Source organism: Gordonia sp. HS-NH1, from assembly GCF_001418765.1.
Taxonomy (GTDB): Bacteria; Actinomycetota; Actinomycetes; order Mycobacteriales; family Mycobacteriaceae; genus Gordonia.
In genome coordinates, this window is record NZ_LIYC01000005.1 from 57,672 (window position 1) to 114,639 (window position 56,968).

Genomic DNA, 56,968 nt, shown 5'->3' on the forward strand with positions numbered 1-56,968 from the left:
GGTGCCGCGCCTGATGAAGGGCCAGGGCGCCATCATCGGCGCCGGCGCGATGGAGTACCCGGCGGAGTTCCAGGGCGCGAGCGACGAGCAGATCGCCGAACTCGGCGTCGGCAAGCTCATGACGCTGACGTCGACCTACGATCACCGGATCATCCAGGGCGCGGAGTCGGGCGATTTCCTCCGCACGATCCACGAGCTGCTGATCGACGACGCCTTCTACGACGAGATCTTCACCGCGTTCCACGTCCCCTACGAGCCGATCCGCTGGCGTCGCGACCTGCCCGCCGGCCTCGTCGACAAGAGCACCCGCGTCCTCGAGCTGATCGCGGCCTACCGCAGCCGCGGCCACCTGATGGCCGACATCGATCCCCTCATGATGGACAGCGATGCGCGCAGCAGCCATCCGGATCTGGACATCCAGAACTACGGGCTGACGCTGTGGGATCTCGACCGCAGCTTCAAGGTCGGCGGGTTCCACGGCCAGGAGAAGATGAAGCTGCGGGACGTTCTGTCGATCCTGCGCGACGCGTACTGCCGGCACGTCGGTGTCGAGTACACCCACATACTCGAGCCCGAGCAGCAGAAGTGGCTGCAGGAGCGCGTCGAGATCAAGCACGTCAAGCCGCCGGTCGGTGAGCAGAAGTACATCCTGAGCAAGCTCAACGCCGCCGAGGCGTTCGAGACGTTCCTGCAGACCAAGTACGTCGGGCAGAAGCGCTTCTCGCTCGAGGGCGCCGAGTCGGTCATCCCGATGATGGACGCGGTGATCGACCAGAGCGCCGAGCACAGCCTCTCCGAGGTGGTCATCGGCATGCCGCACCGCGGCCGTCTGAACGTGCTCGCCAACATCGTCGGCAAGCCGTACTCGAAGATCTTCACCGAGTTCGAGGGCAACCTGAACCCGTCGCAGGCGCACGGATCGGGCGACGTGAAGTACCACCTCGGCGCCGAGGGCAAGTACTACCAGATGTTCGGCGACAACGAGATCAACGTGTCGCTGACCGCCAACCCCAGCCACCTCGAGGCAGTCGACCCGGTGCTGGAGGGTCTGGTGCGCGCCAAGCAGGACCTCATGGACGAGGACGATCGGTTCCCGATCCTCCCGCTTATGCTGCACGGCGACGCGGCGTTCGCCGGTCAGGGTGTGGTCGCCGAGACGCTCAACATGGCGATGCTGCCCGGTTACCGCACCGGCGGCACCGTGCACATCGTGGTGAACAACCAGGTCGGCTTCACCACCGCACCGGAACACTCGCGCTCGACCGAGTACTGCACCGACGTGGCGAAGATGATCGGCGCACCGATCTTCCACGTCAACAGCGACGACCCCGAGGCCTGCGTCTGGGCCGCGAAGCTCGCCGTCGACTACCGCCAGGCGTTCCACAAGGACGTCGTCATCGACCTCGTGTGCTTCCGCCGTCGCGGACACAACGAGGGCGATGACCCGTCGATGACGCAGCCCGCGATGTACGAGGTGATCGACACCAAGCGCGGCGTCCGCAAGAGCTACACCGAAGCCCTCATCGGCCGCGGTGACATCTCGACCAAGGAGGCCGAGGACGCTCTGCGCGACTACCAGGGACAGCTCGAGCGCGTCTTCAACGAGGTCAAGGAACTCGAGAAGTTCAGTGTCGAGCCGTCGCCCTCGGTCGAGGCCGACCAGACGCTGCCGACGAAGTTGGTGACCGCGGTCGACAGCAAGACGCTCGAGCTCATCGGCGACGCGTTCGTCAACGTGCCCGACGGTTTCACCCCGCACCCGCGTGTGAAGCCGGTCCTGGAGCGTCGCGCCGAGGCCGCCCGCAAGGGCAACATCGACTGGGCGTTCGCCGAACTGCTGGCGTTCGGGTCGCTGGTCATGGAGGGGCGCACCGTGCGTCTGTCCGGCCAGGATTCGCGCCGTGGCACCTTCACCCAGCGCCACTCGGTGCTCATCGACCGCAGCACCGGCTCGGAGTACACCCCCCTCAACCACCTGCAGCCCGCAGACGAGGAGAGCAACGGCGGCCGGTTCATGGTCTACGACTCCCCGCTCTCGGAGTTCGCGGTCGTCGGGTTCGAGTACGGCTACTCGGTCGGCAACCCGGACGCTCTCGTGGTCTGGGAAGCGCAGTTCGGCGACTTCGTCAACGGCGCGCAGTCCATCATCGACGAGTTCATCTCGTCGGGTGAGGCCAAGTGGGGCCAGCTCTCCGACGTCGTGCTGCTGCTGCCGCACGGTCACGAAGGACAGGGACCCGACCACACCTCGGGACGCATCGAGCGGTTCCTACAGCTCTGTGCTGAGGGTTCGATGACGGTCGCACTGCCGTCGACGCCGGCGAGCTACTTCCACCTGCTGCGCCGCCACGTGCTCGACGGCATCAGCCGCCCGCTCATCGTCTTCACCCCGAAGTCGATGCTGCGCAACAAGGCCGCCGTCAGTCCGGTGGAGGACTTCACCGAGGACAAGTTCCGGTCGGTCATCGACGACCCGCGCTTCGAGAAAGACGGCGCCGATCGCAGCAAGGTGAAGCGGGTGCTGCTGGTGAGCGGCAAGCTCTACTACGAGCTCGCCGCCCGCCGCGACAAGGAGAAGCGCGAGGACATCGCCGTCGTACGCATCGAGCAGCTCTACCCGGTGCCGCACCGCCGGCTCCGCAAGACGCTCGAGCAGTACGGCAACGCGACCGAGTTCCGGTGGGTTCAGGAAGAGCCCGCCAACCAGGGCCCGTGGCCGTTCCTCGGTCTCTGGCTGCCCGAGGTGCTGCCGGACCTGCTCGGCGGTCTGCGCCGGGTGTCGCGCCGCGCGATGTCGGCACCGTCGTCGGGTTCGAGCAAGGTCCACGCGGTCGAGCAGCAGGAGATCCTCGACGAGGCCTTCGGCGAGTAGCCAGTACGACTGTCGTCACCGCGGCCACCGACCCAGAGGGTCGGTGGCCGCGGCCGTTGTGGCCCCGATCGTCTCGACGCCTATCGCAACCGGGACTCACAGATGTCGGCAGCGGCGGCGACGGCCTTGTCGGGGGATGTCATCCGCCGTGCGAAAGCGGCAGCCGCCGAACGGGTCTCGGCGGCGAGCACCGTGGCCAGACCCGCGTGCGCGTCGTCGTCGGTGAAGGTGGACAGCCGCACGGCCGCACCCACCCGCAGGGCCCGGACCCGTTCGCCCCAGAACGGTTGATCGGCGGTGACCGCACAGACGAGGGTCGGAAGTCCGGCTCGCAGGCTCGCCGCGGTGGTCCCGGCGCCGCCGTGATGGACCGCCGCGACGCAGCGAGGCAGGACCGACGCGTGGTCGACGCCCGCGGTGTGGAAGACATCGGGGTCGTCGGGATCGATCCCGGTCGCGTCTCCCATCGCGATCAGGCAGCGCACCCCGTGGGCGCGCGCGGCGGCGCGCCAGCGTGCGATCACCGTCTGCGGCTCGAGGATCGGCATACTGCCGAAGGTGAGGAACACCGGCGGTTCGCCCGCATCCAGCCAGCGGGCGAGTTCGTCGGCATCGGCTCCGATCTCCCCGATCCCCGCCCGGCTCGCCGCCGGCAGGTCGAAGAACCCGACGAGGGGTTTGCGATCATCCCACTCCGCCGCCAGGCCCGGGACCATCTCCGGGTCGTAGGCCTGGATCTGCGGGATCCGGTCGGCACCCAGTCGCCGCGGCAGCGGGCGGCGGCTCGGGGGAAGCCCGATCCGGCGCCGGAAGCGATTCTCGTTCCATCCGGTCGCGATCCAGGTCAGGCGATCGGCGATACGCCAGGATCGGCGCTTCCACGCCGGCGACCACCGCTCGGTGAGACCGGGCACGGCGCCGATGAGTCCGTTCTCCGACATCGGGCCGAATCTCAGCACGGCCAGTGGGATGTCGAGACGTTCGGCCACCGCCACCACGCGGTCCTGGCAGAGCGGCGCGGCGACGAGGAGATCGGCGTCGTGCAGCGGCGCGGTCTCCGGCACGAACAGCCGCTCGAGGTCGGTGTCGAGGGCGTCGAATCCGCCACGGACGGTCCGCAGCGCGAACGCCGCGCGCGCCACCGGGTTACGGTTGCCGCGCGCCGACCGCGCATCGTCCGACGACCACGCCGCGTCGGAGTCGAGACCGATCTCGTGGACGTCGCCCACACCGGTGGCCCGTGCGAGGCCGGCCAGGTTCGGCGGGACGAGGACGCTCACGCGATGCCCGCGCATCAGGAGTTCGAGGGCCAGGCAGATACCCGGCTGGATGTCGCCGCGGCTGCCGTACAGGACGATCGAGACGTGGTGCGCCGTCACCAGAATCGGTGTCCGATCCGCCAGGCGGTCAGCTCGTCGGCGATGAGGGTGCGCAACCGCCCGGGGTCGCCGAAGTCGTCGGGGTCGATACCGAAGAACGTGAGCGTGACCGTGTCGCCGTAGGTGACCGCCCATGCGGCGATCGCCGGACCCCGCACCCGCCGTTCCTGCGCGGGCATGCCCTGCATCACCGCGCGGATGGCGAACCGGGACGCCGTGCGGTCGCCGATGCGCAACGCCGAGTCCGGCGTCGTCCCCAGATTGGACACGGTCGTGTCGGGTCCGGGGATGGCACGCATCATCCGGCCGATGAGTCGCTTCGGAAGCATCCGGACGATCGGCTGCAGATTGTCGGCGGCCTGATCGGCCCCGGACTCGGCGTAGTCGACGAAGGCCTGCTTGCTCGACGCCCGGATGCCGGCGAGGTCGGTGCCCGGCTCGACGGGATCGGCGAGCCGAATCCACACGCCGCCCGACGCATTGGCGCGGTTGTCCTCGTCGCCGTCCCTCTTGCTGACCGCGATGCACACCCTCATCGGGCCGTCGAGCGGACGGCCCGAGCGGTGCACGATCCCGGCGAGGAGCGCGGTGAACAACGAGTTCTGAGTGCCACCGTGCTCGGCGGCGCGTGCTGCCCACTCGGTTGCCGAGACGTCGACGGTGGCCAGCGTCGTGTCCGGGTCGGGCGCGGACCGCACCCTCCTCGGCCGGTCGGCACGCGCGGATCGCGGAGCGGTTCCGGTGCCGGCGGCCCGTGCCGTGCGCGCCTCGCGGATCAGGATCCGCACCGATCGCGCGGCTGCGCGCACCGAGGCGGCGGCGTCGGCGGCGTCGGCGCGCACGGTGTCCCAGGAGCGTTCACTCCCCGCGGCGGGAAGCCCGGCGGCCCGGCCCGCGGCCGCGTCCGCCACCAGTCGATACAGACCGTGGCCGTCGGTGATCATGTGCGAGGCGAGCAACGACACCGCCCGGCCACCGCCTCGGATCCGTGCCGAGTCGAGCTGCCAGCCCGACCCTCGCACCGGATCGAGACGACTCGCGCGGAGCACCGAATCCGCCCATGCCCCGACGTCGTCGGCGTCGACGACCTCCACCGGCCCGGCCTGCACCGGAAGAGGCGACCGTACCCAGCGGTGGCGGGCGAAGGGGACCCGACGCCGGGCCACCGCACGGTGCAGCGGTCCGGCCGCGAGTCCGGCCCGTAGCGAGTCGATCGCCTCGTCCCCCGGATCGTCATCGAAGATCCAGGTGATCTGGATGGGGGCACCCATCCCGAACAGTTCCGCGACGAGGAGATAGGACTCGTCGGGACCCGTCACGCGAAGCACCTCGGTGGGCCGGGTCTCGGTCGCCGTTGCCGTCACGTGTTCTCCTCTGCATCACGGGGTCTCATGGGTCACCAGATCTCATGGGGCAGTCCCCACGCCGTCAGTTCACGGTCGAGCAGGTCCGCGACCCGGGCGTCGGAGGAGAAACTGGTCTCGTCACAGCCCAGCACGGTGAAGGTCACCTGGTCCCGGGTGCGGACCAGCCACGACTGGACACCGTCGCCGAACCGCTGCCCCGCCGAGGCGTCGACGCCCTGTGCCATCCCGCGGAAGGCGACCTTGCGCGCCGACCTGCCCCCCAGCACCGTCGCCGCCGGCGGCACGTCACCGAGGTTGGAGATGACCGCGTCGGGAATACCGTTGCCCGCGCTGACGATCTTGACGATCACCGCGGGCGGCAGGAACCAGGCCAGCGGTCGCAGGTGGATGTGCGGGGCACGCCGGCCCTCCGACAGGCGGACGAATGCCGCCTTGCACGTCGCCCGGATGCCGCCCAGATCGCCACCGGCGACCGGCTCCTCGGTGAGATACACCGAGACGCCGGCGATCGGGTTGGACCGGGTGTCCTCCTCGCTCTCGCGACGGTCGACCGGCACTCCGACCTTGATCGGGTTCGGCAGCGGCGCATGGCCACTCGACCGCAGCAGACCGCTGACCACGGCGATGAACAGGGTGTTGGCGGTGCCATCGTGTTCCGCGGCGACCCGGTCGAAGTCCGCCGCCGGGACGGTCGCCGTCGCCCAGGTGAACTCGGCGGCGGGCGAGCGTTCGGCGATCGGGGCGCGAACCGGGCGGGGGTCGGGTTCGGGGCCGCCGGCCTTGCGCTGTTCGAGCGCCGCCCGCGCGAGCCCGGTGACGACCGCGACGGCTTGTGATCCGGCGTCCACGAGGTCACCGACCCGCCGGCGACGCCACGAGACCGGCGGGAGGGGCGTCACGCCGGTCGCTGCGGTCGCGGGACCCGACACCGGGTTCAGCGGAACCTCCGACGCGGCGGCGGCCTCGGCCGCGGCCGCGAGCATGCCGCGGCCGTCGGTGACCACGTGCAGCGTGCACAGGGAGACCACGGTGCCGCCGCCCGCGATGGGAACCGACCGCAGCCGCCAGCACCGGCCACCCTCGGCGTCGAGGGGCACCGAGGACATCTCGGCGGTCGCCCACTCGTCGATCTCCGCGTCCGACACCGGCCGGCTGTCGGCGGCCAGTCCGGGTGCGTCGGGCGCATCGACCCACCGGGGACGCGCACCGACGACATCCGGTACGACGAGCATGCGGTTCAGCCGCCCCCGAGCCAGGGCCGCGTTCATCGCGGTCAGTGCCTCGATCGAGACCTCGTCGTCGAACACCCAGACCAGCTGGAGCACGACCGACCAGCCGAGGGCCGGCGTGACGAACCAGAACGGGGCGTCTTCGGAGGTGAGGCGGTCGCCTCGGAGAACCGAGCTCTGCGCGCGCAGCCGCGCCGTGATGCCGCGCAGGCCCCGATCTCCCGCCGCCGGCGGGCCGGCCTCGGGTCGTCCTGTCACGGGCGACGGCATCGTCGTCATACGTCCACCTTCGTTTCGCTGTGCATCTGCGGTCCCCGCGTACTCGGTTCCCTCATGCACGAGCTTGTCACCGAACTCTCGACCGCGTGTACGGCGTCCGCCAGAGCCACGTCCTCGGCCACCAAGACGTCCCGCAGCCGCGCGGCGCGCTCGGCCACCGCGGGGTCGAGCATCGCCGCGACGGCGTCGCACAGCCGATCCACGTCCAGGTCGCGTCCCGCGCGGGCCATCGGCATCGACACGCCGACACCCAGTCGTTCGAGTTCGGCTCCCCAGAACGGCTGGTCCGCGCCGTACCAGCAGATGACCGACGGCCGGCCCGCGCGCAGCACGGCCGCGGTGGTCCCGGCGCCGCCGTGGTGGACCACGACCGCGCACCGGCCGAAGACCGTGCGGTGGTCGACCTGGGACTCGATGCGCACCGCGTCGGACTCGGCGCCGGTGCGCACCTCCGCACTCAGTTCGGTCCAGCCCGCACACACCAGGACACGTCGGCCGAGCCGGCGGCCGAGTTCCGCGACGACGCGGAGGGTGCTCTCCTCTCCCCGCAACGGCATGCTGCCGAAACCCACGTAGATCGGGGCGTCACCGCCGTCGAGCCAAGACGCGAGCGCGTCGGACCCGGCGACCGGGTGCTCCCCCGGCAACCCGAGGAACCCCACCGAGGGTCGAGGACGCGCCGCCGTGTCGGCGATCCACCTCTGGTCGTCGTGCACCCCGAACATCGGGTCGTAGGCCTGCAACTCCAGACCCGCCGCCGCACGGAGTCGAGCGGTGTAGGGCCGCGATGTCCCGGTCGAACCCAGTTCGGCGCGCAGGCGACGCTCGCGTCGTCTGGTGAGGACGCCGAACGCGGCGTCGTAGGCCGCCCACTGCGCACGAACGGCGCGCGGGCCACCCGGGAGGTGACCGGGTACGGGGCCGACGCGGCTGTTGCGGCGCACCGGGGCGTGGTGCAGCGACACCAGCGGAACCCCGGCGGACTCGGCGAAGGCGAGTGCGGGCTGTTCGGTGATCAACCCGCTCACGATGACGTCCGCGCCGTCGACGACGCCGGTCATGTCGGAGACGAGGTCCTCCCACCCGGCGTTCCGCAGCGACAGGAACACACGCAGCCGACGCAGCGGGTGACGACCCGCCTGCTCGCGAGCCCGCGCCACCGATTCGAGGTGGGCGCGGGTGTCCTGGCCGAGGGGCACGACCTCGAGCCGCGCGATCCCGTCCGCCCAGCCCCGGGCCGGCCGCACCATGTTGGGCGGGACCCCGAGACGCACGTCGTGCCCGCGCCGCGCGAGTGCGGTCGCAAGCAGCGTCGCCGGCTGGACGTCCCCGCGGGTCCCGTTGATGACGAACGAGATTCTCATGACACGGCCCCGGTGATCCCGGTCTCCGGCCGCGCGGCGCGGTGGCCGGCCGTGTTTAGAATCGGTCGCCCATCTGACCACACCGACACGTGAGGGGTCCGACGTTGAGGTTCGTGATCGCGGTCAACGGTAGTCGCGGAGACGCCCAGCCGGCCGTCGCCCTCGCCGCCGAACTCCTGGGCCGGGGTCATGGGGTGACTCTCGCGGCGCCACCGGATCTGGTCGGATTCGGCAGCGGTGCAGGTGTTCCCACCGAGGTCTACGGCGAGAGCACACGCGCCCTGCTCGATTCCGGTCTGGTGCGGGAGGACATGCGGTCGAAGAACCCGCGCACCAGGCTGCGTGCAGTGTCGGCCATGTCGGTGCGGGGCGGCCGGACCATGCAGCAACGCTTGCTCGAGCTCGCCGACGGCGCGGATGCGATCATCGCGAGCAGCGCCGGTCAGGAACGCGCCCACAACGTCTCGGCGGTTCTCGGGATTCCACACATCCCGTTGCACTACTGCCCCATTCGGCGCAACAGCTTGGTGTCGCTGCTCGCCCACCTCGGTGTCGATGCCCCGGCGATGGTCAACGACCTGAGCTGGCGGGTCGCCGAACGCGCTCTCTGGCTGGCCACCCGGTCGGCCGAGAACACACTGCGGACCGACCTGGGACTGTCGCCACTGAACCGCCCCTACTCCGAACTGATCGCCCGCACCGGGGTTCCCGAGATCCAGGCCTACGACCCCGCGCTCTTCGAGGGGCTCGCAGCGCAGTGGGGACCGCGTCGGCCGCTGGTCGGATTCTTCACCCTCGCCGCGGCACAGCGAGCCGGGGTGGGCGACGCCGGACTCGACGGAGCTTCGGGCGCAGGCACACTCGGCGAGTGGCTCGACGCGGGCGACGCTCCGGTGTACGTCGGTTTCGGCAGTATGCTGCCGGCCGACCCGGACGGGCTGGCCGACGCGTTCCGTACCGCGGCGCAACGCCTCGGGATCCGACTGCTGGTGTCGGGCGGCTGGAGCGGATTCATGTCGAGCGAATCCACCTCGGGTGCAATGATATCGGGGGACGCCGTGCATGTCGTCGGGCACGTCGATCACGACACCGTATTGCCGAGATGTCGTGCCGCGGTCCACCACGGCGGCGCGGGTTCGGTGGCCGCCGGCCTGCGTGCCGGTCTGCCCACCCTGGTCACCTGGGTCGGAGCCGATCAGCCGATCTGGGGACGCGCGGTGAGCAAGGCGCGTGTGGGTGCCACCTTGCCGATGTCGCGGGTGACCGCGAAGTCGCTGATCCCGGCGCTCGAGCAGATCCTGGACGCGGACACCCGGCGGCGTTCCGCCGATCTCCGCCGCCGGCTCGTACCGCCTGGTGAGGCGGTCCGCTCGGCGGCCGACATCGCCGAGCGGGCGGCCGGCGCCGGGGCGACGGGTAGGCGTGCCGACTGACTCCGGCATGGTCGTGTCCGGACTCCGCCGATCACGGCAGGACACGATCGGAACCACCGCCCCGCACCAGGTTTCGCGGGTCGAGCCGTCCTGTCCGGGTGTCGTAGGACCGCAGCACGACGAGGCGCAACGCGTGCGCGATCGTGATCGCGGGCACGTAGACCGCCGCGGCACCGGCGGCCAGCCCGAATCGACGGTGCAGCAGGAATGTTCGCGGGAGGAAACTCATGTACTGGACGAACGGCACCATGCCGGTCTCCATCCGGCGGGGCGACACCCCGACGGTCAGCGAGCGGAGAAAGGCGTTGCGCCCGCCGGTGTCACCGACGCAGAGACCCATGTCGACATCCTCGAAGATGTTCCGGCGCATGCTGACACGATCCCGGATCACCGCCCAGGTCTCGCGCCGCAGCACCATGTTCGAGCCGTAGAGCACGGGCACCTCGGTCACGGCCTTCTCGCGCCGCAACCGGTTCAGCGGGTGCAGCCGGGTCTTCCATCTGTCGAATCTGCCGGCAAGCGGCACGTCGTAGGCCTCGCCGCGCCCGCAGAGTGCCGACCAGTCTCCCCCGACGTCCGCGGCGAAGAACTCCACGATCGTCCGCGCCCAGTCCGGCGGCACCCGGGTGTCGGCGTCGATCCGGGCCACGAGGTCTCCGGTCGCGGCGTCGAGTCCGGCGTTCCGTGCGTACACCAGCCCCTGTCGTGGCTCGTCGATCGTGCGGATCCGTGGGTGAGCCGAACACCAGGCGTCGATCACCGCACTGCTGCCGTCGGTCGAGTTGTTGTCCACGACCACGATCTCGGTGATCCGGTCGAACTGCGCGGACAGCCGGGCGAGACACTCGCCGATCGTGTCCACCTCGTTGTAGACCGGGACCACCACCGAGAAGGTGAGCGGCATGGTGTCTGCTCCTTGTGCTGATCGGTTCGTCATGGGCGCGGACATTCAGGTCCGCCGCATGTAGGTCCGCAGGGTCACCGGCACCACCACGGCGAGGATCGCCGCCGCGCCCACGAGCGTGTATGCGATGTCGGTCCCCACGTTCTCGCCGGCGGCCAGTCCGCGTGCCGCCGTGACGAGATGGGAGACGGGGTTGGCCGATGCGCAGGCCTGCATCCACCCGGGCATGGTGTCGATCGGGACGAGCGCGTTGGACACGAACGTGATCGGCATCAGCACGAGCATCGAGACACCCTGGACGGTCGACGCCTTGTCGAGCAGGACCCCGAGGAGCGCGAAGATCCAGCTCAACGAGAACGCCACGACCACGATCAGCACGCAGGCGACCACGATCCCCACCGGGCTCGCCGGCCGGTACCCCATGATCAGCCCGACGCACACCGTGATGGCCGAGGCCACCACGTAGCGGAACGTGTTGGCCACCAGCGCGCCGGCCAGCGGAGCGATACGCGCTATCGGCAGCGACTTGAACCGGTCGAAGACCCCGCGGTCGAGGTCCTCGCGCAACTGGACTCCGGTGACGACCGACGCCGCGATACACACCTGGACCAGTACGCCCGGGATCAGCAACGGGAGATAGCCGACGACGTTCCCGGCGATCGCACCGCCGAAGATCGAGGAGAACATGACGGTGAACACGATGGGCAGCACGATGACGTCGAACAACTGCTGTGGATTGTGTTTGATCTTCAGCAGGCCCCGGTGGGTCATCGTGAGCGACTGCATCACCGCGGCCGCCGGCCGAACCCGATCGTGCGCCTCGGGCGTCGCGCCGCCGGAAAGGGCGCTCGGTTGCAGTGATCCCGTGGTCATGCCCGCGCTCCCGTCGGATCGACTTCCGGCGCGGACCGCGTGGGGTCGCCGCCGTCGGTCAGCGCGAAGAACACCTCGTCGAGGGTCGGACGCACGACGTTGACCGACGTCAGCACGATCCCGCGGGCGCGGAGCGCACCGAGGATGTCGGCGAGCGGGTCGATGTCGGACATCGGCAGCACGAGGACCCCCTCGCGCCGGGCGATCGTCGCCTCGCCGCTCGAGGTGAACGGCGCGCACACCTGGGCGGCCGCCGTCACATCTTCCTCGTCGGCGAGTTCGAGTCGCACGCTCATGTCCCCGACGCCGGCCTTCAGTTCGTCCGCGGTGCCGTCGGCGACCACCCGGCCACGATCCATCACCGCGATGTGATCGGCGAGTTCGTCGGCCTCGTCGAGATACTGGGTGGTCAGCAGGACTGTCGATCCCCGCGCGACCATGTCGCGCACCGTCTGCCACATCTGGGCCCGCGTGCGGGGGTCGAGTCCGGTGGTGGGCTCGTCCAGGAACAGCAGGCGGGGCCGGGTGATCAGCGACGCCGCGAGATCCAGACGGCGGCGCATGCCGCCGGAGAAATGCCCCACGCGCCGGGTGGCGACCGCGCCGAGCCCGAACTCGTCGAGCAGTTCGTCGGCGCGGATGCGCGCCCGGCTGCGTGACGATCCGATGAGTCGACCGAAGATCATGAGGTTCTCGCGGGCGGTGAGATCTTCGTCGACGGAGGCGTATTGGCCGGTGACCCCGATGAGCGACCGGACCGCCGTCGCCTGCGTGACGACATCGTGCCCGAAGATCCGGGCGTCTCCGGCATCCGGCCGCAGCAGCGTCGCGAGCATGCGCACGGTGGTGGTCTTTCCGGCGCCGTTGGTCCCCAGCAGGGCGAAGACGCCACCTGCGGGCACGAGGAGATCGACCGCGTCGACGGCCCGTGTGCCGCCGAATTCCTTGGTCAGACCGCGGGCCTCGATGGCCGGGACGGTCGTGGACATGGCACCCCCGATGCGTGTGGTCGACTTCGGCCCCACGGTAGGTGAGCTCCCGAGGTGTCGCAACGTGACCTGTTGCGGTATTCGACACTGCCCGGCAACGGTTTTCGTCGACACGCCGTCTGACTTCGCATTCCGTCGGGACGGCGCCCGATCGCGTCGCAGCTCGTCACCAGTTCTTTACATGAACGCAACGAGAGCCCCGGTGCGTTCACCGCCGTCGATCCGCGATCAGCGAAACAGCCAGGTGCACAGCCGACTTCCACGCCCACACGGTCGATCCTCGACGCAGCGACAACGGCCTCGGTGATGAACGTCACGCGCTCGTGCCGCTGCACGTGTCCGTTGTGACCGCTTAGGCTCGCTACAGACACAGGCGGTTTCGACGTGATCCGCTCGATCCCGGGGAAACTCCCCCGGTGCGTCGTACCGAGTCGCGCACGTGCATCGGGGTACGAGCGATTCCTGTTGTCTCAGATCAGAACTCATGGGCCGGGGGGTCATGTCGTCGAAGGCACGGCATGGTGTCGCGGCCCGGGAACGGATGACCGACACATGGACGACCGCGCATGAAGTTCACCGAGCTGTCCGACTATCCCGTACCGGCTGGGACGGTGACGATCTGGACACCGACCACACGTACGGATCTCGCGGGGTGGCAGTCGGATCCGCGGCCGTTCACCTACGACCAGTCGGCGTCGATACGGCGGTCGGCGGCCGGTGACGACGATGAGAACTCCTGGCTCGGAGCGATTTTCGAGATCGACGACGAGCTCGATGCCGAGCGTTTCGAATCCTGCCTGAACCAGTTCCTCACCCGGCACGAGGCCCTTCTGTCGACCGCCGACCCGACGAGCGACGATCCGCACCACGGACGCCGGACGTACCGGGGCGGCCATCTCGGTGTCGACACCGAGGTGGCCGGCGGATTCGACTCCGGTGACGATGTCCGCGAGCTCCTGACCGGGATCTTCGACGCCAGACTCGCGCCGACGCGCTGGCCGCACTGCATCGTGGCCACCATCTCCTCGCCCCGCGGTGGTTTCTGCGTTGCGTTCGCCGCCGATCACGTGGTGATGGATGCGTATTCGATCCTGTTGAGCATGAGTGAGATCCGGCGCCTGTACATCTCGGCGCGGCACGGCGCGTCCACCGAGATGGCGGATGTCGGAAGTCATCTCGACTTCGGCGTCCATGACCGCGCGGTGGGGCTCGGACTCACCGGCCAGCACCCGGCCGTCTCGCGCTGGCGCACGTTTCTGGACCGTTCCGCGGACGCACCGGGATTCGGTCTGCCACTGGTCCGTCCGCACCTGGAGACCGGGGATCGTGCGCGCACACCGCGCCAGCGCGGCGTCTCCGAGTACGTGGCCACCGACCGCCTGGCGACGTTCGTGACGTCGGCGGCCCGGACGAGCGGACACGGAACGCAGACGGCGGTGTTCGCCGCTCTCGCGGTCACCCTGCGCGCACTCACCGGGCGCGACACACTGCGACTGACGATGCCGATGCACACGCGAACGGAGGCTCGGTACGCGGGATCGGTGGGCTGGTATGTCGGGCTGGCGCCGCTCGAGGTCGATCTGTCCGGCTCGGTCACCTTCGACGACGCACTCACCGCGACGGCGGCCGCGATCGACGAGGTGCGGCACCTGCCGTTGTTCCCCTATCAGCGCATCGTCGAATTGCTCGGCACCGGAGGAGAACCGGAGTTCGTCGTGTCGTACCTGGACATCCGTCACGTCCCGGGAGCCGCCGAATGGGATGCGGCCCGGGCGCAGATCCTGCGGGGCGGCTCGAGGTCGGACCGTGAGGTGTACCTCTGGATCGCGCGGGTGCCCGGCGGGATCACGGTGTCGGCCCGGCATCCGGGTCACGATCCCGCCGACGCGAGCATCCGCGACCTCATCACGACCTACGCGACGATCCTGCGGACGCTCGCGACCGAGGGAACAGCACTCCCGCTGTCCTCCTACACCTGCGCGACCTTCGCCGGCACCGCCGCGCTGGACGACGCCCGCCCCGCCTGATCGACGAGAGGACCCGATGAGAATCACGGCAATGGGCAACTGGCGCCCGCAACCGGGAACCGCAGTTCGCTTCGACCCGACCGAAGCGTGCCGCGAGGCCGCCGCGACCGCCGTCGCCCACGCTGCGCCGGTCACGTTCCTGGCGCAGAACCACGTCCGCGGTGCCCAGGTGGCCCGGGCCGCGGGTCGCACCCATCGCGGGTACCTGGGATCGGGCACCGAGATCGACGGCGACCTCGACACCGCCGCCCTCGGACGCGCGCTGACCCTTTTCGTCCGGCGTCACGAGGTACTGCGCACCTGGTTCGAGTGCCGCGACGGGGAGGTCACCGCTCATCTCGTCGACTCGTCGGACATGGAGTTCGAGGGTCACGTCGACCGCCGACTGGCGACCGTCGACGACGTGCACCCGTATCTCATCGATCGTTTCGACCGCGAGACCCCCAGCGACACCTTCCCCGGCTTCGCCTTCGGGGCCATCAGCCGGCCGGGCGGTTTCGCCATCTTCCTGGCGTGCGACCACGCCCTCTCCGACGGCGCGTCACAGGCCCTCGCCCTCGACGAGATCGCGCAGATCTACACCGAACTGGTGCGGGCCGACGAGCCCGACGACGCGGTGGCCGCAGAGGCAATACAGACCGAGGCAATACAGACCGGGGCAATGCAGACCGAGGCGGCGGCGCCCGCCGGGGGCTACTTCGCCTACGCCGCGGCCGAGGAGCAAGCGACCGCCGCGCATCTGGCCGGAACCCCACAGACCCGCGCCTGGCAGGACATCTTCCGTCGGCACGACCTGCAGATGCCCCGCTTCCCTCTCGACCTCGGCCTGGGTCCGGGTGAGACCGCGCAGGTGACCGGTGTCGAGGTCTCGCTGCTCGACCGTGCCGGGATCGTCGCCTTCGACGCCGCCTGCCGCGCGGCGGGAGGTCGCTTCATCGACGGCGTCTACGCGGCCATCGCCATCGCCGACCGGGAACTGGCCGGCGCCGAGGACTACTACGGCATGACGGTGTTCAACACCCGGGTCGCCCTCGACGGTTACGCCACGTCTCAGGGATGGTTCTGCAGCTTCGCACCGGTCGAGTTCTCCATGACCGGCGCATCCACCTTCGCCGAACTGATCCCGGCCGCCCACGCGGCCCGCCGGCGCGCGCGCGACCTCGCGGCGGTGCCGGTGGCGGCCGCGCTCGCCGCCATAGCCGCCGCGGGCGCCACCCCGGACGCGATCGTCACTGCCCCGAACCTGCTGTCGTACATCGATTTCCGATGGTTTCCCGGAACGTCGCGCGACGCTTTCCGGCGCGGCGCCCTGTTCACCGGGGAGGGCCGCACGGCCAACGCGTCGGCGTGGATCAACCGCGACCACGACGAGCTCTACCTGGGCAGCCAGATCCCGGGGACGCCGTTTGCGGAGTCGGTGGCGCGCCCCTACTACCACCACCTGCGCGACATCGTCACCGACATCGCCGCAGCCGGCGACCGGCAGATCCACGGGCCGGCGGTTGCGGCAGGGCCATCCGACCCCGGCGCCGCGGCTCTGCGCAGAGGAGCGTGAGGACGAGTGCACGTCACCACCATCGATCGCTATGGTCCGCCCGCGGGTGAGCTGTTGTGCTGGACCGTGGACACCTCTGCCGCACGGTCCGAGATCTCCGATGTGCCACCGTCGTTCAACCAGACCGTGCACCTGGCCACCGCCGGGGACTCGAGTACGTGGTTGGCCGCGGCGTTCACGGTCCGCGGCCGGGTCGACCGCGCCGCGCTCGGCTCCGCCTACCACGCCCTCATCGCACGGCACGGCACCCTGCGGTCGTCGTTCTCGACCGGGCCGGAGGGGGTCCGGCGCCACTCCTACGATCCGGACGACCTCGTACTCCGCATCGACACCGTGATCGACACGTCCTCCGACACCGTCCTGCGCGATCGGCTCCGCGACACCCTCGACCGCGCATGTCATCCCTTCGGCTACCCGGCGTACCTGTTCGCCGCGATCGACCGCGACGACGCGTCGACGATCATCTGCGGATTCGACCACTGCCACGTGGATGCCTACTCGATCTCCATCGTGATCGACGACCTGCACCGCTTGTATGACGGATACCGTTGCCACGGAGGTTCTTTCGATCCCTCGGCGACTGCCATGAGCGGTAGTTTCGTCGACTTCTGCGCAGCCGAGTCATCCGCACCCCCCGTCGCGCTGTCCGATCCCCGGATGCGCCAATGGCTCCGCTTCTTCGACGACCGGGACGGCGCGCTGCCCACCTTTCCCCTTGATCTCGGTGTCGAACCCGGGGCCATCGCGGCCCAGGCCACCGAGGTGCGCACGCTGTTGGATTCGGCTGCGACGGAGCGGTTCGCCCAGTTGTGCCGACGCAACGGTGCGAGCGTGTTCGGCGGAACGCTGGCCGCGATGGCCGACGCGGTGCGCCGCTGCGGCGGCGGGCCAGAACTACCTCTGCTGTTCCCGATGCACACGCGTCGGGAGGAGAAGTGGCGCGACGCCGTCGGCTGGTTCACCACCAATGCGCCGCTGCGGGTCGTCGGTACCGGGGATCTGGTGGAGACGATCCGGCGCACCGGACCGGAGCTGCGTCGGGCCGTCGCGCTCGGCGAGGTACCCGTTCCGCAGGTCATCGAGGCGATGGGCGGACTACGCCGCACGCGGGCGGACATCTTCATGGTGTCCTACGTCGACTACCGGCTGCTCCCAGGTGCGGATCGGCACCGGGCCATCGATGCCCACCACATCTCCAATGCGACGACCGCCGACGACGCGCAGTTCTGGATCTCACGGACCGGCGACGGACTGGCGCTTCGTGCCCGGCATCCCGACACGCTGACCGCCCACCGCACGATCCGCCGGTTCACCGACGAACTCGTCGGGACGCTGCGCAACGGCGCCGAACTCGCGGACACCGATGGTGTCGATGTTCTCGAGCAAGCCGTCGGGCCCGACACCGCGCGGGTCGTCGGTCTCTGACCGCCTCACGAGCAGGTTTCGGGACACCGGTGGGCGGATACTCCTCTGCGGTCCACCCGCCACGGTGAAGAGCCCGCCGCGGCGAACCGGCATCTCTCGGAGGCGATCCTCATGACATCGGAGAATTCGCGACTGACACGTTCACCGATCCGGACCGCGGCGCTGGCAGTCGGCATCGTGTTCCTGCTGGTCGGCATCCTCGGGTTCATCCCAGGCATCACCACGGACTACGACACCCTGACGTTCGCCGGTCATCATTCCGAGGCCGCACTGCTGGGCATCTTCCAGGTGTCGATCCTGCACAACATCGTCCACCTGCTGTTCGGCGTCGCGGGTGTGCTCATGTCCCGCACGGCGTCCTCGTCGTTCCTCTATCTCGTGGCCGGCGGTGCCGTGTACCTGGTGCTCTGGGTGTACGGACTGCTGATCGACCACCACAGTGCCGCCAATTTCGTACCGGTGAACACGGCCGACAACTGGTTGCACTTCGTGCTCGGCGTCGGGATGGTGGGCCTCGGCCTGCTCCTGCGACGACGGTCGGAGCCAGTAGCCACGCGGCATACGGGCCCGGCCGGCGGCCGGCGGATCTGATCCGCTGTGCCGGCAGCTAGCCGATGGTCGCCGCCGCGAGGGCGGGAAGCGCGGCGGTGATCAGGGCGAGCAGTTCGTCCCGGGTGAGCGTCGGCGCCTCGGTCGTCTCCGCGGTGAGCCACCGGATCGTCGTCTCCTCGACGAAGGCGATCCAGCCGTGCACGCTCATCACGACGACCGGGGTCACCTCGACCCCGAACACCGGAGCGTGGTCGAGGACCCGGGCGACCATCACCTCGCGGGTGCGGTCGAACACCTCCCGCATCGCGGCGTCCGAACTCGAGGCTCCGCGGATCAGCGTGGTGTAGGCGGTGCGGTTCTCACTCACATAGTCGACGAACGCGGCCATCGACGCCGACAGGATCGCTATCGGATCACCCAGGGACTCGTCCGGCTCGGTACGCGCGAGCATCCGGTCCGCCTGGGCCTGCGCGATCGCGACGTGGAACTCCTGCTTCGAGGCGAAGTAGTGGAAGAGCAGCGCCCGCGACACCCCGGCGGCGTCGGCGATCGCGTCGATGGTGATCTCCTCGAGCGGCCGGTCCCCGACCATGGCGAGGCCGTACTCGATGAGCTGGTCGCGACGCGCCTCGGGACTCATCCGCGTGCGCTTGTGCGGGGCGCGCCGGTCGCCGGCGTCGCCGCCGATCGGGTCGCCGCTGATCGTCTTGCCGTTGATCACCGACACTCTGCACTTCCTCGTCCTCTGGCCACCCGGCCAGACTACTCCTATTGAGTCTCGTTCAATAGCTATTGACACGTGTTCAGTACCACCCTATGGTGACACCATGACAACGAACGATGTAGAGATCGCCATCATCGGTGCCGGCTTCTCGGGTCTCGGTGCCGCGGTCCGTCTCAAGCAGAACGGCTTCGACGACTTCGTCCTCCTCGATCGCGGTCGCGACTTCGGCGGGACCTGGCGCGACAACACCTACCCCGGCGCGGCCTGCGACGTGCCCTCACAGCTCTACTCCTTCTCGTTCGCGAAGAACCCCACGTGGTCGCGGTCGTACTCGCACCAGCCCGAGATCCACGACTACATCAACGGGGTGGCCGACAAGTTCGACATCCCCGCCAAGGCCCGATTCGGCACCGAGGTGACCCGGACCGAGTGGAACGAGGACGAGGGCCGGTGGATCATCGACACCCTCCAGGACGGCACGACCGACCAGGTCCGGGCGCGAGTGCTCGTCGGCGGTGTCGGCCCGCTCTGTGAACCCAACCTCCCCGACATCGAGGGCATCGAGTCCTTCGAGGGCAAGATCGTGCACTCCGCACGCTGGGACAACGACCACGACTTCGGCGGTCAGCGGGTCGCCGTGATCGGCACCGGGGCGTCGGCCATCCAGTTGGTCCCCGAGGTCGCGAAGGTCGCCGGCCGTCTGGACGTCTACCAGCGCACCGCACCGTGGATCGTGCCCCGCACAGAGCGCGCCTACAGCTCGGTCGAACACTGGGCCTACAAGAACGTCCCGGGGTACCAGTCCGCGGTCCGCGGCGGGATCTACGCCGCCAACGAGGTCGTGGCGTTCGGCCTCACCTACTCACCGAAGTCGCTCAAGCCGGTCGAGTTGCTCTGCCGCGCCAACATCCTGCGCGGCATCGGCCGCGACGCCGAACTGCGCCGCAAGGCGACTCCGACGTTCCAGGTGGGCTGTAAGCGAATCCTGCGCTCCAACGACTGGTACCCGGCGCTCGCGCGGCCCAACGTCGATCTGGTGACCGACGGCATCGACCGGATCACCCCGACCGGGATCGTGGCCAAGGACGGCACCGTCCGGGACGTCGACGTGATCGTCGTCGCCACCGGATTCCACGTCACCGACTCCCCCGTGTTCGAGAAGATCATCGGCAAGGACGGCCGCAGCCTCGCGCAGGTGTGGAGCGAGATCGGCATGCAGGGATACAAGGGTTCGTTCGTCCACGGCTTCCCGAACATGATGCTCATGGTCGGCCCGTCGACCGGCCTGGGCCACACCTCGATGGTCTACATGATCGAGTCGCAGCTCAACTACCTCGTCGACTACCTGAAAACCTCTCGCGCGCTGGGCATCACCCGGACCGAGGTGAAGCTCGCCGCCCAGCAGGAGTTCAACGCGGGCATCCAGCACAAGCTCCGCAACAGCGTCTGGGTGAACGGCGGGTGCGCCTCCTGGTACAAGGACGCCAACGGCAACATCACGACTCTGTGGCCCGGCTTCACCTTCGCGTTCCGACAGGCGACCCGGTCCTTCGATGTCGCCGCCTACGATGTCACCCGCGGCGCCCGGCGACCCGTCGCACCCGCCGTGTCGGCCGGTTCCGCCACCGGCGAGGACATCGACTCGCCCGCCACCGCCAACGCCTGACCGACCGCACCCACTCACAGGAGACAACACATGAAGGACTTTCGCGGCAAGGTCGTCGTGATCACCGGCGCCGGTTCGGGAATGGGCCGTGACATCGCGGTCAAGCTCGCGCGCCGTGGTGCGCGGCTGGCCATCTCCGACGTCACCCCCGACGGCCTGGCCGTCACCGAGAAGCTGGTGAAAGAAGCCGGCGCCGAGGTTCATTCGCAGCTGCTCAACGTCGCCGAGCGCGAAGCTGTGCTCACCTATGCCGACACCGTCGCCGAGCACTTCGGCGTGGTCAACGTCGTCTTCAACAACGCGGGCATCGCCCACCACGGGGAGATCGAGCGCACCGAGTTCAAGGACATCGAACGGGTGATGGATGTCGACTACTGGGGAGTCGTCAACGGCACCAAGGCATTCCTGCCCCACGTGATCGCCTCCGGCGACGGGCACATCGTGAACACGTCGTCGTTGTTCGGATTGCTCGCCGAGCCGGGACAGGCCGCCTACAACTCCGCGAAGTTCGCGGTGCGCGGGTTCACCGAGGCGCTGCGCCAGGAGATGATCGTCGCCAAGCACCCGGTGCAGGTGTCCTGTGTGCACCCCGGCGGCATCAAGACCGCGATCGCCCGGAACGCCACCGTGTCCGGCGACCACGACCAGAAGGCCACGGCGGCGCTCTTCGATCGCTATCTCGCCCGTATGACGAGCGAAGACGCCGCGGAGGTGATCATCGAGGGCGTTCGCAAGAACAAGGCACGCATCCTCGTCGGCACCGACGCCAAGATCCTCGACCTCGCGGTGCGCCTGGTCGCGTCGAAGTACCAGTGGGTGTCGGCGAAGCTCACCGGCTGGGCGATGTCGAAGGCCGCCTGACACCTCAGGTGAGCCGGCGACGCCGTGGCACCAACACGCGGTCGGGGGCGTGTTGGTGCCACGGCGTTTGTCGTGTCCGGCAGGGCCGTGTCGTGTCCGGCAGGCCGTGTCGTGTCTACAGCCCGTGTTCGCCCAGCCAGGCCAGGGCCACATCGCGCGGGTCCGCCCCACCGTCGACCTCGGCGGACATGGTGGCGAGATCGGCGGTGGTGATCTCGCCCGCCACCTTGTTCATCGCCTTGACCTGGTCGCGATTCAGCGCCGCGGAACGGAAAACCGGCACGAGGACCTCCGCCCGCGGGCCCGAGGGGTCCGCCTGGTCGGCGTCCGCGTCGACCGCACCGTCCGCGGTGTCGCCGCCGCCCGGCGTGGTCCGGAGCGCCTGCACCTCCGAGGACGCGCCCTCGGCGTTCTCGCCGGCGAGCTCGAGAGGCGTCAGCAGACCGACAGCCGTGCCGCCGGCGGCGCGACGGAGCACGTCCTCGGACGTCGCGGCGAGCTCGACCGGGCCGAACACGCAGCCCGCGTCGGCGAAGGCACGCATGGTCGCCTCGTCGGGTTCGGCGACGGCCGCGACCGGCAGGCCCGAGGGCAGTCGCGCACAATCGTCGAGGCCGGTGGCGCCGACGTCGCCCGCGAGGGTCGTCGACACGAAAATCTGCGGAGCCGCTGCCACCGGCGTCTCGTCACCGACCGAAACACCCTGCGGCAGTGCGCGGTTGAGGTCGCGGTAGACGTCTTCGGCACCGATCGCGGTGGACGACGGGGAGAGCATCGTCAGCAGTTCCCCGGTGAAGGCCGGGAAGAGATCGAGTCCGGCGCGATCCATCTCGTCCAGCAGGGTCGGCACGTCACCGCGGAGCTGGTCGGCGGACACCACGGAGCCGGAGTTGCGCAGCGCCCCCGCATAGATCTCGGCCATCACCCGCATCGCCGGGTCGTCCGACGAGCCGATCACCAGCCCACGCGGCGGGGACGAGGCGTCGTCGGCGCATCCGGCGATCACCGCCGCGAGGACCACGAGCAGGCCGGCCAGCGTGACGAGACGTTTGCGGACAAGACGTTCAGGCACCCCGCCACCGTATCCCCAGCACAGCTCCGCGCCCGAACGAGGCCGCCGGGTACCATCGGCACTCATGCCGTCGCTCCCCCGGCCCGGTCCGCGCGGGTTGTCCCCACGCCGCGAACGCCGACCGCTCCCGCAGATCCGTGTCCCGGTGGCTAGGGCGATCGTGGACTGCGCGGTCTACATCGACGGTCGCCGACAGCCCGGCCGCGTCACCTACACCGAGGGCCTCGCCCGGGTGCGGGCAGCGGGCGAGGGCTTCGTGTGGGTCGGGTTGCACGCCCCCGACGACGCGCAGATGGCCGACGTCGGAGCCACGTTCGGCCTGCACGAACTCGTCGTCGAGGATGCGGTACACGCGCACCAGCGACCGAAACTCGAGGTGTACGACGAGACCCAGTTCCTGGTCCTGCGGACCGTGCAGTACGTCGAGCACGAGACGATGGCGTTGGCCAGCGAGGTCGTGGAGACCGGCGAGATCATGGTCTTCGCCGGACCCGACTTCGTCCTGACCGTGCGGCACGGCGAGCACACCGAGTTGTCGGAGCTGCGGCGCCGTCTGGAAACCCATCCCGAGCGACTCGCCCTCGGCCCCACCGCGGTCTTGCACGCCGTCGCCGACAAGGTCGTCGACACCTACCTGGCGGTCAGCGACCGGATGGACGTCGACGTCGCCGCGATCGAGGAGGTCGTCTTCGGCCGCCAGGGCCACTCGCTCGACATCGACCCGGTCTACCTCCTGCGTCGCGAGGTGCTCGAACTGCGTCGCGCGGTGACGCCGCTCGCGGCACCGTTGCAGAGCCTGACGGCGAGCGGTAACCCGTTGGTGCCCAAAGAGATCCGACGCCAGTTCCGCGACGTCTCCGACCACCTCACCACCGTCATCGACCGCGTCCTCGAGTACGACGACCTGCTCACCTCACTACTGCAGGCCGCGGCCGCCAAGGTCGGCATCCAGCAGTCGACCGACATGCGCAAGATCTCGGCCTGGGTCGCGATCGCCGCGGTGCCCACCATGGTCGCCGGCATCTACGGCATGAACTTCGACCACATGCCCGAGCTCCATCAGGAGTGGGGTTACCCCGTCGTGCTCGCCTGCCTGGCCACGCTCTGCAGTGTGCTGTTCGTGGTGTTCCGCCGCAGTCACTGGTTGTGACCCCCGGCGTGTGACCCGCGACCGCACGGAGGATTACCCGGGCACAGCGACGGGTAATCGGCCGCGATGACCCGCACCGACCACGCCGGCGACACGGCCCGGGCCCTGCTCGACCGCGCCGGCCACACCTACGCCGAGGACGCCGGCATCACGCTGAAGAACACGCCGTCGCCGCTGTTCGAACTGTTGGTGCTCGCCCTGCTGCTGAGCACCCGGATCTCCGCGGACATCGCGGTGGCAGCCGCCCGCGAATTGTTCGCGGCCGGTTACCGCACGCCGGAGAAGATGGCGCGGGCCGACTGGCAGAGCCTGGTCGACGCCCTCGGCCGAGGCCACTACGTCCGCTACGACGAGAGCACCGCCACCCGCCTCGGCCAGGCAGCACGGAAGGTTCTCGACGACTATCACGGCGATCTGCGCCGCCTCGCCGACGAGGCCGGGTCCGAGCCCGCCCGCGCGGCACAGCTGCTCCAGGGGTTCACCGGTATCGGGCCGGTCGGGGCCGACATCTTCTTGCGCGAGGTGCAGTCGGTGTGGGACTGGGCGGCACCGTATTTCGACAAGCGCGCACTCGCCGCGGCGCGCGACCTCGCCCTGCCCGACGATCCGGCCCGGCTCGCCGACCTCGCCGACGGGCGACCCGAGGCCCTGGCTGCCGCGCTGGTCCGCGTCTCCCTCGACGAGTCCCTGCGCAGGGAGATCGCCTGAGCCGACCGGCGACCCTATGCTGGGACAACGGTCACAGTCACATCCGGGTGGTTTGCGTGGCGCCCGGTTCGGTTATCCGGAAGAGTCCGCGTTCGCTGCACGCAGCGATACCGGACGCCCGGACACGACAGGAGGACTCGCAGGTGTCAGCTGATCCGATGGTCGACGTCTCGACGGTGCACGACACGGCCTTCCGACGGCCGGAGTTGCCGAGTGCGCGTGGACCGCTGTCGGGCATCGTCATCGATCTCCTGCGGGGTGATCCCGACTCCGCGTCGGTTCCCGAGTTGCCGATCGACGACGCCGACCCCTACGGCGACGACCTCCAGCTCGCCCTCTACCTCTGCTACGAGATGCACTACATGGGGTTTGCCGACGCCGAGGTCGAGTGGGAATGGAACCCCGCGCTCCTCGCGGTGCGGGCCGCGCTCGAGCGGCCCTTCCTCGCGGCCCTGCACCGGGACGTGCCCACCGCGACCGCTGCCGATTCCGCCGACCACGAGATGGACGAGCTCTGCATCGAGAACCCCGACGGCGACGGTGCTTCGTACCGCCTCCGCGACGCGGGGACGTGGGAGCAGTACCGACAGCTGTTCGCGCTGCGCTCGCTGTACCACCTCAAGGAGGCCGACCCGCACGCGTGGGCGATCCCGCGTCTGAGAGGCCACGCCAAGGCCGCCTATGTCGCCGTCGAGTTCGACGAGTTCGGCGGCGGGCGAGGCGACGCCGTGCATCAAGAGCTCTTCGCCGACCTGCTCCGGGCCGCGGATCTGAGCGCCGACTACCTCGGTTACCTCGACACGGTCCCCGGGGTCGCCCTGACACCGGTCAACCTGATGTCGCTGTTCGGCCTCCATCGCCGGTACCGGGGTGCCGCGGTCGGACATCTGGCGGCCACCGAGATCACCTCGCCCCCGGGCTCCCAGCGCCTGCTCGCGGGCCTGGAACAGCTCGACGCGCCGGAGGCCTGCCGACGCTTCTATCGCGAACACGTCGAGGCGGATGCGGTTCACGAGCAGATCCTGCGCACCGATGTCGTCGGCGATCTCATCCGCACCGAGCCGGACGCCGAGGTCGACGTGATCTTCGGGATCCGCGCCTTCCTGTTCGTCGAAGACGCCCTCGACCGGTATGTGCTGTCCGCCTGGGACAACGGCGAGAGCGCCTTTCCCGGCATCTGAGCTCCCCGGGGGTCAGTCGGTCCGTCGACGCTTCCTGCGATGGCTGGTGTCGCACAGCGGATAGTTCTTGCTGCGGCCACACGCGCACACCGCGACCATGAACCGATCCGACTCGACCTTGGCACCGTCGGGAAGTTCGATCTCGACGGGGCCGGATACGAGGACGGGTCCGCCGCGGACCACCCGCACCACGTTGCGCTTGCCGTCCCCACTCACGCCGGGCATCCCCTTGGACCGGAACCGCCCGGGGCGACCGCGACGATCGCGACCAGTCGCTCGATCCGGCGGTTGCGTTCGAGCATTCCGCACTCCTCCATCCAGCCCGCGCGCGCGGTGAGGACCGGACCGAATGGGATGACCCGTTCGGCCACCACCTCCGCGGTCAGCCCGCCGGCGCGCAGAGCGCGCACCGAGGCGTCCTCGTCCGCGAATTCGGAGTGCACGAGGATGAATGCGCCGCCGGGCACCAGCAGATCGGGAACGCGTGCGCACAGCGGGTCGAGGACGGCCCGGCCGTCGAGGCCGGCGTCCCAGGCGTGCGACGGCCCGGCCGGATGAAGCGCCGCCTCGGATTCGGGCGGGGTCGGCACATAGGGCGGATTACAGGTGACCACGTCATAGCGACCCCGGTGACGGCGGAGATCACCGAGTGTCACCTCGATCCGGACGCCGGCTTCGGCTGCCGCCCGGCGCGCGTAGGCGACCGCGTCCGGGGAGGCGTCCACCGCGGTCACCTCGGCCGCACCTGCCCGGGCCGCCGCGATGGCGATGGCCCCGCTGCCGGTGCAGAGATCGAGGACACGGGCGCCGGAGACCCCGCGGGATCGGAGGGTGTCGATCAGCAACTGCGTGTCCTGCTGCGGCAGATAGACATCGAGATCGGACCGTGCGGCTGTCGTCGTCGGCGACGATGATGTGAGCGTCACGCCGGGCACCGCCCATCCGCCGTGCCGATGGTCCCTGCACCCCGTGACTCCATGCACCCTCACCTTTCCGACCGACCGTGATGTCGTGCTCAGACGTTCCCTCTGTCATACGTTCCGAAACCTGGGAACGGATGTGTCCGCCGACGATCCGCCGGCCGTCTCAGGACGGTGTCGCCGACGAACGGTCGGGCCTGGTCACGTCGATACCCGCCTCGCGCCACGCCTCCCGCAGCGCGTCGGCACCCTTCAGTCGGACCCACGCGGCCTCGTTGGCGGTGATCGGTATGGCCCGGAGCATGGTGACCGGGTCCATCGGCTCGGGCAGTTCGACGATGCCCAGCTCGTCGGCCTCGAGCAGCACTGCGGTGAACGGGGAACCGTCCCAGAGGGGTTCGCCGAGGTCGACCAGGGCGTCGGCGGCGATGATCAGACCCTCGACCGCGGGCGCGGCCGCCAGCGTCGCCATGCGTTTGTGCAGACCCGGCAGCGGCGTACCCGACCGCATGCGCACGACCAATTCGGCCCGGGGGCCACGGACCGGATCGGCATGCAGGTCGGTGGGATCGGACATGGGGTGCCGCGCACAGCCCGACGTCACGTAGACCACCGTGCCGCGATCGTCGGTGTCGCCGGTCACGAACCGCAGGACGTCGATCGGCTCGACCCCCAGGAACGTCACCGACGCATGCTGCGGCGTCGCCCCCAGCCGGTCTTCCAGGAATCGTCCGACGACCTCTGTCACGGCTTCACTCACATCCGACAGGCTACCGACCGGCCGCGAGGGTCCGGGGCGCTCCTCTAGCCTGGAGCCATGGTCCGGGTTCTGGCTGTCGCCGACGAGGTGGTGGATTCCCTCACCTTCGGCGTGGGGATCGAGTCCCGCCCCGACCTCATCCTCGGGGCAGGCGATCTCCCGTTCGAGTACCTGGAGATCCTGTCGTCGCTGTGCGACGCGCCGTGCGTCTTCGTACCCGGCAATCACGACCGGGACCTGCGCGGCTACCGGCGCGGCCGGACCGGCTGGACGCGGGCGGGGCTCCCCGCCGAGGACCCAGGACCCTGCGGTGCCGTCAACGCCGACGGGCGTACCGTCTCGGTCGCCGGACTCCGCATCAGCGGACTCGGCGGCAGCCGTCGCTACAACGGCGGCACCAACCAGTACACCGACACCCAGCAACGGCTGCGCTCCCTCCGCCTGCGGTGCACGGCCGCCCTGTCGCCGCCGCGTGGCGCCGACATCCTCCTCACCCACAGCCCCGCACGCGGCGTCGGCGACCGCGACGATCTTCCCCACCGGGGTTTCGACTGTTTCCATCCACTGGTGCGGTCGCTGCAACCCGCACTGCTGGTCCACGGGCACGTGCATCCGTATGGCGAACGGCCGTCGGATCTGCCCATCGGGTCGTCGACGACGTCGATGAACGTCGTCGGCTTCTGTCAGTTCGACATCGATCCCGTGACCCGGGAGGTCGAGATCGTGAGGCGCAGACATGGCGCGTGACACCGGATTTCCCGACGCCGACGCGGAGAACGACTTCGCCCGGATGCGACGCCAGGCCGAACGCGCGCGGCTCGCGCAGTGGTTCATGCGTCAGCCCGCCGACGTGAACACCATCCTCCCGTTCGACGAGGTCGTCGCCGCGCTCGGACGGACCGGGGAGACCTCACTCGGACTGCAGGTCGTCGAGGTGTCCTCGATCGTCGGAAGTGTCGACCGCACCAAGGATTTCGACCGCTACTTCCGGCCCACCTCGTCGCGCGGCCGGGAGCGCTGGCAGCGGCTGGCGGCCGCGCAACGCCGCGGCGAATCCGTCCCTCCGGTACAGCTGTACCGGATCGGATCGATGCACTTCGTCATCGACGGCCATCACCGCGTGTCCATCGCGATCGCGCGGAACTGGGTCACGATCGACGCCTACGTCACCCTGATCCACACGCGCATCTCCCCCGAGGGCATCACCGCGACCTCCGACCTGGTCCTCAAGGACCATCGTCGGATCTTCCTGTCACGCGTGCCGCTCGAGGGGTCCCAGGCCGAGGCCATCCGACTCAGCTTCCCGTTCGACTACGCCGAACTCGCCGAGAACGTCGAGGCGTGGGGATTTCGCCTGAGCCAGGAGATCGGCGAGTTCCTCAACCGCACCGAGACCGCTCGGCGCTGGTTCGGTGAGGAGTTCCTGCCGGTCGTGCGGATGGCGCGCCGGGCGGGCATCCGGCCCGACCTCGACAGCGACGCCGAGCTGTACATGTGGGTGGCCTGCGAACGGTATCGGCTTGTGCGCAGGCACATCTGGGACGAACACGTCTTCGACGAACTGCTCGACCACTCCCGCAGGCGCCGGCGCTGAGCCGACGCCTGCAGGGACAGGCGGGACACTAGCGGACGCGCAGGGACTGCCCCGAGCTCTGGTCGAACACCGCGATCTTCGACGCGTCGTAGAACAGCTCCGCCGAACCGCCGCGGCTCACCTTCGAGTCCGGGGACAGTCGGGCGATGAACTGGTTGCCGCCGAGATCGGTTCCGGAATCGGCGGACAACTCCGCGAGGGCGTCGCTCGACGCCCGGCTCGACCCGACGCCGAAGTAGGCGTAGATGTCGGAACCCATCGACTCGAGCACGTCGATGTTCGCGGCGAAGGTCCCGCCGTGTCCACGGGTCGTCGAGTCGACGAGCGACGCGTCTTCGAGGTGCTCGGGCCGGATGCCGATGAGCACGTCGCCGCCACTGCCGACGTCTCCGGCACGGGAGACCACCGCACGATGGTCGTCGAGGACGATGGTGCCGATCGCGGTCTCGATACCCTCGCTGCCGAGGCGACCGGACAGGAAGTTCATCGCCGGGGAGCCGATGAAACCGGCCACGAACACGTTGGTCGGATTGTTGTACAGCTCCTGCGGCGTACCGATCTGCTGCACATACCCGTTGCGCAGCACGACGACCCGGTCACCGAGGGTCATCGCCTCGGTCTGGTCGTGGGTCACGTAGACCGTGGTGGTCCCCAGGCGCTGCTGCAGCTGTGAGATCTCCGTACGCATCTGCACGCGCAGCTTCGCATCGAGGTTCGACAGCGGCTCGTCCATCAGGAACGCCTTCGGGGAGCGCACGATCGCCCGGCCCATCGCCACGCGCTGCCGCTGACCGCCGGAGAGATTGGCCGGCTTGCGGTCGAGGTACTGCCCGAGGTCGAGGATGCGCGCGGCCTCGTCGACCTTCGCGGCCACCTGATCCTTCGGCATCTTCGCGAGAGTCAGTGGGAAGGCGATGTTCTCGCGCACCGACATGTGCGGGTAGAGCGCGTAACTCTGGAACACCATCGCGATGTCGCGGTCCTTGGGTGCGCGCTCGTTGACCCGCTCCCCGCCGATCCGCAGCTCGCCGCCGGAGATGTCCTCAAGTCCGGCGATCATGTTGAGCGTCGTCGACTTACCGCATCCCGACGGGCCCACCAGGATCACGAACTCGCCGTCGGCGATCTCGATGTCGACCCCGTGTACGGCGGTGGAGCCGTCGGGATACTGCTTGGAGACGTTGTCCAGAACGATGTCTGCCATGGGTTATCCCTTCACGGCGCCGGAGGTCAGGCCGGCCACGATTCGACGTTGGAAGAAGAGCACGAAGATGATGATGGGGATGGTTATGACCACCGCGGCGGCCGAGATCGACCCGGTCGGTTCCTCGAACTGCGAACTGCCGGTGAAGTTCGCGATCGCCACCGGCGCGGTGATCGCCCGTTCGGTCGACGTCAGCGACAGTGCCAGGAGCAGGTCGTTCCAGGCGAAGATGAACACCAGGATCGCCGCCGTCACGACGCCCGGGGCGGCGAGCGGGGCGATGACCTTGCGGAAGGCCTGCCACGGGGTGGCGCCGTCCATCTTGGCGGCCTTCTCCAGCTCCCACGGGATCTCGCGGAAGAACGCGGACAAGGTGTAGATCGCCAGCGGCAGCGCGAAGGTGATGTAGGGCAGGATCAAGCCGGGCCAGGTGTCGAACAACCCGATGGCCCGCTCGATGTTGAACAACGGTGTCACCAGCGAGATCTGGGGGAACATCGCGATCAGCAGCGCGGCACCGATCAGGAGCTTCTTGCCCGGGAAGTCCAGGCGGGCCACCGCATAGGCCGCCATCGTCCCCAGGAGCACCGCGATCACCGTGGTGATCAGACCCACGCCGATCGAGTTGATCAGCGCCGAGGTGAAGGCGCTGGTCTCGAAGATGCTCTTGTAGTTGTCGAGGGTGAACTCACTCGGCCAGAACTTCCCGTCGGTCACGCTGCTCGCCGGCTTGAAGGACAGGCTGATGATCCACAGCAGCGGGATGAGTGCATACAGGATCACCAGGATGTTGGCGATCGACCACCAGGCCTTGGACTTTCCGCTCGCATTCAACGGCTTACCTCCCCTCGTCGTCGGAACCCGGTGCGGCGGTGCCGAACCCCTTGATGAACACGAACGCGATGATCGCGACACAGATGAAGATCAGAATCGAGATCGCCGAGCCGACGCCGAGATTGAAGGCGCCGAACAGATTGTCGTAACCCAGCATCGACACCGAGTAGGTGTTGTTGGACCCGCTGGTGAGGACGTAGATGTTGTCGAACACGCGGAACGCGTCGAGTGTGCGGAACAGCAGCGCCACCAGGATCGCCGGCTTCATCAGCGGAAGGATGATGCGCCACAGTCTCGTCCACGCCCCGGCGCCGTCGACCTGGGCCGCCTTGAGCAGATCGTCCGGGACGAGCGCGAGGCCGGCCAGCAGGAGCAGGGCCATGAACGGCGTCGTCTTCCAGACCTCGGCGAGGACGATGATCGCCAGCGACGGCCACTGCTCGGTGAGCGGTGCGGTGCCGTCGGGTAGCAGGTTGGCGAGATATCCGGTGCCCGGCGTCCACGCGTAGTACCAGGAGAACGCCGCCGCCACGGTGACGATGCCGTACGGGATCAGGACGACGGTGCGGATGGTGCCCCGCCCGAAGATCGTCCGGTGCATGACGAGCGCGATCGCCATGCCCAGCACGAGTTCGATGAGTACCGACACGACCGTGATGCCGACCGTGACGGCAAAGGCCGTCCACCAGTAGTTGTCGGTGAGGACGGTGGCGTAGTTGGCGAACCAGACGAACTCGCGTTCCCCCGGCGCCGAGAGGCTCATCTTGTTCAGCGACAGCCAGACCGCGTACACGATCGGGTATCCGGTGACCAAGAGCATCATCAGTGCGGCCGGCGCCACGAGCCAGAAGGCCAGCCGGCGCTCGGCGGTTTTGCCCTCGCTGCGCCTGCGCGGGGCGGCCGGCGGCGTGTCGGCCCGGGGCCGATCGATCACCGCGGTACCCCCGCCCGTCCCGGTCGCCGGCTTCGACAGCGAGGCGGGCGCGGGATCCGGGGTGGGCCGGTCGGTGTGCGACGACGCCGCGGTCACCTCGTGCCGACCTCCCGGCGGAGCGGTCCACACCTGATCGGACTGCACCGGGGGTGTGTCACCGACGATCGGGATCGGACCGGTTTGCGGTGGCGCATCCTCCGGGAGGGCGTGTCGCCCGGCACGGAACCCCGCGTCGTCGGGGTTGCCGCCCGCGTTCTCGGCGTCGTTACGCGGAGTGTCGTTGTCGCTCACGGGATTAGCCCTTCCCCGTCGATGGCCTTCTGGACCGCTTCGGCGAGCTCGTCGACCAGGGCCTCCGGCTCCCAGGCGCCGACCGGGCTCAACTTGGCCTGCAGCAGCGTCGAGATTGCTTGATAGTCGGGCGATTTCGGCCGCAGAGCAGCGTGCTCGGGTTCGAGCTGCCGCTTGATCTCGTCGGCCATCGGGTACGCGAGGCGGAAATCGGCGTCGTCGTAGATGGACTCGATGACCGGCGGCGGACCCGCACTGAACGAGAACGCCTTCTGCGATGCCTCACTGGTGATGCACTCGGCGGCCTGGTAGGCGAGGTCCTGCTGTTGCGAGGTGCTCGCGACGGCGATGTTGATGCCGCCCAGGGTCGTCTTGGTGGGAAGTCCCTCGAAGCCCGGATAGGGCGCGAAATCGAAGACCCGCCGCATCTCGCGGTTGAGCGGGACCACCTGCGCCGGGGTCGGCGGATTCGCGGTGTCCGCGTACAGGTTCGCGTATTCGGTGAGGTCGAGGAAGGCGACGCTGCCCGCCACGGCGTTCTCGCGCATCCCGGCGAAGACGAACGGCCAGTTCACCTGGTACAGGGCCTCACCGCTCTCCATGCCGAGCCGTGCGGCGCCCTCGTCGGAGTTGGTCAGCGACGGATCGGCACCGGGCGCGGTGGCGACCCGCTTCAGCGTCTCCAGGGCGCGGACCGTCGCGGCGCGGTGTTCGGGGGTGTCGTTGAGGGTGACCTTGTCGGGGTCGTCCGGGTCGACGATCTGCCCACCGGCGCTGGCGAGTACCGAGTTGAACCACACCATCAGGCCTTCGTACTGCCTGCCCTGCACCATGATGTAGGTCGGTCCGCCGTTGCGACCGCTGACGAGCGCGTCCTCGAGCATGCCGTTCCACGTCGACGCCGGGCGCCGGCGGTCGACGTCTTCGACGAGCACATCCGGTCGGTACCAGAGCAATTGGGTGTTCGTGGAGAACGGGATGGCGTAGAGCCGTTCCCGCTCGTCGTCGTCGGTCTTCCAGACCGCGGTGTCGAGCGGACCGCCCAGGGTGCGCGCCGACACCTCGGCGGCCATGGCGTCGGGGACCGGCACCATCCAACCCGCGTCGGCGAATTCGGCCGTCCACACCACGTCCATGCCCATCAGGTCCAGCCCGCTGTCGTTGCCCGCGAGGCGCCGTGCGAGCTGCAAACGCTGATCGTCGGCGCCCTTGGGCAACGGGGTGGTCACGACCTTGTACGCACCACCGGAATCGGCCGAGCATTTGTCGCCGATCTCGGCGAAGGTGTCCGCACCGTCGGCCGGCGGATAGAAATTGAGTACGCCCGCTTCATATCCCGAGCCGCACGCGGACAGCACGGGCAGCATGGCCACCGCTGCCACCGCCGCGGCGAGGACCTTTCGTCTCACGCGCCTGGTAGATCCGTCGGTGCTGATGGATCCGTCCGTGCTGACCCTGCTCCGCACGCAGCCTCCTCGATGTCGTACGCGGCGCCGCAGCGGTGCTCCGCCGTGAGCGTCCGAAGAGCAACGCTATACGTGAGGATTCGTGACATGCAACACATTCGGCATGGGCGTGCCATTCCGCGGGCGATTGTGATCGCTCCGTGTCCGACCGCGGGAGGCGACGTCAGAAGGTGAGACGGGCGAGCATGTCGCGCGCCTTCTCTGCGCTTTTCGGGTCGCACAGCACGTCATAGCGGCCGGCGACCAGCTGCATGGTCGACGCGAAATCCCGCTGGCCCCGGGTCGCCGCGTACGGAATGGTCGCGGAGATCACACCGAAGACCATGCCGCCGACGATGCCCACCAGGATGGGCGCAATGGGCGAACCGGCGAAGACGAGCGCCACCAGACAGCCGAAGAAGAAGCCGAGCCAGGCACCCGAGACCAGCCCGCCGCCGATCACCTTGCCCCACGTCAGCCGGCCGATGACCCGCTCGACCTGCATCAGATCGACGCCCACGATGGTGACGTCCTGGACAGTGAAGTTCTCGTCGGAGAGGAAGTCCACCGCGCGCTGGGCCTCGGCGTAGGTTCCGTACGAACCGATCGGCCAGCCCTTGGGCGGGGTGGGGAGTCCCGGCGTCTCGCGGCTCGGGCGCATGGGATTGGTCATATCGGGGCCTTCCCTGTTGTCAGACTCCAGTGCTGAACGTCGCGGTGAGACCCGACAGTGGGACTGGTCTCCCACCGGTGGGCGTTCGTGTCTGCCGTCGGCCTCCGTTGCACCGATGGCACTACCCTTACTCCCATGTCGTCGGTGAGCAAGGTGTTCGTGGCCAGATTAGTCGGGTTGGCCGTCCTTGGTCCCGACGGCGAGTCCATCGGACGCGTCCGCGACGTGGTGATCTCGATCCGCATGTCCGGGCAGCAACCGCGCGTCCTCGGTCTCGCGGTCGAATTGACCACTCGGCGTAGGATTTTCGTGCCGATGCTGCGGGTGACCGCGATCGAGCCCCAGGCCGTGGCCCTCAACACCGGCACCGTGAGCCTCCGCCGACTCCATCTGCGCCCCGGCGAGGCGCTCGCCATCGGACAGGTCCTCGACACCCACGTCCGGGTCGTCGATCCGGATCTCCCCGAGCTCGCCGACGCCGACGTGACGGTGATCGACCTCGGGATCGAGAAGACCCGGACCCGCGATTGGGTCGTCTCCCGCGTCGCGATCCGGGCGGGACGTCGCGGCCTGCGCCGGCGCCACGAGACACAGGTCGTGGAGTGGTCCAGCGTGCAGGGCATCACCCAGAGCTCGCTGAACCTGCCCGGACAAGGAGTCGCGCAGGCCCTCCTGCAGTTCGAGGGCATGCGCCCGGCCGACGTCGCCAACGCCCTGCGCGAACTGCCCGCGAAACGACGCGACGAGATCGCCTCGGCCCTCGACGACGAACGGCTCGCCGACGTGCTGCAGGAGTTGCCGCCCGACGACCAGAAAGAGGTGCTGGCCGCGCTCGGACGCGACCGCGCCGTCGACATCCTCGAGGCGATGGACCCCGACGACGCCGCCGACCTCCTCGGCGAACTGCCCGACACCGAGGCCGAGGCCTTCCTCGAGGAGATGGACCCCGTGGAGTCCGAGCCCCTCCGCCGACTCCTGCTGCACTCCCCCGACACCGCGGGCGGCGTGATGACCTCGGAGCCGATCGTGGTCACCGCATCGACCACCATCGCCGAGGCCCTCGCCCGGGTCCGCAACCCCGACCTGACGCCGGCCGCGGCGAGTCTGGTGTTCGTCGTCCGCCCGCCCACTTCGACACCGACCGGCAAGTATCTCGGATGCGTGCATCTGCAGGCCCTGCTCCGGGAACCGCCCGCGCACCTGGTCGGCGGCATCCTGGACACCGACCTCGCCCAACTCCATCCCGAGGACTCCCTGGAGACGATGACGAGATATTTCGCGACCTACAACCTGGTGTGCGGCCCCGTCGTGGACGAGGCCGGCCACCTGCTCGGCGCGGTGAGCGTCGACGACCTGCTCGACGAGATCCTGCCGCGCGACTGGCGTGAGACCGAACCCGAGGACGTCGTCGAGGCCGACGGGTACGGCGTCGGGAGTGGCCCGGAACCGGCATCGGGCGGCCCCCAGGTGCGGATCCGATGAGCGAACCGGGACGCAAGCTCGACACCCCCAGCACCCGCCGCACGATCTCGTTCAATCTCGACTCCGACGTCGTCGGGATGTACAGCGAGCGGATCGCCCGGTTCCTGGGCACCGGACGATATCTGGCGATCCAGACGGTCATCGTCATCGTGTGGATCGTGCTGAACCTGGTCGCGGTGTCGATCCAGTGGGACCCGTACCCGTTCATCCTGCTGAACCTCGCGTTCTCGACGCAGGCGGCGTACGCGGCGCCGCTGATCCTGCTGGCCCAGAACCGGCAGGAGAACCGCGACCGGGTGTCGCTGGAAGAGGACCGGATGCGGTCCGCCCAGACGAAGGCCGACACCGAGTTCCTGGCCCGGGAGCTCGCCGCGGTCCGTCTCGCGGTGGGCGACACCGTCACGCGCGACTACCTGCGCAAAGAACTGGACGACCTGCTCGACGAACTCACCGAACGGCTCGGCGCCCCCGCCGGCGACGAATCCGGCCGCCGCGGTTCCAAGGATCACTGACACCAAAAGCCGGGTTCGTGTCTGGGACGTCAGACCCATATGTATGGTGGGTCACAGTTCGGACCGGATCCCGGCGTCTGTCACGGCGCGACGAGATTCTCCGACACATCCATGTGAGCGGCTCTGGACCTGGGCCGCGGGTGGGCATCGCCGCGTTCTCGGGGGCAGAAGTGTGTGTTGACAACGGAGTGAACAGGACCGGGCAGCGGCCCGGGGCCGCACGATGTGCAGGAGGCCTCCGGTGAGGCCCCTCGAACTCGTCCGCCGTCGCCGTGGTCCGCGCCGTCCGTCCTCGTTCCCACGACGCGCCGCGACGCTGGTCGTCGGCGGCGGTCTGGTCGGTGCACTGGTCCTGGGGACCGCGACGTCGAGCGCCTCCGGCGGCAACGTCGCGTCGGCCGTCGTCGAGCCCGATGCCCCCGTGACGGTGGCCGAACTCGTCGCGGGTTCGCCGGGTGCACTCCTCGGCTTCGCGCCGCCGCCGGAGAAGCCCGCGACCGCGCTGCCGGCGCCGCAGTTCCGGCTCGCCAGCGACCTCCCCTCGGGCCCACTGGGGATCCCGGGCGTCGTACTCCAGGCCTACAAGCTGGCCGCCAACCGCGTCGCCGCCGAGAGCGCGGCCTGCAAACTGCCGTGGTTCCTGCTGGCCGGCATCGGACGCATCGAGTCCAATCATGCGAGCAACGGCTCGGTCGATCAGTACGGCACGACGATCAACCCGATCGCCGGGCCGGTCCTCGACGGCTCGCTGGCCGGCAACGCGGTCATCAAGGACACCGACGGCGGACGCATCGACGGCGACGCCGGACACGACCGGGCGATGGGCCCGATGCAGTTCATCCCGAGCACGTGGGCAGCGTGGGGCTCCGACGCCAACGGCGACGGGAAACCCGACCCCAACAACATCTTCGACGCCACGTACTCGGCCGGCCGGTATCTCTGCGCCGGGGTCACCGACATCATGAACGAGCGCACTCGCGTGTCGGCGGTGCTGCGGTACAACCGCTCGATGGAGTATGTCGCCAACGTCCTCGGCTGGGCCGGGGCCTACGCGACGGGCGTGATGCCGACCGACCCCATCCCGGAGATGAAGCGCAAGCCGTCGAGCAGCTCGAGCTCGTCCAGCAAGCCCAGGCGGCCGGAGTCCGGGTCGTCCTCGTCGTCGTCCTCCACCACGCGGCGGCCGAGCCCTCCGCCGCCGCCGTGCATCATCGTCTGCCTGCCATCGATCCCGCCGCTGTTCCCGGGCCAGCCCGCTCCCCCGCCCACCAAGAGGGAGGCCCCGGCGGTACAACAGGCACCGACGGGGAACGCCGGCCCGAACAGGCCGGGAGGGGCGAGCACCCCGGTTCCCGTCCGCTGACGGCGCCACCGGAGGACCTGCGCCCGGAACCGTCGGCGCCGCCGGTAGTCTGGGCCAGATGACAACAGGAGTCGCGCCCACGGAATCGGCAGTTCGCGCCGCTCTGGGCAAGGTCAAGGATCCCGAGATCGGCAAGCCCATCACCGACATCGGGATGGTCAAGTCGGTCACGATCAACGACGACGCGAGCGTCGATGTCGGGGTGTACCTCACGACATCGGGGTGCCCGATGCGCACCGAGATCTCGCAGCGCGTGGAAACGGCCGTCGCCGACGTCCCGGGCGTCGGCGCGATCCGCGTCGAACTCGACGTCATGGACGACGAGCAGCGCACCGAGCTGCGCAAGAAGCTCCGCGGGGACAAGGCCGAGCCGGTCATCCCGTTCGCCCAGCCCGGCTCACTGACCCGCGTCTACGCCGTCGCGTCGGGTAAGGGCGGCGTCGGCAAGTCGAGCGTGACCGTCAACCTCGCCACGGCGCTCGCCGAACGCGGGCTCACCGTCGGCGTTCTCGACGCCGACATCTACGGCCACTCGGTCCCCCGCATGCTCGGGAGCGACGCCAAACCCACGCAGGTCGAGCGCATGATCATGCCGCCCAGCAACCACGGCGTCCGCTTCATCTCGATCGGACAGTTCACCGACGGCAACACGCCGGTGACCTGGCGCGGTCCCATGCTGCACCGAGCCCTGCAGCAGTTCCTCGCGGACGTCTACTGGGGCGATCTCGACGTCTTGCTCCTCGACCTCCCGCCGGGCACCGGTGACGTCGCGATCTCGATCGCGCAGCTCATCCCGGGCGCGGAGATCCTGGTGGTGACGACACCCCAGCAGGCCGCGGCCGAGGTCGCCGAGCGCGCCGGGGCCATCGCGCTGCAGACCCGGCAGAAGATCCTCGGCGTCGTCGAGAACATGTCGTGGCTGGAACTGCCCGACGGCAGCCGCATGGAACCGTTCGGGTCCGGCGGCGGCGAGCAGGTGGCGCAACGCCTCACGCGCGCGGTGGGCGCCCAGGTCGACCTGCTGGGTCAGGTACCGCTCGAGACGGCCTTACGCGAAGGCGGCGACGCCGGTGTCCCGGTGGTGCTGTCGGCACCCGAATCGGCGTCCGGTTCCGCCCTGCGCGCCATCGCGGGCAAGCTCGCGGCGCGTAAGCGCGGCCTGGCGGGTATGAGTCTGGGACTCGACACCATCCGGAATTCCTGACCGGTCAGGTCGCGTCCCAGTCGGCCGCGGCGGGACGCGACCCCGACCGCGACCGGCGGTCCGACGCCGCGGATCCCGCCGGGCCGGCGGAGTCCTGATTCCCGCTCTCCTGCTTCTCGAACGACAGGGGCGCCGACACGGGCTTGATCTCCGGCGCCGCCGGGGTGGCCTTCCGGTCGACCGTGGTGGCGCTCTCGTTCAGCCGGAACAGTGAATCATCGCCGTCGAGAAGGTGTTTCGTGACGATCGACCGCGGCGTCATGCCCCGCAGTTCGTTGAGGTCGGCGAGCGGCTTGCGCAGGTCGTCGAATTCGGAACCCAGCTCGTCCTTCAGCTGATTGCTCGCACCGGTCGCGTAATCACGGACCTTCTTGGCCGACTGCATCGTCCAGGAGACGGCACCGGGGAGACGTTCGGGGCCGAGGATGACGAGTGCCGCGACCACCAGGATCGCTATCTCGCCCCATCCGATGCTGCTGAACATGTGCCTCGTCCTGACCTGTGCGGTGGTGTGGTTAGTCGCTCGCCGGAGTGATGGTACCGCTGAACGTGCGACCCGCCCGCCAGTACTGGAACGGGACCGACTCGCCGATGCTGGCGGTTCGGATCGCGACGTTCAGCTCGTCGGCGCTCTCGATCGGGCGATTGTTGAACGAGGTGATCACGTCGTTCTCCCGGATGCCCGCGCGTTCGGCGGGGCTGCCGGCGACGACGTTGCGGACCTGTGCGCCCAGCACGCGCTCGTTGCGCACCGAACTGGCGTTGACGCCGATCTGCGGGTGGTTCACGCGGCCGTCGCGGATCAGCGCCTCCGCGATGGGCTTGGCCTCGTCGATGGGAATCGCGAATCCGAGACCGATGTTGCCGCCCCCGGCGCCGAGGCGCCCGGCGGTGTTGATGCCGACCACCTGGGCTTCGCCGTTGACCAGCGGACCGCCCGAGTTGCCCGGGTTGATCGCGGCATCGGTCTGGATCGCGTCGATCACCGCGTCGGTGTCGGACTCTGCGTCGGGCGTCAGCGCCACGGCTCGGTCGGTCGCGCTGACGATGCCGCTGGTCACGGTTCGGTTGAGCCCCAATGGAGATCCGAAGGCGACCACCTCTTCGCCGATCTGCAGGTCGCCCGAGCTACCGAGCACCGAGACCGTCGGGTTCTCGACATTGTCGACCTTCAACACGGCGAGATCGGTCTTGGGATCGCGACCGACGATGCGCGCCGGGACCCGCTGACGGTCGAAGAACACGACCTCCAGTTTGGCGCTCTTGTCGTTCGCGGCCATCGAGATGACGTGGTTGTTGGTGAGGATGTAACCCTCTTTGTCGATGACGAATCCCGACCCGGTGGCGTAGGCGCCCGCCGCGCGGACGTCGATGGCGACGACCGACTTCTCCACCGCCCGGGCCACCTCCGCCACGGACGACCGCGGTCCGGCGTCGCCGCCGGTGTCCTCGGTGGACAACTCGACCGTGTCACTGGTGAGCGGCGCGGCCACCTCCGCGGTGTACCGGCCCATCAGCCCGCCGACGAGCCCGATCAGCAACGCGATCACCGCGAGCGTGGCAAGGGCGACCCAGCTCAGGCGATTGCCGAGCAGGATGTCGCGGACACCGAGCTTGGGGCCGGTCTCGGTCGGGATGTCCGACGATGCGGATGCCAGCGCGGGTGCGTCCAGCCGCGCCGGGCTCTCCGGGTCGCGCCACGGGTCCTCCGGCGCCTGCGGCTGCTCGGTGTGGCCGTAGGTCGCGAGCGGATCCCGCTGCAGGGTGTCGCTCGATCCGGCCGGCCGGCCGAAGGCCTCGGCGAGCACCGGGTCCGGAGGTGCGATCTGCGGCTCGGGCGGCCGCTTGTCGCCATCCGAGGTGGCGAACGAGCCGCGCACACCCGACGGGCGGCCGAACACCTGCGCGGTCGACGGCGACACGGGCCAGTGTCGGGTCCGCGACGGCGTCAGACGTTGTGACTCGGGCGGTTCGGCGCGCCGCGCGAACTGTGCGTCACCGGTATCGGGAGAATCGGCGTCGGGGGCCACGGTCACCGGCCCCGGCGACGGAAGGCGCGGCCGCGGGCCGCGGGGATGCCGTCGGTCGGCGCATCGGGCGACACCGTCGGCCCGAACCCTGCCGGGCGGGGTGGCTCGGAGCTCAGATCGATCTCACGCGTGGGGATCTGGGAGAGCTGACCGAGGAGGGAGTCCGGGATCGACACGCGGCCGGACTCGCGGAGTCGGGTGCGGGCCAACGACTGCGCCTCGACCGCGGTGACGCACTCGGGGCACAGCGCCAGATGATGAGCGGCCCGCGCATGCGCCGACATCCCGAGCTCGCCGTCGACGAAGGCGGCAACCGCCTCGGGGGCCAGGTGCTCGGTGGGTGCGAAGCCGCGTCCGCCGGCCGTACCCGGCGCGCGGTAGCCGCGGTTGGGCAGGAACGACGAGGGAGCCGGACTCCAGGTGTTCGTATTCCACCTGGCTGGGGTCCAGGAGGACCGCCGGCGACGAAGGTTGGGAGTCGGCGGTTCGACACCGCCGCTTCCGGTCGGACGCCCGCGATCGCCGTCCATCATCGTCGTTCACCCCTCTCCACGACGAAACCGCCGCACGATGAATCCTGTGTTGCCACTGGGCTCTGCTGCTGTCTGCCACGGTACCGACCGGCGGCATCCGATGCCGTCCCCCGAACGCGTGGCGTCCGCGGGCTACGGACTCCGATCGCATCGTGTCCCGTGACACAGGCAACGTCTCAGCGTATCCGAGACTCGCAACGATGCTCGGCGGAGCAGGGTTCCCGGCAGCGACCTCAGGCGTGCGAGCCGAGCGCGACCGAACGGCTGCTGGTGTGGCCCTGGGCCGCGAGTGCGTCGCGGATGCTCTGCCGACCGCGATGGATGCGGCTGCGGACGGTACCCAGCTTGACACCGAGGGTGGCGGAGATCTCCTCGTAGGACAGGCCCTCGATGTCACACAGCACCACGGCCGCGCGGAAGTCGGGAGCCAGCGAGTCCAGGGCGCGCTGCAGGTCGGGGTCGAGGTTCGTCGCGTCGAAGACCTGCTGCGGATCCGGGGTGTCGGCCGGCACCCGGTCGTACTCCTCGGGCAGGGCTTCCATCCGGATCTTGCTGCGGCGACGGACCATGTCGAGGAACAGGTTGGTGGTGATGCGGTGCAACCAGCCCTCGAAGGTGCCGGGACGGTAGTTCGACAACGAGCGGAAGACCCGGATGAAGGTCTCCTGCGTGAGGTCCTCGGCGTCGTGCTGATTCCCCGACAGACGGTAGGCCAGACGGTAGACGCGGTCGGCGTGTTCGCGGACCAGGTCGTCCCAGGACGGCATGAGCAGTTCGTCGCCGGTGGCGTCGAAACCTGCGGTGCCCGCCGGAACGGCGGGCACGGCGTCGGCGGGATCGCGGGGATCGGTCATGGTCGGTGGTCGGTTCCTCTCTCGTGAAACACGCACCCGGTGACCCAAGCACTCACCGAAGACGAACGGATGATTCCGGCTGGGTATTCCCGAGCTGCCAGGAAGTTCTCACCGACCTCCCGGGACCTGTCCCAACCGGAACAGCTCTCACCCTCTCCTATCGGAGTGTGGCCGCCGTATGAGGCGCCTGAGTGTTGCCTGAGGATGCATCGTCGGTCTCGCCGCGAGCGGATTCGCCCAGGTCTGGCGCGCCGGGTCGGGTTCCGCCGCGGGGCCGGACTAACCTCGACGCGTGACCGAGTCAACGCCGTCCACACGCCCCGACCTGATCGCCTACGCCGAGTCGGCCATCGTCGAGGACGACGCCGTCATCGCCGCCCGCGCTCGCGCCGAGGAGCTTGGCGCGACACCGGTCAGCCCGGCGGTCGGCGCGCTACTGGCTCTGCTGGCCCGCGCGGCCGATGCGCGCGCCGTCGTGGAGATCGGGACCGGCACCGGGGTGAGCGGCCTCTGGCTGCTCAACGGCATGTCGGCCGACGGCGTGCTGACCACGATCGATCCCGAGCCCGAACATCACCGGGCCGCACGGGCGTCGTTCGCCGGCGCCGACATCGCCCCGGGCCGCACCCGGCTGATCAACGGCACGCCGGTCGAGGTGCTGCCGCGGTTGTCCGACGCGTCCTATGACCTGGTCTTCGTGGACGGACCACTGCTGGACCTGCCCCGGTTCGTGCGTGAGGCCGTCCGGATGTTGCGACCGGGAGGTGTCGTGGTCGTCCACAACGCGACCGCGCACGGAACGGTCGGCGACCCGGCCCGCACCGAACCGCCGACGGCGGCGGCCCGCGAGGCGGCCCTGCTGATCGCCGACGACGAGCAGCTGCTTCCCGTGGTCATCCCGCTCGGGCCCGGCGTGCTCGCCGCCGCGAAGATCCGCTAGTCGGCCGCGCTCCTGCTGGACTAGACGTCCGTCGAGAATCGAATCCCGTTGTCGGGGATCTCGATTCCCGGCCACACCCGGGCGCCGCGCAGCAACTCGCAACGGGCGCCGATGTCAGCACCGTCGCCGATGACCGTGTCCCGGACCAGCGCACGCGGCCCGATGCGGGCACCGAAGCCGATGATCGACCGTTCCACGACCGCGCCGGCCTCGATCACGGCGCCGTCGAAGACGACCGCGCCGTCGAGACGGGCGCGCGGGCCGACCTCGGCGCCACGGCCGACCACCGTGCCGCCGATCAGAAGGGCACCCGGGCCCACTCCCGCGCCTTCGTGCACGAGGGACTCGCCGCGACGGTCCCCCAGGGCGGGCGACGGCGCGATCCCGCGGACGAGGTCGGCCGAGCCGCGGACGAAGTCCTCGGGCGTACCCATGTCCCGCCAGTACGCGTGATCGACGTGTGCGTGGACGTGACTGCCCTCGGCGAGCAGCCGGGGGAACACCTCGCGCTCGACCGACACCGGCAGGCCGGCCGGGATGGATTCGATGACCTCGCGCTTGAACACATAGGTGCCGGCATTGATCTGGTCGGTCGGCGGGTCCTGGGTCTTCTCCAGGAACGCGGTGACCCGGCCGTCGGCGTCGGTCGGGACGCAGCCGAACGCGCGTGGGTCGCTGACCCGCACGAGGTGGATGGTGACGTCGGCGTCGGCGGCGCGGTGACTGTCGATGACGTCGCCGACATCGGTGCCACCGAGGACGTCGCCGTTGAACACCACGATCGTGCTCGCGGTCAGTTCGTCGAGGACGTTGCGGATACCGCCGCCGGTGCCCAGCGGCTCGTCTTCGGTGACATAGCGCATGCGCAGGCCCAGCTTCGAACCGTCGCCGTAGTACTCGCTGAAGACCTCGGCCTTGAACGAGGTGCTGAGCACGATGTCGCGGATACCGGCCGCCCGGATACGGGACAGCAGATGGGTCAGGAACGGCAGCCCGGCGGTGGGCAGCATCGGTTTCGGCGCCGACAGGGTGAGTGGGCGCAGGCGGGTTCCCTTCCCGCCGACGAGGACGACGGCCTCGACGTCCTCCCTGATGTTGTCCGATCCCCCCACGGACGGTCTTTCCACCGACTCACGCACGGTGTAGTTGTCCACTGGATCGGGTCCTTCCTCGAGGTGACTGGTGTTCACTTCAGCATTCATCGGGAGTTCTCGCTCGCCGACGCGCGTCGCGCCGCGCGCACGGCGAGCCGGGATCGGACCTCCAGGCCGATGCGCAACGCCAGGCGCAGCGGCGCCCGCCACGGTCCCGGATTGCGGTCGGCCTGGAACCGGTAGGCACTGCGGTGGTGGGCGGGCAGCATCTTCTCCGGATGCCGGCCGGCGCTGTGCCCCTTGGTGTGCACGACCTCCGCGCTCGGCACATAGACGTTCTGCCACCCGGCCTTGCCGAGGCGGTCGCCGAGATCGACGTCCTCCATGTACATGAAGTAGCGGGCGTCGAAGCCGCCGATGGCGTCGAAGGCCTCGCGCCGCACGAGCAGGCAGGAGCCCGACAGCCACCCCACCGGACGTTCCGACGGTGTCTCGTCGTCCGCGCGGTAGGCCGCAGTCCACGGATTGGACTTCCACACCGTGCCGAGGATCGCGTGTCCGGTGCCCGACACGAGGTCGGGAACGCGCCGCGCCGAGGGGTAGATCGAGCCGTCCGGTTCGCGGATGAGCGGGCCGAGCGAACCCGCTCGCGGCCAGCGCTGGGCGGCGGCCATCAGCTCGTCGATGGCACCGGGCTTCCATTCGACATCCGGATTGGAGATGAGCACGAACTCGACATCCGGGTCGAGTTCGGCGACACCGCGGTTCATGGCACCGCCGTAGCCGATGTTGCCGCCGGTGCGGACCAGCCTGACCGTGTCGTACTCCTGCTCGGCCCGTTCGGGCGCGCCGTCGTCGGACCCGTTGTCGGCGATGATGACCTGCGGCATGACGTCGGTGACGGCGTCGAGGCTGCGCAGGAAGGTCACGAGGTGATCGCCGGAGAAATAGGTCACCGTCACCACGGCTGGCTGAACTGGCACGCCGCTCAGGGTAACGAACCGGGGTCGGCGTCCGACGCGGCGATCGCCGCGTGCAGCGCGGGTCGCCACGGCCGGAGCGGGGTGAGACCGGCGGCCTCCCAGGAGTGGCCGGAGAGCACCGAGAACGCCGGCCGCGGGGCCGGGCGCGGGAACTCGGCGGTCGTCGTGGGCAGGACCCGGTCGGGCTGCGCCCCGACCTCTTCGAAGACCCCGCGGGCGACGTCGAACCAGGTGGCGGTGCCCGAGTTCGTCGCATGCAGAACCGCGCCACAGACCTCGTCGCGGGGGCCCGCGACGACGAGTTCCCAGAGCCCGTCGGCGAGGTCGTACGAGTAGGTCGGGGACCCGAGTTGGTCGTCGACGACCGACACCGTCTCCCGTGACTGTTCGAGCCGCCGCATCGTGCCGACGAAGTCGCGGCTGTCGGGTCCGCCGGTGTAGACCCATGCCGTCCGCACGACGGTGGCCCGCGGGTCCGCCGACAGCGCGGCGCGTTCGCCGTCGAGCTTGGTGCGGCCGTACACGGTCGCGGGCGTTCCGCTCACGTCGTCGGGTTCGTATCCGTTCCGCTCGACCGGCCGGGAACCCTCCGCGGCGCCCCCGGGGAACACGTAGTCGGTCGACACGTGCACGAACCACGCGCCGGCGTCGGCGGTCCGGCGCGCGAGCACCTCGGGCCCGGTGGTGTTGACCCGCCGCGAGCCTTCCGAGTCGGCCTCGGCTCCGTCGACGTCGGTGTAGGCCGCGCAGTTCACCACGATGTCGTCGGGGCCGAGGTCGCCCAGTGCGGCGGCCACCGAGGTCGGGTCGGCGATGTCGACGTCGGCTGAGGTGAGCGGCCGCACGACGACGTCGGGAACCTCGCTCGACCGTGCTTGCAGGGCAGTCCCCAGCTGCCCGCCGGCGCCGACGATGTACACGGTGGGGTTGCTCGGCGTCACACGCATGAGCACCATCGTGCCGGAGTCCGGCGGTACCCACGCGACGACGCGCTCGCCGGAACACGTGACGACGGCTACTCACACGACCGGCGTTGCGTTCTCGAATTCGCGAATCACTTCAGTAGCCTGGCGACAGCACACAACAGCCGACCCGCCTTGCACATCAGCATCGACATCCTCAGGCGTAACGCTCGCCGCGTCGACCCCGGACCCGATGTGCCGACCTCGAAAGGGACCGCTCACCAGTGGATTCACCATCCGACGGCCCGCGTCGGCGCGCGCAGCCGCGCCGTCCGGCACGGCCGGGTCCCGACGGGCGTCAGCCGATGCCCGGCGATCGGCGCGCCCCGGAGCCCGGTGCGCGCAGGCGCCCGGCCCGGCCCCCGTACGACGGTGGACCAGATGGACGCGAATCCCCGCGGCGCGCGGCACCGCTCCCCGGTGAACCGGGCAATCCTCCACCCCGAGCGCGACGCCAGCCCCCGCCGGACCCGCGACGTCGAGCTGCCGATCCACGCGACCCCCGCGACCCCCGGCGTCGGCCGGCCGCCGACACCCGCAACTCCGAACGTCGCGCCCCCGGCGGTCGACGAGCCACGCCAGAAGCCGTGGAACCCACCCCTACCCGGCAGCGCCGCCCCGGCGAGCCGCGGCCCGTCCGACGCACCTCCGGCGAGATCCACACCCGCCCGGCCCCGGCCGCTAAGCGGACGTCCGAGCAGAAGCCGGGCGACCCCAAGACGAGCCCGCGGAAGCCGACCGCACGTCAGTCCACCGACCCGAAGCCGACCGGACCCAAGCAGACCGGACCCAAGCAGATTGGACCGAAATCGGCCGGACCGAAGCAGACCGGACCGAAGTCCGGCGACCGACGCACGGCGGCGACGTCGTCGACACCGGAACCACCGTCGAAGCCGCCGGCGGACAGCCGACGCAAAGGTGCCCGGACCCCGGGGGCCGGCTGGGGTCGTGCGCTCATCGCGGTCGCCTCGGTGGCGGTGCTGTTGTGCACCGGATACGCCTGGAACACGATGTCGGATCTGCAGACCCGCATCACCCAGCTCGGCGGACTCGATCTCGGCGGTGGCGCCGAAGACGGGGCCGTCGACATCCTCCTCGTGGGCACCGATTCGCGGACCGACGCCAAGGGCAATCCGCTGTCGCCGGAGGAACTCCGACTCCTGCGGTCGGGCGACGAGGTGGCGACCAACACCGACACCATCCTGCTGATCCGCATCCCCGACGACGGCTCGTCGGCGACCGCGATCTCGATCCCCCGCGACTCGTATGTCGACGTACCCGGTGTCGGGATGAGCAAGATCAACGCCGCCTACGGCACGACGCGCGAAACCGTTCGCGCGCAAGCGGTCACCGATGGCAAATCCGAGAGCGAGGCCGAGTCCGAGGGCACCCTGGCTGGCCGGAAGGCGTTGGTGGACACCGTCGCCAACCTGACCGGCGTGCAGGTCGACCACTACGCGGAGGTGGGCCTGCTGGGGTTCGTGCTGCTGACGAACGCGGCCGGGGGCATCGACGTCTGCCTGAACGACGCGGTCCGGGATCCCTTCACGGGCGCGCGGTTCCGCGCCGGCCGTCAGACTCTCGACGGGCCCAAGGCGCTCAGCTTCGTGCGCCAGCGCCACGGCCTCCCCCGCGGCGATCTCGACCGCATCACCCGTCAGCAGGCGTTCATGGCGTCGCTGACGCAGAAGATCATCTCGGCGAACACCCTGACCGATCCGGGTAAGCTGTCGGAGCTGCAGGACGCGGTGTCGCGATCGGTGGTCATCGACGACGACTGGGACATCATCCGGTTCGCCGAACAGCTCAAGGATCTCAGCGGCGGCCGGGTGAAGTTCGCGACCATCCCGATCGTGACCGAGCAGGGCTGGAGCGAGGACGGTCAGCAGAGCGTCGTCCAGGTGGACCCGCGCGAGGTCCAGGCCTTCACCGGTGACCTGCTGGCACCGAAGCAGACGCAGGGCATCCAGCGCGGCGACTACACGGTCGACGTGGTCAACGCCGGCACCATCGACGGGCTCGCCTCGAACGTCGCGAACATCTTGACCAACAAGGGTTTCCGGGTCGGAGCCACCTCCAGCGGCAAGGCCGACACGAAGGACTCGATCGTGTACGCCAAGGAGGAGAGCGACGCCGCTCGGCTCCTCGCCAAGGATCTCGGCGGCGCCCAGGTCGTCGCCGATCCCGCCCTCGGCGACGATCAGTTGAAGGTGGTGCTCACCAACACCTACGCCGGTCCGGGCTCGATCAGCGACACCGGCGACCAGACCGACAACACGCCGGCGAGCGAGCGCGTCGGCAACAAGCGCCCGCCGATCACCGCGGGCAACGAGGGGCCCATGTGCGTGAACTGACTCCGAACACTCTCACCGACGCGATCTTCGCCGCGGTCGCCGATCATTCGCGTCCGCTGCTGACCTACTACGACGACGCGACCGGTGAGCGCACCGAGCTCTCGGCGGCGACCCTCGGCAACTGGGCGGCCAAGACCGCGAACTACCTACGCGACGAGATCGGGGTCGCCGAAGGCGATGTCGTCGCGGTCGATCTCCCGGAGCACTGGCAGACGGCCGGCATCCTGCTGGGCGCGCTCTGGGCGGGCGCCGAGGTGCACTTCGACTCCACCGAAGACCCGATGATCGTGTTCACCAGCCGTGATCGCCTGGACAGCCATCCCGACGTCGACGAGGTCGTGGTCGCCTCGCTCGATCCGTTCGCGCTGCCGCTGCGCGACCTGCCGCCCGGCGTCGGCGACTACGGCAGCGTCGTCCGCGTCCACGGCGATCAGTTCTCGTCTCGGTACCCTGCATCGGCCACCCTGGAGGGCGCCCCCATCGGCGAGGTGCTCGACGACGCCCGGGCGACGGCTGAGCGCGAGGGAATCGGACCGGGCGCCCGCGTGGTGTCCACCCGGCCGTGGTACTCCGGCGACCGGGTGATCGCTCACCTCCTGGCACCTCTGCTGGCGGGCGGCAGCCTCGTCCACGTCTCCGCGGCCTCACCGGAACGGCTCGCGGCGATCGCCGAGATGGAAAAGGCCACCCTGATCCTGTCGTGAACCCCGCGGGCACGCCGCCGATCGGGCACAGTGGGGACATGCGAATCCCCCGCGTGGTGGCCCGGCTGAACAAGCGAGTGACCAACCCCATCCAGCGACAATGGGCGCCCAGACTGGCTCCGTACGCGATGGTCGAGCACGTCGGACGCAAGTCCGGCAGGCACTACTCCATCCCGGTGATGGCGTGGGTCGACGGCGATCGTCTCACCATCATCCTCACGTACGGGCGGCACACCGATTGGGTCCGAAACGTGCAGGCCGCCGGGACCTTCGGCCTGATCCGCAAGAACCGGCACTACCGGGTGACCGGTCCGCGGGTGGTGCCGTCGGACTCGCCGGACATCGCCCAGGGTGCCCGCATCCCGGCGCGACTCTTCGACTCCGCGCTCCTCGGCACACTGCACGCGGCGTGATCTGATGGCCGACGACCCGCTCGACGACTTCGTCGCCGAGGACGTGACCCTGTACGGGACCACCCGCCGGGTGCATCGCCTCGGCAGTGGTCCCGCCGTCATCGTCATCGCCGAGATGCCGGGGATCAGCCCCAAGGTCGCCGACGTCGCGCGCCGGGTGGCCGGGGCGGGCGCCACCGCGGTGCTGCCGTCGCTGTTCGGCGTCGACGGCCGTGATCCTCGCCCGGACAACCTCGGCGCGGTCGGCTCGGCGACGAACATGCTCGGCACCATCGCCCGGGCCTGCATCACCCGCGAGTTCACGATCCTGGCCACCGGCAAGACGTCACCGGTCGCGTCGTGGCTGCGGGCGTTGGCCGCCCGCGAACACGACCGGTGCGGCGGCCCCGGGGTCGGTGCCGTCGGGATGTGTTTCACCGGCGGGTTCGCACTCGCGATGGCCACCGACGAGCGGATGCTCGCCCCGGTGCTGTCCCAGCCCTCACTGCCGTTCGCGGTGTTGCCGGGACGCGCGCGGGCCATCGACGTGAGCGAGTCGGATCTCGCTCTGGTGCAGGCGCGGTGCGCACGCGGCCTCGAGGTGATGGGTCTGCGTTTCCAGGGCGACCGTCTGGTGCCGGGAGCCCGATTCGCGTATCTCCGGGAGATCCTCGGCGACGCCTTCATCGGCATCGAGCTACCCGACGAGTCCGCGAACCCGGATTCGATGCTGCCGCGGCCACATTCGGTGCTCACCGAGGACCTCCGCGACGAGCCAGGGCAACCGACCCGCGAGGCCTACGATCGGGTCATCGACTTCTTCACCGCGAAGCTCGGCCTGCAGCCGACGATCTGATCGGCGGAAGTGCTACTCCCCCAGCAGTTCCTGCTGGAGTGCCGCGTCCTTGTCGAGAACCATCTGTTCGAGCCCCTGCTGGAATTCGACCATCCGGGCGCGCAGGTCGGCGTCGGCGGCGGCGAGGATGCGGACCGCGAGCAGCCCGGCGTTGCGGGCGCCGCCGACCGACACCGTGGCCACCGGGACCCCGGCGGGCATCTGCACGATCGACAGCAGCGAATCCAGTCCGTCGAGATGCCGCAACGGGACCGGTACCCCGATCACCGGCAGCGGGGTCGCCGACGCGACCATGCCCGGAAGATGCGCGGCGCCACCGGCTCCCGCGATGATCACCTCGATGCCGTGGCCCGCCGCCCCTGCCGCGTAGTCGAGCATGCGCTGCGGTGTGCGGTGAGCCGAGACGACGCCCACCTGGAACGGCACGTCGAACTCGGCGAGGGCCTCGGCGGCCGCCTTCATCGTCGGCCAGTCCGAATCACTGCCCATGATCAGGCCCACCCGCGGGCCGTGCGTCTCACTCATGAATGTTCATCCCATCCGTCGGTCCACGTCGCCCGCGACATCCACTGGGCCGCGCGTTCGGCACGCTCCCGTACCGACTCCGGCGAATCCCCTTCGCGCCCGACGATGTTCACATGCCCGATCTTGCGATCGGGCCGCTCGCCCTTGCCGTAGAGATGCACCTTGGCCTCGGGCATCCGGGCCATGAGGTGGTGCAGCCGCTCGTCCATCGACATCGCCGGTGCGTCCGCCGCGCCGAGGATGTTGGCCATCACCGTCACCGGCGCACTCGGTGCCGTGCTGCCCAACGGATAGTCGAGGACGGCGCGCAGGTGCTGCTCGAACTGCGAGGTCACCGCGCCGTCCATCGTCCAGTGCCCGCTGTTGTGCGGACGCATCGCCAGCTCGTTGACGACCAGCTCGCCGTCGACGGTCTCGAAGAGTTCCATCGCCATCACACCGACCACACCGAGCTCGTCGGCCAGCCGCAACGCCATCTGCTGTGCCTGCGCGGCGACCTCGTCGTCGAGCCCGGGAGCCGGTGCCAGGACGACCGCGCACTGCCCGTGGCGCTGGATGGTCTCGACCACCGGCCACGCCCCACCCTGACCGAACGGCGACCGCGCGATCATCGCCGACAACTCTCGTCGCATCGGCACCTTCTGTTCGGCGAGCAGCGCCGGTGCGTCGTCGGGGTACTCGTCGAAGACCGCGAGAGCGTCGTCCGCGCCGTCGACGAGCCACACCCCGCGGCCGTCGTAACCGCCGCGGACCGCCTTGACGACGATGGCCCAGTCGTTGGCCTCGCCGAACTCGATCAGACGAGACCGGGCCGCGGCCCGGTCCCCGGACAGGTCGGCGAAGTCGGGCACGGGCAGTCCGAGCTCGGCCAGCCGGACCCGCATGGCGAGCTTGTCCTGCGCGAAATGCAGCGCCTTCGACGGCGGCAGCACCGCGACGCCGTCGGCTTCGAGTGCCTGCAGGTGCGCCAGCGGGACGCCCTCGTGGTCGAAGGTCACCGCGACCGACCCGGACGCGGCGCGCCGCAGATCGTCGAGGTCGTCGTGCGACCCCAGGACGATGTCGGCGCTCACCTGGGCGGCCGGATCGGATTCCGAGGCCGCCAGTACCCGCAGGCACTGGCCCAGGGCGATGGCGGCCTGGTGGGTCATCCGAGCGAGTTGGCCGCCGCCGATCATCGTCACGGTCGGCATCCCCGACGCCCGGCCGCCCGGGCGCCCCGATTCAGGGACCGGCGGCACCTGCGACGACGGGGACACGGCCCCGCCGACCTGCTCGCGTGAATTCACGCGCACCATCGTGGCATGTATGCGGCATCATTCGCACAACCGCCCGGCACGTGTCCCGGCGGTTTCGTTTCGTACACTCGGATCTTGTGCCATTGATCGACGAGATGATCGCCCGCCTCCCAGCGCCGGTCCGTCGGCTCGTGATGCGGCACCACGAACTGATCAAGTTCGCGATGGTCGGCGGGACCACCTTCGTCTTCGACCTCGCCATCTTCTACAGCCTGAGCCTCACGGTCCTGGAGACCAAGCCGGTCATCGCCAAGGTCATTGCCGGCGTCCTGGCCACCATCCTGAGCTACATCCTCAATCGCGAGTGGGCGTTCAAGAACCGCGGCGGCCGCGAACGTCACCACGAGGCGATGCTGTTCTTCGCCATCAGCGGTATCGGCGTCATCCTCCAGGCCGCTCCACTGTTCGTCGCCAACAACATCTTCGACATGCGCTCCAACCTGAGCGTGTCCGAGATCGTGGTCATCGACTTCGTGCTCGGCTACATCATCGGCAACCTCATGCAGATGGCGTTCCGGTTCTGGGCACTGCGCAAGTTCGCCTTCCCCGAAGAACAGTTGCGCGGCGGGGACGCCGGATCGACCGACCTGCACCCCTCGCTCGCCGAGCTCAACGATGAGGAACTCGGTCACGCCTGACGCCCGATCGCGGGGACCGGCCGGAGTTCTCGTCGATCTCGTCGGCGAGTTCGGAGTCGCCCCGGTCGGTGCCGAGCTGATCGCGTCCGGTGACCAGCCGCGCGGGCACGACGATCGCGAACACCGGCGGTCGCCGGACGGTCAGTTCGAGTCGGCCACCGTCGGATTCGATCAATGCCCGCGCGAGTGACAGGCCGACCCCGCTCCGGCCCGCGCCGGGCCGTCGCCCGGCCGAGAAACCCCGACGGAAGATGTGTGCGGCGATCTCGTCGGCGACCCCGTCACCCTCGTCGGCGACGGTGATGCGCACCAGATCGCCCGCGGGCAGGGTGCCGACGTGGATCCGGCAGGTCCCGCGGCCGTGCTGCAGGGCGTTGTCGACCAGCACACTGACCGCCTCCCGGAGACGACCCGGGTTCGCGGTCAGCGCGTGCGGGACGCCGTCGAAGGTCGCCAGCAGTTCGCGGCCCCTCGCCTCGAAGGCGTGCCGGAAATCCCCGACCAGCGTCGTCAGCATGTCCGACACGTCGACGAACTCGGGCGCGGGTTCGTCGGCCCGGGACGCCTCGACCAGCTCGTCGAGTTCGGCGGAGAGCCGCTCGATCTGATCGAGGGCGGCCTCGGCCTCGGTGACGACCGCGGGGTCATCGTGCAGGGAGAGTTCCTCCAGGCGCAGCTGGATCGCGGTGAGGCGGCTGCGCAACTGGTGGGAGGCGTCACCGGCGACCTCTCGCTCGCGCTCGAGGCGTAGGGCGAGTTCGGCGTTCGCGTCGGCCAGTGCACGCGACACCCGATCGAGTTCGGCGATGCCGTACATCTTCCACTGGGTCCGGAAGTCGCCCCGGCCCATGGTCGCGGCCCGATCGGCGAGATCGGTCAGCGGATCGACGATCCGACCCGCGGTGACCGCGGCGACGAGCGTGCCGCCGATGACGGACGCGACGACGATGACGGCCACGATCGAGGCGGCGGTGAACTGGTCGTTGCGCACCTCGTCGCGCGGGATGGACAGGGTCAGCGTCCCGGCTGCGCCGAGCGCGATGGACTCCGAGAGCCGGGGCTCGCTGATGTCCGCCCCGACCACCGTGCGCTGCAGGGTGCCGGTGAGGTCGGGGAAGGTGACGATCAGGCTGCCGTTCGGCGGCAGCAGCAGCTGGAACGCCTCACGGTCGAGGGACTCCGGCGGGATCCGGCCGTCGGCCCCCTCCTGCCGGATCAGCTGGTCTGCGATGACCTTCAGCCGATTGTCGAGGTCCTGATGCGCGTTGTCGGCGACCCACCACCACGCGACGACACTCAGCGGGATGCCCAGCAGCCCACCGACCGCCAGCAGGACGGCGATCATGGTCGTGAGCAGGCGACGGCGCATGAGACGACTAGGGGTCGAACCGGAATCCGACGCCGCGCACGGTCACGATGTGGCGGGGACGGTCGTGGCGGTCGTCGCCGATCTTCCGGCGCAGCCACGAGATGTGCATGTCCAGGGTCTTCGACGACCGCAGGTCGGCCGAACCCCACACCTCGGTGAGGATCTCCTCGCGCGTCACCACCTCGCCCGCGCGTTCCATGAGGAAGCGCAGCAGGTCGAACTCGCGGTTGGCCAGGGTGAGGTCGTGTCCGTTCACCAGGACGCGGCGTGCCCGCGCGTCCAGGCGTAGGGCACCGCCCTCGAGGACGACGTCGCCGGGCTGGCGACGCCGCAGGAGGGCACGCACCCGCGCCAGCAGCTCGGCCAGGCGGAACGGCTTGCCGACGTAGTCGTCGGCGCCGGCGTCGAGGCCGACCACGAAATCCACCTCGTCGGTGCGTGCGGTCAGCATCAGCACCGCGAGCGCGGGTCGCTGGGCCCGTACCCGCCGGCACACCTCCAGACCGTCGAGCACCGGTAGCCCGAGGTCGAGGATGAGCAGTTCATAGCGGGTGTCGAGGGCTTTCTCCAGGGCATCCGCCCCGGTCGAGACCACCTCGCAGCCGTAACCCTCACGCGACAGCGCCCGCGCGAGCGGTTCGGCGATCGCGGCGTCGTCCTCGGCGAGCAGCACGGTCGTCATCGGTCGCGGACCCCCCGGTTCTCCGCCCGGTCACCGGGGTGCACGGGACCGTCGGCGGGCTGGTCGTGGGAATCGCGCCGGTGTCCGTCCCACGGATGATCTTCGTCGTCGTGGACGTCGAGCACCTCGTGGTACAGCAGCGCGTGCACCCTCTCCACCTGCGGGATGTCGTCGAAGGACAGCGGTTCGTCGGAGGCCGACTCGATGACCAGCGTGCCGGTGCGCAGCATCCGGTCGACGAGGCCGTGCCGGAACTCGACGGTGTTGATCCGGCGGATCGGGATGTCGATGCCCGACCGGGTGATGATTCCGTTGCGGAACATCACCCGCCGGTCGGTGAGCACGAAATGCGTTGTCTTCCAGGACATCAGCGGGCGGACGAAGTACCAGCAGAAGCCGATGGCCCAGACCGCCGCGACCGCGATGAGCAGCACGGTCTGCGGTGTCGACCGCAACCCCGACGACGTGATGACGCCGAGGAGTACGCCGGCGGCGGCGGTGAGGAGCCCGAACAACAGGAACGGCCCGAGCAGGCATTTCCAGTGCGGGTGCCGATGGAGTACGACGCGTTCCCCCGACGCCAGGTTCTCCCGCGGATAGGCCATGCGGCTCAGCATAAACGGCCGGGTGCCGCAGTAGACTGCCAATCACGCCGACCGCCGCCGTCCTCGTGCCGTGAGCATGCCAGGGCCCTGACACCAGATCCGACCGACACCAGATCCGACCATCGGCTTTCACGACCGGTCGGGGAGGAGAACGCCATGAGCTACCAGGATCCCCGCGACCCGCGGACCGCGCGCTACGAGTCCGGTTACACACCCGAGTCGCGTGCCTACAGCAGCCAGAACGACCCCTATGCGCGCGATCCGTACGCCGCCGATCCCTATGCGGGAGATCCGTACGGGGGCCAGGGCGCCTACGGCCGGCCGGGCCAGCCCGCCAAGCCCCGTCGTGGCCCGGACATCAATCCCGTCACGTTCGCCGGCGGTGTGGTCATGACCGGCGTGGTGACCGGTCTCGCGGCATGGCTCGTCGCCTGGATCATCTCCGCATTCGTGGAGAAGGTGAACGAGTCGGGCAAGTTCGGCGTGTGGAACCCGGTCGCCGCCAGCGAGCTCTGGTTCGGCGTCGTCGGCTTCCTGTGCGCGCTTGCCGCGGGTGCGCTCTGGTACGTGCTGCACCTGGTCACGCCGTCACCCGATCAGTTCTACCGGTGGATCGTCGGCCTGCTGCTGGTGGCGGCCGTGCTGATCCCGATCCTGACCTACAACCAGATCTCGGTGGGCATCGAGACCGCGATCGTGCATCTGGTGATCGGTCTGCCTTCGCTGACGATCATCCCGGCGATGGCCGGCAAGAGCGTCCAGCGCCCCGCCGGCTGAGCCGGCGAGGAGCGGAGCGACGAGCCGAGTCGAAGTCACTCCGGCCGCAGGTGGGTGACATCGCCCGCGGCGGCCACCACCTGCTCACCGTCGGCGTCGACGACGATCCGGCCGGAGGGGTCGACACCGGTCGCGGTGCCGACGACCTCACGATTGCCGGGCAGGACCAGCCGTACGCGGCGGCCGATGGTGTCGCTGTCGTCGCGGTACCGCGCCGCGAGCCCGTCCAGGTCGTGCGGCCACAGGTCGAGCAGCTCGGAGAGCGCCCGCAGGTACGACGCGGCGAGCTCGGTCAGGGGGACGTCGCGGCCGGTGGCGAGCCGGAGCGAGGTGGCGGTCGGGACCGGCAGCTGCTCCTCCGCCATCGTGGTGTTGAGCCCGGTGCCGATCACCGCCACGCCTCCCGGGCCACCTGCGGCATGCTCGCTGCGGGTGTATTCCGAGAGGATGCCCGCGACCTTCTTGCCGTCGATCAGCACGTCGTTCGGCCATTTGAGCGTCGGACGGATCCCCATCGCGTCGTCGACACCCTGCACGGCGGCGAGT

The 56,968-nt window shown here is 69.6% G+C and carries 54 protein-coding genes (2 of these 54 only partly in view); 24 read left to right on the forward strand and 30 right to left on the reverse strand.

The genetic code is table 11. From position 1 onward, the window contains the following. Positions 1-2,872 carry the 3' portion of a multifunctional oxoglutarate decarboxylase/oxoglutarate dehydrogenase thiamine pyrophosphate-binding subunit/dihydrolipoyllysine-residue succinyltransferase subunit gene (locus AMD30_RS05910; RefSeq protein ID WP_055475110.1) on the forward strand. Its footprint begins 944 nt before the window's first position, so only the last 2,872 of its 3,816 coding nucleotides appear in the window; the start codon falls outside the window, past its left edge; the stop codon is at positions 2,870-2,872. Positions 2,873-2,952: 80 nt separating this feature from the next. On the opposite strand, the gene AMD30_RS05915 is transcribed toward AMD30_RS05910, so the two are convergent. Genes AMD30_RS05915 through AMD30_RS05930 form a run of 4 tightly spaced genes read right to left on the reverse strand, consistent with a single transcriptional unit; the run spans position 2,953 to position 8,490 of the window. Continuing rightward, positions 2,953-4,251: a glycosyltransferase gene (locus tag AMD30_RS05915; RefSeq protein ID WP_055475010.1), complete on the reverse strand. Its 1,299-nt coding sequence runs from the start codon at positions 4,249-4,251 to the stop codon at positions 2,953-2,955. Next, the gene (locus tag AMD30_RS05920; protein ID WP_055475011.1) at positions 4,248-5,615 is read right to left on the reverse strand and encodes a hypothetical protein; all 1,368 of its coding nucleotides are present in this window, start codon (positions 5,613-5,615) and stop codon (positions 4,248-4,250) included. The genes AMD30_RS05915 and AMD30_RS05920 overlap by 4 nt, the downstream gene beginning before the upstream one ends. 32 nt (positions 5,616-5,647) lie before the next feature. Next, on the reverse strand, positions 5,648-7,126 hold the full coding sequence (locus AMD30_RS05925; RefSeq protein WP_055475012.1) for a hypothetical protein: 1,479 nt from the start codon (positions 7,124-7,126) through the stop codon (positions 5,648-5,650). Further along, the gene (locus AMD30_RS05930) at positions 7,123-8,490 is read right to left on the reverse strand and encodes a glycosyltransferase (RefSeq protein WP_055475013.1); all 1,368 of its coding nucleotides are present in this window, start codon (positions 8,488-8,490) and stop codon (positions 7,123-7,125) included. The genes AMD30_RS05925 and AMD30_RS05930 overlap by 4 nt, the downstream gene beginning before the upstream one ends. A 113-nt stretch (positions 8,491-8,603) precedes the next feature. On the opposite strand from AMD30_RS05930, the gene AMD30_RS05935 reads away from it, so the two are divergent. Beyond that, positions 8,604-9,923 carry a glycosyltransferase gene (locus AMD30_RS05935; protein WP_231632651.1) on the forward strand — a complete coding sequence of 440 codons (1,320 nt, stop codon included), beginning with the start codon at positions 8,604-8,606 and terminating at the stop codon, positions 9,921-9,923. Between the two features lie 31 nt (positions 9,924-9,954). On the opposite strand, the gene AMD30_RS05940 is transcribed toward AMD30_RS05935, so the two are convergent. Genes AMD30_RS05940 through AMD30_RS05950 form a run of 3 tightly spaced genes read right to left on the reverse strand, consistent with a single transcriptional unit; the run spans position 9,955 to position 12,689 of the window. Then, on the reverse strand, positions 9,955-10,827 hold the full coding sequence (locus AMD30_RS05940; protein ID WP_010842944.1) for a glycosyltransferase family 2 protein: 873 nt from the start codon (positions 10,825-10,827) through the stop codon (positions 9,955-9,957). Between the two features lie 45 nt (positions 10,828-10,872). Next, positions 10,873-11,700 carry an ABC transporter permease gene (locus tag AMD30_RS05945; RefSeq protein WP_010842943.1) on the reverse strand — a complete coding sequence of 276 codons (828 nt, stop codon included), beginning with the start codon at positions 11,698-11,700 and terminating at the stop codon, positions 10,873-10,875. Then, positions 11,697-12,689 carry an ATP-binding cassette domain-containing protein gene (locus tag AMD30_RS05950; RefSeq protein WP_055475014.1) on the reverse strand — a complete coding sequence of 331 codons (993 nt, stop codon included), beginning with the start codon at positions 12,687-12,689 and terminating at the stop codon, positions 11,697-11,699. Before AMD30_RS05950 ends, AMD30_RS05945 begins: the two co-directional genes overlap by 4 nt. Before the next feature lie 566 nt (positions 12,690-13,255). Here AMD30_RS05950 and AMD30_RS05955 point away from each other — a divergent pair. From AMD30_RS05955 to AMD30_RS05970, 4 genes are all read left to right on the forward strand, one after another. After that, on the forward strand, positions 13,256-14,716 hold the full coding sequence (locus AMD30_RS05955; protein WP_055475015.1) for a condensation domain-containing protein: 1,461 nt from the start codon (positions 13,256-13,258) through the stop codon (positions 14,714-14,716). Positions 14,717-14,732: 16 nt separating this feature from the next. Beyond that, positions 14,733-16,271, forward strand: coding sequence for a condensation domain-containing protein (locus AMD30_RS05960; protein ID WP_055475016.1), 1,539 nt, complete (start codon positions 14,733-14,735; stop codon positions 16,269-16,271). Between the two features lie 6 nt (positions 16,272-16,277). Next, complete coding sequence (locus AMD30_RS05965; RefSeq protein WP_055475017.1) at positions 16,278-17,696, forward strand: condensation domain-containing protein; 1,419 nt, start codon at positions 16,278-16,280, stop codon at positions 17,694-17,696. Between the two features lie 111 nt (positions 17,697-17,807). Beyond that, the gene (locus AMD30_RS05970) at positions 17,808-18,287 is read left to right on the forward strand and encodes a DUF4383 domain-containing protein (protein WP_010842938.1); all 480 of its coding nucleotides are present in this window, start codon (positions 17,808-17,810) and stop codon (positions 18,285-18,287) included. 16 nt (positions 18,288-18,303) lie between these two features. Here AMD30_RS05970 and AMD30_RS05975 read toward each other — a convergent pair whose 3' ends face one another. Continuing rightward, complete coding sequence (locus AMD30_RS05975; RefSeq protein ID WP_231632654.1) at positions 18,304-18,888, reverse strand: TetR/AcrR family transcriptional regulator; 585 nt, start codon at positions 18,886-18,888, stop codon at positions 18,304-18,306. A gap of 187 nt (positions 18,889-19,075) precedes the next feature. On the opposite strand from AMD30_RS05975, the gene AMD30_RS05980 reads away from it, so the two are divergent. Both AMD30_RS05980 and AMD30_RS05985 read left to right on the forward strand, forming a co-directional pair. Continuing rightward, positions 19,076-20,638, forward strand: a complete 1,563-nt coding sequence (locus tag AMD30_RS05980) for a flavin-containing monooxygenase (protein WP_055475018.1) — start codon at positions 19,076-19,078, stop codon at positions 20,636-20,638. 30 nt (positions 20,639-20,668) lie between these two features. Beyond that, the gene (locus AMD30_RS05985) at positions 20,669-21,499 is read left to right on the forward strand and encodes an SDR family NAD(P)-dependent oxidoreductase (protein ID WP_014926309.1); all 831 of its coding nucleotides are present in this window, start codon (positions 20,669-20,671) and stop codon (positions 21,497-21,499) included. Positions 21,500-21,614: 115 nt separating this feature from the next. On the opposite strand, the gene AMD30_RS05990 is transcribed toward AMD30_RS05985, so the two are convergent. Then, positions 21,615-22,571, reverse strand: coding sequence for a glycine betaine ABC transporter substrate-binding protein (locus AMD30_RS05990; RefSeq protein WP_055475019.1), 957 nt, complete (start codon positions 22,569-22,571; stop codon positions 21,615-21,617). Positions 22,572-22,635: 64 nt separating this feature from the next. Between AMD30_RS05990 and AMD30_RS05995 the strand changes: the two genes are divergently transcribed. From AMD30_RS05995 to AMD30_RS06005, 3 genes are all read left to right on the forward strand, one after another. Further along, positions 22,636-23,721 (forward strand): magnesium and cobalt transport protein CorA, encoded by a 1,086-nt coding sequence (locus AMD30_RS05995; protein WP_010842933.1) that lies wholly within the window; start codon positions 22,636-22,638, stop codon positions 23,719-23,721. Positions 23,722-23,787: 66 nt separating this feature from the next. Then, positions 23,788-24,429, forward strand: coding sequence for a hypothetical protein (locus tag AMD30_RS06000; protein WP_055475020.1), 642 nt, complete (start codon positions 23,788-23,790; stop codon positions 24,427-24,429). A 158-nt stretch (positions 24,430-24,587) separates the two neighbouring features. After that, the gene (locus tag AMD30_RS06005) at positions 24,588-25,610 is read left to right on the forward strand and encodes an iron-containing redox enzyme family protein (RefSeq protein ID WP_055475021.1); all 1,023 of its coding nucleotides are present in this window, start codon (positions 24,588-24,590) and stop codon (positions 25,608-25,610) included. Positions 25,611-25,622: 12 nt separating this feature from the next. Here AMD30_RS06005 and AMD30_RS06010 read toward each other — a convergent pair whose 3' ends face one another. The 3 genes from AMD30_RS06010 to AMD30_RS06020 all read right to left on the reverse strand — a co-directional run bounded on the left by AMD30_RS06010 (position 25,623) and on the right by AMD30_RS06020 (position 27,290). Further along, positions 25,623-25,835, reverse strand: coding sequence for a CDGSH iron-sulfur domain-containing protein (locus tag AMD30_RS06010; RefSeq protein ID WP_010842930.1), 213 nt, complete (start codon positions 25,833-25,835; stop codon positions 25,623-25,625). After that, positions 25,823-26,536, reverse strand: a complete 714-nt coding sequence (locus tag AMD30_RS06015; protein ID WP_035717488.1) for a HemK2/MTQ2 family protein methyltransferase — start codon at positions 26,534-26,536, stop codon at positions 25,823-25,825. Before AMD30_RS06015 ends, AMD30_RS06010 begins: the two co-directional genes overlap by 13 nt. A 160-nt stretch (positions 26,537-26,696) precedes the next feature. Next, the gene (locus AMD30_RS06020; RefSeq protein ID WP_035717466.1) at positions 26,697-27,290 is read right to left on the reverse strand and encodes a suppressor of fused domain protein; all 594 of its coding nucleotides are present in this window, start codon (positions 27,288-27,290) and stop codon (positions 26,697-26,699) included. Positions 27,291-27,347: 57 nt separating this feature from the next. On the opposite strand from AMD30_RS06020, the gene AMD30_RS06025 reads away from it, so the two are divergent. Together AMD30_RS06025 and AMD30_RS06030 are read left to right on the forward strand one after the other, a co-directional pair. Then, a complete protein-coding gene (locus AMD30_RS06025; RefSeq protein ID WP_055475022.1) occupies positions 27,348-28,037 on the forward strand; it encodes a metallophosphoesterase family protein in 690 nt (229 codons plus the stop codon). Next, on the forward strand, positions 28,027-28,884 hold the full coding sequence (locus AMD30_RS06030) for a hypothetical protein (protein ID WP_055475023.1): 858 nt from the start codon (positions 28,027-28,029) through the stop codon (positions 28,882-28,884). Before AMD30_RS06025 ends, AMD30_RS06030 begins: the two co-directional genes overlap by 11 nt. Positions 28,885-28,912: 28 nt before the next feature. Here AMD30_RS06030 and AMD30_RS06035 read toward each other — a convergent pair whose 3' ends face one another. The 5 genes from AMD30_RS06035 to AMD30_RS06055 form a co-directional block, all read right to left on the reverse strand. Next, positions 28,913-30,088 (reverse strand): ABC transporter ATP-binding protein, encoded by a 1,176-nt coding sequence (locus tag AMD30_RS06035; protein ID WP_055475024.1) that lies wholly within the window; start codon positions 30,086-30,088, stop codon positions 28,913-28,915. Between the two features lie 3 nt (positions 30,089-30,091). Further along, a complete protein-coding gene (locus AMD30_RS06040; RefSeq protein ID WP_055475025.1) occupies positions 30,092-30,922 on the reverse strand; it encodes a carbohydrate ABC transporter permease in 831 nt (276 codons plus the stop codon). 4 nt (positions 30,923-30,926) lie between these two features. Next, the gene (locus tag AMD30_RS06045; protein ID WP_078112022.1) at positions 30,927-32,147 is read right to left on the reverse strand and encodes a sugar ABC transporter permease; all 1,221 of its coding nucleotides are present in this window, start codon (positions 32,145-32,147) and stop codon (positions 30,927-30,929) included. After that, positions 32,144-33,556 (reverse strand): extracellular solute-binding protein, encoded by a 1,413-nt coding sequence (locus AMD30_RS06050; RefSeq protein WP_176455882.1) that lies wholly within the window; start codon positions 33,554-33,556, stop codon positions 32,144-32,146. The genes AMD30_RS06045 and AMD30_RS06050 overlap by 4 nt, the downstream gene beginning before the upstream one ends. Before the next feature lie 220 nt (positions 33,557-33,776). After that, on the reverse strand, positions 33,777-34,265 hold the full coding sequence (locus tag AMD30_RS06055; protein ID WP_055475026.1) for a general stress protein: 489 nt from the start codon (positions 34,263-34,265) through the stop codon (positions 33,777-33,779). 135 nt (positions 34,266-34,400) lie between these two features. Between AMD30_RS06055 and AMD30_RS06060 the strand changes: the two genes are divergently transcribed. The 4 genes from AMD30_RS06060 (at position 34,401) to AMD30_RS06075 (ending at position 38,826) form a co-directional block, all read left to right on the forward strand. Then, positions 34,401-35,747, forward strand: coding sequence for a magnesium transporter MgtE N-terminal domain-containing protein (locus tag AMD30_RS06060; protein ID WP_055475027.1), 1,347 nt, complete (start codon positions 34,401-34,403; stop codon positions 35,745-35,747). Further along, positions 35,744-36,259: a DUF1003 domain-containing protein gene (locus tag AMD30_RS06065; RefSeq protein ID WP_055475028.1), complete on the forward strand. Its 516-nt coding sequence runs from the start codon at positions 35,744-35,746 to the stop codon at positions 36,257-36,259. Before AMD30_RS06060 ends, AMD30_RS06065 begins: the two co-directional genes overlap by 4 nt. A gap of 241 nt (positions 36,260-36,500) precedes the next feature. Then, positions 36,501-37,622, forward strand: coding sequence for a lytic transglycosylase domain-containing protein (locus AMD30_RS06070; protein ID WP_055475029.1), 1,122 nt, complete (start codon positions 36,501-36,503; stop codon positions 37,620-37,622). Positions 37,623-37,680: 58 nt separating this feature from the next. Beyond that, complete coding sequence (locus AMD30_RS06075; protein ID WP_055475030.1) at positions 37,681-38,826, forward strand: Mrp/NBP35 family ATP-binding protein; 1,146 nt, start codon at positions 37,681-37,683, stop codon at positions 38,824-38,826. 4 nt (positions 38,827-38,830) lie between these two features. On the opposite strand, the gene tatB is transcribed toward AMD30_RS06075, so the two are convergent. From tatB to sigE, 4 genes are all read right to left on the reverse strand, one after another. Further along, positions 38,831-39,310, reverse strand: a complete 480-nt coding sequence (tatB, locus tag AMD30_RS06080; RefSeq protein WP_055475031.1) for a Sec-independent protein translocase protein TatB — start codon at positions 39,308-39,310, stop codon at positions 38,831-38,833. A gap of 31 nt (positions 39,311-39,341) precedes the next feature. Further along, positions 39,342-40,862, reverse strand: coding sequence for a S1C family serine protease (locus tag AMD30_RS06085; protein WP_055475032.1), 1,521 nt, complete (start codon positions 40,860-40,862; stop codon positions 39,342-39,344). Further along, positions 40,859-41,389 (reverse strand): hypothetical protein, encoded by a 531-nt coding sequence (locus tag AMD30_RS06090; RefSeq protein WP_055475033.1) that lies wholly within the window; start codon positions 41,387-41,389, stop codon positions 40,859-40,861. The genes AMD30_RS06085 and AMD30_RS06090 overlap by 4 nt, the downstream gene beginning before the upstream one ends. Before the next feature lie 233 nt (positions 41,390-41,622). Further along, the gene (gene sigE / locus AMD30_RS06095; RefSeq protein ID WP_055475034.1) at positions 41,623-42,243 is read right to left on the reverse strand and encodes an RNA polymerase sigma factor SigE; all 621 of its coding nucleotides are present in this window, start codon (positions 42,241-42,243) and stop codon (positions 41,623-41,625) included. Between the two features lie 292 nt (positions 42,244-42,535). Here sigE and AMD30_RS06100 point away from each other — a divergent pair, with 292 nt between their 5' ends. Then, a complete protein-coding gene (locus AMD30_RS06100; protein ID WP_055475035.1) occupies positions 42,536-43,183 on the forward strand; it encodes an O-methyltransferase in 648 nt (215 codons plus the stop codon). Between the two features lie 20 nt (positions 43,184-43,203). On the opposite strand, the gene AMD30_RS06105 is transcribed toward AMD30_RS06100, so the two are convergent. The 3 genes from AMD30_RS06105 to rfbD are packed head-to-tail and all read right to left on the reverse strand — an operon-like array spanning position 43,204 to position 46,216. Beyond that, positions 43,204-44,337, reverse strand: coding sequence for a sugar phosphate nucleotidyltransferase (locus AMD30_RS06105; RefSeq protein WP_055475036.1), 1,134 nt, complete (start codon positions 44,335-44,337; stop codon positions 43,204-43,206). 44 nt (positions 44,338-44,381) lie between these two features. Next, on the reverse strand, positions 44,382-45,260 hold the full coding sequence (locus tag AMD30_RS06110; RefSeq protein ID WP_171011636.1) for a glycosyltransferase family 2 protein: 879 nt from the start codon (positions 45,258-45,260) through the stop codon (positions 44,382-44,384). 5 nt (positions 45,261-45,265) lie between these two features. Beyond that, a complete protein-coding gene (gene rfbD / locus AMD30_RS06115; protein ID WP_055475038.1) occupies positions 45,266-46,216 on the reverse strand; it encodes a dTDP-4-dehydrorhamnose reductase in 951 nt (316 codons plus the stop codon). A 230-nt stretch (positions 46,217-46,446) separates the two neighbouring features. Between rfbD and AMD30_RS06120 the strand changes: the two genes are divergently transcribed. Genes AMD30_RS06120 through AMD30_RS06135 form a run of 4 tightly spaced genes read left to right on the forward strand, consistent with a single transcriptional unit; the run spans position 46,447 to position 50,528 of the window. Further along, a complete protein-coding gene (locus tag AMD30_RS06120; RefSeq protein ID WP_055475039.1) occupies positions 46,447-48,576 on the forward strand; it encodes an LCP family protein in 2,130 nt (709 codons plus the stop codon). Further along, complete coding sequence (locus AMD30_RS06125; protein WP_055475040.1) at positions 48,564-49,280, forward strand: TIGR03089 family protein; 717 nt, start codon at positions 48,564-48,566, stop codon at positions 49,278-49,280. The genes AMD30_RS06120 and AMD30_RS06125 overlap by 13 nt, the downstream gene beginning before the upstream one ends. 38 nt (positions 49,281-49,318) lie before the next feature. After that, positions 49,319-49,693, forward strand: a complete 375-nt coding sequence (locus AMD30_RS06130; protein WP_055475041.1) for a nitroreductase family deazaflavin-dependent oxidoreductase — start codon at positions 49,319-49,321, stop codon at positions 49,691-49,693. Between the two features lie 4 nt (positions 49,694-49,697). Continuing rightward, positions 49,698-50,528, forward strand: a complete 831-nt coding sequence (locus AMD30_RS06135; protein WP_055475042.1) for a dienelactone hydrolase family protein — start codon at positions 49,698-49,700, stop codon at positions 50,526-50,528. Positions 50,529-50,540: 12 nt separating this feature from the next. On the opposite strand, the gene purE is transcribed toward AMD30_RS06135, so the two are convergent. Further along, positions 50,541-51,053 (reverse strand): 5-(carboxyamino)imidazole ribonucleotide mutase, encoded by a 513-nt coding sequence (purE, locus tag AMD30_RS06140; protein ID WP_055475043.1) that lies wholly within the window; start codon positions 51,051-51,053, stop codon positions 50,541-50,543. Beyond that, on the reverse strand, positions 51,050-52,246 hold the full coding sequence (locus AMD30_RS06145; RefSeq protein ID WP_171011628.1) for a 5-(carboxyamino)imidazole ribonucleotide synthase: 1,197 nt from the start codon (positions 52,244-52,246) through the stop codon (positions 51,050-51,052). Before AMD30_RS06145 ends, purE begins: the two co-directional genes overlap by 4 nt. A 182-nt stretch (positions 52,247-52,428) precedes the next feature. On the opposite strand from AMD30_RS06145, the gene AMD30_RS06150 reads away from it, so the two are divergent. Then, entirely contained in the window at positions 52,429-52,989 is a 561-nt protein-coding gene (locus tag AMD30_RS06150; RefSeq protein ID WP_197282748.1) for a GtrA family protein, read from the forward strand. On the opposite strand, the gene AMD30_RS06155 is transcribed toward AMD30_RS06150, so the two are convergent. From AMD30_RS06155 to AMD30_RS06165, 3 genes are read right to left on the reverse strand one after another with little or no spacing between them, the layout of a single operon-like run. Next, positions 52,961-54,358, reverse strand: coding sequence for a sensor histidine kinase (locus tag AMD30_RS06155; RefSeq protein ID WP_055475045.1), 1,398 nt, complete (start codon positions 54,356-54,358; stop codon positions 52,961-52,963). The genes AMD30_RS06150 and AMD30_RS06155 overlap by 29 nt on opposite strands. Before the next feature lie 7 nt (positions 54,359-54,365). Beyond that, positions 54,366-55,040: a response regulator transcription factor gene (locus AMD30_RS06160; RefSeq protein ID WP_004572230.1), complete on the reverse strand. Its 675-nt coding sequence runs from the start codon at positions 55,038-55,040 to the stop codon at positions 54,366-54,368. After that, the gene (locus AMD30_RS06165) at positions 55,037-55,657 is read right to left on the reverse strand and encodes a PH domain-containing protein (RefSeq protein ID WP_055475046.1); all 621 of its coding nucleotides are present in this window, start codon (positions 55,655-55,657) and stop codon (positions 55,037-55,039) included. The genes AMD30_RS06160 and AMD30_RS06165 overlap by 4 nt, the downstream gene beginning before the upstream one ends. Positions 55,658-55,801: 144 nt before the next feature. Here AMD30_RS06165 and AMD30_RS06170 point away from each other — a divergent pair, with 144 nt between their 5' ends. Next, positions 55,802-56,422, forward strand: coding sequence for a hypothetical protein (locus AMD30_RS06170; protein ID WP_055475047.1), 621 nt, complete (start codon positions 55,802-55,804; stop codon positions 56,420-56,422). A gap of 35 nt (positions 56,423-56,457) precedes the next feature. Here the strand turns inward: AMD30_RS06170 and AMD30_RS06175 are convergent, their stop codons facing one another. Continuing rightward, on the reverse strand, positions 56,458-56,968 hold the 3' portion of the coding sequence (locus tag AMD30_RS06175) for a biotin--[acetyl-CoA-carboxylase] ligase (RefSeq protein WP_055475048.1). 281 nt of this gene lie beyond the right edge of the window; only the last 511 of its 792 coding nucleotides appear in the window; the start codon falls outside the window, past its right edge; it ends in the stop codon at positions 56,458-56,460.

Excerpts from the sequence above, each read along its gene's own strand:
- AMD30_RS05925 (WP_055475012.1), bottom strand. The coding sequence starts at position 7,126 with ATGACGACGATGCCGTCGCCCGTGACAGGACGACCCGAGGCCGGCCCG.
- AMD30_RS05930 (WP_055475013.1), bottom strand. The coding sequence starts at position 8,490 with ATGAGAATCTCGTTCGTCATCAACGGGACCCGCGGGGACGTCCAGCCG.
- AMD30_RS05940 (WP_010842944.1), bottom strand. The coding sequence starts at position 10,827 with ATGCCGCTCACCTTCTCGGTGGTGGTCCCGGTCTACAACGAGGTGGAC.
- AMD30_RS05945 (WP_010842943.1), bottom strand. The coding sequence starts at position 11,700 with ATGACCACGGGATCACTGCAACCGAGCGCCCTTTCCGGCGGCGCGACG.
- AMD30_RS05950 (WP_055475014.1), bottom strand. The coding sequence starts at position 12,689 with ATGTCCACGACCGTCCCGGCCATCGAGGCCCGCGGTCTGACCAAGGAA.
- AMD30_RS05955 (WP_055475015.1), top strand. The coding sequence starts at position 13,256 with ATGAAGTTCACCGAGCTGTCCGACTATCCCGTACCGGCTGGGACGGTG.
- AMD30_RS05960 (WP_055475016.1), top strand. The coding sequence starts at position 14,733 with ATGAGAATCACGGCAATGGGCAACTGGCGCCCGCAACCGGGAACCGCA.
- AMD30_RS05970 (WP_010842938.1), top strand. The coding sequence starts at position 17,808 with ATGACATCGGAGAATTCGCGACTGACACGTTCACCGATCCGGACCGCG.
- AMD30_RS05975 (WP_231632654.1), bottom strand. The coding sequence starts at position 18,888 with ATGAGTCCCGAGGCGCGTCGCGACCAGCTCATCGAGTACGGCCTCGCC.
- AMD30_RS05980 (WP_055475018.1), top strand. The coding sequence starts at position 19,076 with ATGACAACGAACGATGTAGAGATCGCCATCATCGGTGCCGGCTTCTCG.
- AMD30_RS05985 (WP_014926309.1), top strand. The coding sequence starts at position 20,669 with ATGAAGGACTTTCGCGGCAAGGTCGTCGTGATCACCGGCGCCGGTTCG.
- AMD30_RS05995 (WP_010842933.1), top strand. The coding sequence starts at position 22,636 with ATGCCGTCGCTCCCCCGGCCCGGTCCGCGCGGGTTGTCCCCACGCCGC.
- AMD30_RS06000 (WP_055475020.1), top strand. The coding sequence starts at position 23,788 with ATGACCCGCACCGACCACGCCGGCGACACGGCCCGGGCCCTGCTCGAC.
- AMD30_RS06005 (WP_055475021.1), top strand. The coding sequence starts at position 24,588 with ATGGTCGACGTCTCGACGGTGCACGACACGGCCTTCCGACGGCCGGAG.
- AMD30_RS06010 (WP_010842930.1), bottom strand. The coding sequence starts at position 25,835 with ATGCCCGGCGTGAGTGGGGACGGCAAGCGCAACGTGGTGCGGGTGGTC.
- AMD30_RS06025 (WP_055475022.1), top strand. The coding sequence starts at position 27,348 with ATGGTCCGGGTTCTGGCTGTCGCCGACGAGGTGGTGGATTCCCTCACC.
- AMD30_RS06030 (WP_055475023.1), top strand. The coding sequence starts at position 28,027 with ATGGCGCGTGACACCGGATTTCCCGACGCCGACGCGGAGAACGACTTC.
- AMD30_RS06035 (WP_055475024.1), bottom strand. The coding sequence starts at position 30,088 with ATGGCAGACATCGTTCTGGACAACGTCTCCAAGCAGTATCCCGACGGC.
- AMD30_RS06055 (WP_055475026.1), bottom strand. The coding sequence starts at position 34,265 with ATGACCAATCCCATGCGCCCGAGCCGCGAGACGCCGGGACTCCCCACC.
- AMD30_RS06060 (WP_055475027.1), top strand. The coding sequence starts at position 34,401 with ATGTCGTCGGTGAGCAAGGTGTTCGTGGCCAGATTAGTCGGGTTGGCC.
- AMD30_RS06065 (WP_055475028.1), top strand. The coding sequence starts at position 35,744 with ATGAGCGAACCGGGACGCAAGCTCGACACCCCCAGCACCCGCCGCACG.
- AMD30_RS06075 (WP_055475030.1), top strand. The coding sequence starts at position 37,681 with ATGACAACAGGAGTCGCGCCCACGGAATCGGCAGTTCGCGCCGCTCTG.
- tatB (WP_055475031.1), bottom strand. The coding sequence starts at position 39,310 with ATGTTCAGCAGCATCGGATGGGGCGAGATAGCGATCCTGGTGGTCGCG.
- AMD30_RS06090 (WP_055475033.1), bottom strand. The coding sequence starts at position 41,389 with ATGATGGACGGCGATCGCGGGCGTCCGACCGGAAGCGGCGGTGTCGAA.
- sigE (WP_055475034.1), bottom strand. The coding sequence starts at position 42,243 with ATGACCGATCCCCGCGATCCCGCCGACGCCGTGCCCGCCGTTCCGGCG.
- rfbD (WP_055475038.1), bottom strand. The coding sequence starts at position 46,216 with ATGGTGCTCATGCGTGTGACGCCGAGCAACCCCACCGTGTACATCGTC.
- AMD30_RS06130 (WP_055475041.1), top strand. The coding sequence starts at position 49,319 with ATGCGAATCCCCCGCGTGGTGGCCCGGCTGAACAAGCGAGTGACCAAC.
- AMD30_RS06135 (WP_055475042.1), top strand. The coding sequence starts at position 49,698 with ATGGCCGACGACCCGCTCGACGACTTCGTCGCCGAGGACGTGACCCTG.
- purE (WP_055475043.1), bottom strand. The coding sequence starts at position 51,053 with ATGAGTGAGACGCACGGCCCGCGGGTGGGCCTGATCATGGGCAGTGAT.
- AMD30_RS06145 (WP_171011628.1), bottom strand. The coding sequence starts at position 52,246 with ATGCCGACCGTGACGATGATCGGCGGCGGCCAACTCGCTCGGATGACC.
- AMD30_RS06155 (WP_055475045.1), bottom strand. The coding sequence starts at position 54,358 with ATGCGCCGTCGCCTGCTCACGACCATGATCGCCGTCCTGCTGGCGGTC.
- AMD30_RS06160 (WP_004572230.1), bottom strand. The coding sequence starts at position 55,040 with ATGACGACCGTGCTGCTCGCCGAGGACGACGCCGCGATCGCCGAACCG.
- AMD30_RS06165 (WP_055475046.1), bottom strand. The coding sequence starts at position 55,657 with ATGCTGAGCCGCATGGCCTATCCGCGGGAGAACCTGGCGTCGGGGGAA.
- AMD30_RS06170 (WP_055475047.1), top strand. The coding sequence starts at position 55,802 with ATGAGCTACCAGGATCCCCGCGACCCGCGGACCGCGCGCTACGAGTCC.